The organism is Chitinophaga sp. 9-1-y, from assembly GCF_059511905.2.
Genome location: NZ_CM197955.1, coordinates 171,654 through 229,324, shown reverse-complemented (window position 1 = coordinate 229,324; position 57,671 = coordinate 171,654). Strand labels below are relative to the sequence as shown.

The window sequence follows — 57,671 nt, the reverse complement described above, 5'->3', positions numbered from 1 at the left end:
CACTTTCTGGTCATGCTCGGAAATATAGTTACCGAACTTCATGGCGTAAACGCCTGCCAGCAGGGCGCCCAAAGCACCACGACCCATTACTTTGATGTCTGTTCTTTCTACCGGACGGGTATATCCTTCATCTGCCATGGCAATAACGCTGCGTTTTGCATCTGCAATAAGGCGGCTGAGATTCATGGTTACTTCATCATGTCCTTTGCGCATAACCCCCATATCAAAACCTTCAAAACCAGAAGTCGCTACCTTGGCGGTAGCCACGGTCATGAAGTAATCTTTCAGTGGCTCTTCTTCAATACGCCCTTCTTTAAATTCCAGGCTGGCGCGAAGTGTCATTTCTTTAGTACCACCTCCACCAGGAATCAGGCCCACGCCCAGTTCTACAAGGCCGATATAGGTTTCGGCCGCTGCCTGCACTTTATCTGCATGCAAACACATTTCACAACCACCTCCCAGGGTAAGCGCATGCGGCGCTACTACTACCGGTATGGAGGAGTAACGTAAACGCATGGTGCTACGCTGGAACAGGCGCACCGCCATATCCAGCTCGTCGTATTCCTGTTCTGCCGCCAGCATGAAAATCATGCCCACATTGGCGCCGGCAGAAAAGTTAGTGCCTTCATTACCAACTACCAATCCGCGGAAGTCTTTCTCCGCGCGGTCTATCGCTTTATTCAATCCTTCCAGCACTTCGCCGCCGATGGTATTCATTTTTGTTTTCCAGTCGAAGCAAACAACGCCATCTCCAATATCAATGAGATTACAGGCGCTATTTTTCCAGACAATATTGTTGGAGAAATTTTCCAGAATAATGAACTGGCCTTCTCCCGGCAATGTTTTGTATGCCTGGGAGGCCGCGTCATAATAGAACTTCTTGCCATTATCTACTTTATAGAAAGACTTGATTCCCTTACCCAGCATATCTTTCACCCATTGGGCTACAGTAAGTCCTTTTTCTTCAATGAGTTTTACAGATGCTTCCACCCCCAGCAGATCCCATGTTTCGAAAGGCCCTATTTCCCAGCCGAAGCCGGCTTTCATGGCATCGTCTACTTTATAAAGGTCATCTGCAATTTCCGGGATACGATGAGAAACATAAGAGAACAGGTAGGCATGAAATTGTTTATAAAATTCTCCCGCCTTATCTGAAGCGGCGGAAAGCATTTTAATGCGTTGTTTCAGGTCTTCCACTGGTTTAGCCGCGTCTATGCTGCCAAACTTAGCCTTCACCTTAGGACCATATTCCATGGTTTGCAGGTTCAGCGTCAGAATTTCTTTGCTGCCCCCCTCTCCTTTGGTTTTCTTATAAAATCCCTGTCCGGTTTTATCTCCCAGCCAGTTGTTTTCTACTACTTTCTGCAGGAAGCCGGGAATTTTAAAGATGCCGATGGCCTCATCCTGCGGACAGTTGTCCATAACGCCTTTGGCAACTTTTACGAGGGTATCAATACCCACCACATCGGCAGTGCGGAAAGTGGCCGACTTAGGACGACCTATTACCGGTCCGGTGAGGGCATCTATTTCGTCTACGCCCAATCCCATTTCCTGCATGATGTGGAAAATGGCCATGATAGAAAATACGCCTACCCGGTTAGCGATAAACGCCGGGGTATCTTTACACAACACGGTTGTTTTACCCAGGTAAAGATCACCGTAGTGCATCAGGAAATCTATGATGGCGGGATCTGTATGTGGTGTAGGAATTATTTCAAGTAAACGGAGATAGCGGGGAGGGTTGAAGAAGTGGGTACCGCAGAAATGTTGCTGAAAATCTGCACTGCGGCCTTCTGTCATTAAGTGAATTGGAATACCGGAAGTATTGGAGGTGATCAGTGTTCCGGGTTTGCGGAATTGCTCTACCTGTTCAAACACTATTTTCTTTACCTCCAGGTTTTCCACTACTACTTCAATGATCCAGTCTACTTCCGCCACGCGCTTCATATCATCGGTGAAGTTGCCTGTTTTAATGCGTTTTACCACATCTTTGGTAAACACCGGTGATGGATTAGATTTTATGGCAGCCTGCAGCGCATCATTCACAATCCGGTTCTTCACAGCGGGATGGTCCAGGGACAGGTTCTTTTTCTTTTCCGCATCGTTCAGCTCTTTGGGGGCTATATCCAGCAGCAAAACCTGTACGCCAATACCTGCAAAGTGACAGGCAATCCTTGATCCCATTACTCCCGAGCCTAAAACGGCTACTTTGTTGATGTGTCTCGTCATAGCTTTTAGCTTTTAGCTGTTAGCAATTAGTCTTTAGCGGAGCTTACAGCGGTTGTCAGTTTACTAATCATTGAATTTAGCATTTTTTGGACTTCGATCAATAGCGGAAGGATGATTTCTGTAATACTTTTTTGAAGGGAAGGATAAATTTGGGAAGAGATTAACAATTGAGTTTCTATTTCGAAGGAAGAACCAATGGCTGTTAGCAGGAACTTTTTGAAGTGTAGATCAGTCAGTTGGGCCGCACCTTCAGCAATATTACTGGGAATGGAAACAGCTGCTCTCCTTAACTGACTAATCAACCCAAATTTTTCATCCGGAGGGAATGACTTTGTAAGGTCATAAATTTTTAAGCAAAGGTTAAAAGATCTCTGCCAAACAATCAGATTTCTGAAATTTCTCATTGGATGAAAGACTATTGGGTTAACATTTACATCTTACATGACAAATATAAAAAAGGAAGCCGATACATCAGGTACCGGCTTCCTTTAAAATTATTCAAAAAATGAATTCCGCTTTCATCTCCGCTTGCTAACTGCTAATAGCTAAATGCTAATAGCTTCATCAGTTCACTCCACTGCCTGGTTTTACCGCTTCGGCAGGGTTTACAAACACCAGTTTCCCATTATCTTCGGCCATGAGGATCATGCCCTGACTTTCAATACCGCGCATTTTGCGGGGAGCCAGGTTGGCAACGAGCGTCACTTGTTTACCGATAATATCTTCCGGTGCAAAGTGTGCTGCGATACCTGATACCACGGTGCGTTGTTCCGTACCGATATCTACCAGCAATTTGAGCAATTTATCCGCTTTTGCCACTTTTTCTGCTTGCAGGATGGTACCTACGCGCAGATCCAGTTTAGCGAAATCGTCGTATTGGATTTCTGGTTTAGCCGGTGCGATAGGTGTTTCCTGTGCAGGTGCAGCAGCTGCTGCTGCATCCATAGCCTGTTTCAGACCTGCATGCAATTTTTCCACCTGTGCTTTTACCTGGTCGTTTTCTATTTTCTGGAACAATAACTCAGGTGTTCTGCTAAGTGGATAATTCACATTCAATAATTTCTGGCTACCGGCATTATCCCATTCCAGCATACGATCTACCACAGACAACATATGGCAGATTTTTTTGGCGGTAAATGGCATAAACGGATGACAGAAGATAGCAAGATTCGCGGTCATCTGCAAGGCGATATGCAAAGCGATATCTATACGGGCACGTAAAAACTCTTCTGTTTGCCCTTTATATTTATCATGCTTCTCATTCCAGGTACCATTCTTCAGGTTCTCGATTACACTGGCCAATATCCATGGTTCATTCTGCTGGAGATAAGTATTTCCTTTTGAAGAAAATGCCATGAGTTCCGACAATGCTTCGCGGAAGCGATAGCTTTCAATACTGTTAGCAATTTTTTCCTTCGCCACCGCAAATTCTGCCAACATCTCACGATCGTTATCATTGACGTATGCATCGTGTAATGCCGGTACACGGCTGTTGCACAACTTGTGCATCAACACCAGCGCCCTGTTCACGAAGTTGCCGAAGTTATTTACCAGCTCATTGTTATTGCGGTCCTGGAAATCTTTCCAGGTAAAGTCATTATCTTTTGTTTCCGGCGCAGTAGAGCAAAGTACATAGCGCAGCACATCCTGCTGATCAGGGAAGTCCTGGATATAATCATTTACCCATACCGCCCAGTTGCGGGAAGTAGATACTTTTTCTCCTTCAATATTCAGGAACTCATTGGCTGGCACATTATCCGGCACTACGAAGCCTCCATGGGCTTTCAGCATAGCCGGGAAAATGATGCAGTGAAATACGATATTATCCTTACCGATGAAGTGTACCAGCTTGGTATCGTCTTTACACCAATAGTCTGCCCAGTTTTCCGTGAGCTCTTTGGTAGCAGAAATATAACCGATAGGCGCATCAAACCATACGTACAGCACTTTACCATCTGCGTCTGGCAACGGAACTTTGATGCCCCAGTTGCTGTCGCGTGTCATCGCACGGCTCTGCAGCCCGCTATCCAGCCAGCTTTTACATTGGCCGTATACATTGCTTTTCCACTCTTTATGGCCATCAATGATATATTCTTTCAGCCATGGCTCGTAGTTCTGCAGCGGCATGTACCAATGTTTGGTGGCTTTCTTCACCAGCGGTGCATTGCTCAGGGCAGAATGCGGGTTAATGAGTTCGTCCGGGCTGAGGGTTCTGCCGCAGCGTTCACACTGGTCACCATAGGCTTTGTCGTTGCCGCAGTTAGGGCAGGTGCCTACAATGTACCGGTCGGCCAGGAACATTTGTTTTTCCGGATCGAAATATTGTTCTGATTCTTTCTCTTCAAACAGGCCATCGTTATACATCTTCAGGAAAAAATCCTGGGAGGTTTTATGGTGGATAGGCGCGCTGGTACGGGCAAATATGTCGAAAGATATACCCATCGCAGCGAAGCTGTCGCCAATAATTTTATGGTATTTATCTACTACATCCTGCGGGGTGATGCCTTCTTTCATCGCTTTAATAGTGATGGGTACCCCATGTTCATCTGTTCCGCAAACAAATTTTACATCAGCTTTTTTGGAGCGTAAGTAACGCACATAAATATCTGCAGGCAGGTAGCAGCCGGCCAGGTGGCCGATGTGCACCGGACCATTCGCATACGGTAATGCCGCAGTTATTAAATATCTATTAAATTTTGCCATATTCTCTTAACGAATGCTTAAATAAACTTTAAATCAGGTGTTTCTTTTTGGAATCACCATAACAATTTATCACCTTAGTCAGCAAATAAAGATTGAATTTACGCTAACTAATCTGCAAAGGTAAACAAAAGGTACAATGGTAAAAATTCCGCCATATTTGAAAAAAGGTGATCTGATCGGAATTACCTGCTCCAGCAGCAAAATGGACCTGCAGGCAGCCGAGTACGCAAGGGGTGTACTTACTTCCTGGGGTTATCGTGTACATCTCGGTATCACCGTAGGTACCAGCTTTCATAATTTTTCCGCACCGGATGAACTGCGGCTGGAAGAGCTGCAGGACATGCTTGACGACCCCGAAATAAAGGCCATTGTTTTTGGCCGAGGTGGCTATGGCATGGTGTGCATCCTTGATAAACTCGATTTTACCCGTTTCCGCAAATCGCCCAAGTGGTTATGCGGCTACAGCGATATCACCACCCTGCATTCACATATACAGCGGCAGTTTGGCATTGCCACCCTGCATTCCATGATGTGTAGCGGCATTACGCCGGAAACCGTGGATAATGAATATGTACGCAGTTTAGCTACCGCCCTGAAAGGCAAACCATACCGCTATACTGCCCCGGCACACCCACTGAACAAAGAAGGAAAAGTAAGCGGCATATTGGTAGGGGGTAATTTATCGCTGCTGGCCAATCTTTCAGGCACGCCATCGCAAATCAATACAAAGGGAAAGATCCTGCTGATAGAAGATATCGGGGAATACCGTTATAATATTGACCGCCTGATGTACAACCTGAAACGCGCAGGATGGCTGGATAAACTGGCAGGACTGGTGGTGGGCGCCTTTACAGACGGCAAAGAAACCGATACTCCTTTTGGTCAGACGGAATATGAAATTATCAGTAACATCACCAAAGATTACGAATACCCTATCTGCTTTGGCTTTCCCAGCGGACATCAGGCTGCTAATTACGCATTGAAATTAGGGGTAAAGCACGAATTGAAAATCGGGGCTAAAACGATATTATCTGAGATCTGATGTTTGTTTTTTGTCTTTGGACTGGATTAAACTGATTATACTGATTTTTATTTTTTGATTAAAAAGAATCGGGAAGATGTAAGCGGATAAATTCGCCCAAATCTTCCCGATTCTTTTTAAAATCTTATATAGTAATAAGAATACTCAGTTTAATCCTGTCCAAAGACAATATCCGCGTTAATCTTCCACATCTGGTACTATCTCCAGCCCATATTCTTCTGCGGTGAGTACACCGGCCGCGCGGGTGCTGTCGATGAGCGCGGTATCAGCCTGCAGCTCATGCACCTGGGTTTGATTATGGAGGTAATCAATACCATATAATTTTCCGGCAATTCCAGCGGAAACACCCATGAGATATTTAATGACTTCACATACGATTTGCATGCCCAATGCACCATGGGTAGCACCGATGGCGCCTGCATCAAAATTGCGGTAATCTTCTGTGAGTGGTAATGCACAACGGTAAGAAGCGGAATACGTACCATCCGGCATCGGCATGTTGAAGCCGGCAAACCAGGCCATCCAGTTGTGGACTTCCCCGATAATAAATGGTTTGTTATGTACCAGGCAGGCATCGTTGATCACCAGGTGAGTGGGCAAGTGCTGGGTACAATCTATCACCAGGTCAAATCCTACCAGCATCATTCCGATTGATTCTGGTTTTACCTGCATGAGGATAGGGTAATGTTTGGTATATGGATTTACTGCCCATAGCCTGCTGGCAGCCATTTTAGCTTTATGCTTGCGGATATCCTGCATCTGGTACACCGGCTGCCGGTGCATATCTTCATCATTGATTACACCATAGTCCGCAATGCCGAGTACACCAACGCCACTGGCACTGAGGTATTGTATCACCGGACTACCTAATCCGCCTGCGCCTACTACCAGTACGCGGGCTTCCTTCAGTTTTTCCTGCATACTGATCCCCATGCCCGGTACGGCAATAGGGTGTTTGAAATGCTGTATCTCTTTTTCACTAAGTATCATGTGCTTTCTCGTTTATCTAGTCCTGTGGAAATTCAAGGGTAAACTTACTGCCTTTACCAACGGTACTTTCCACTTTAATTTTTCCTTTATGTGCATCAATAATAGCCTTCACGTAAGTGAGTCCCAGCCCGAATCCTTTTACATTATGCACATTCCCGGTGTGGGCGCGATAGAATTTTTCAAAGATACGTGAAATTGTATCGCGGCTCATGCCGATACCGTTGTCAGCAATCACGATGAACAGGCTTTTGCGGGTATTATACGTTTGTATTTTTATTTCCAGTGGATCGTTGGAATACTTGATGGCGTTGTCCATCAGGTTGAAAATCAGGTTGGAAAAATGTACATCATCTGCCATCATTACCGGGTTAATGGCATCCAGTTGCAAATCCACCACACCATTTTTAGCGGCCAACTGGAGCTGGAGGTTATCCGTGGTATTCTTGATGACGGCATGTACATCGGTGGCCTGTAATTTCAGGCCTATTTCGTCTTTCTCCAGCAGGGCAGATTGCAGTATGCTTTCCACCTGTTTGTTCATGCGCTTATTTTCTTCTTTTATAATACCAGAGAAGTATTGGATTTTTTCTGGTTTGGACATAACTTTTTCATTCCGTATGGCGTCTATTGCCAGGGAGATGGTGGCCAGTGGCGTTTTTAGCTCATGGGTCATGTTATTGATAAAGTCCGACTTTATTTCCGATAGTTTCTTCTGGTTTAACAACGTCCGGATGGTGAGGGCAAAGGCCGTGATGATGATGATAGTAAACAGGATCCCGCCGGAAATCATCAATCCCAGTTGTTTGGCAATGGAGTCGTCCGTAGGCATAACGATCATGAGGCGTTCCGCTTTGGCGCTGTAGTCGTTCTGCTCTGAGAGGGGAATCACCTGGATTTTATAGTTGTTGATGTTCTTCAGGCTGTCTTTCTGGCTTTTCTCATACATTTTCACAAATCCGGCCGATTGCATTTTGATATTTGCCATATCTGATCCGGGGACAAGTCCCAGGATGGCGAATTCAAAATTGGTAGAATCGAGGTGATTTTTCCTCATATTGGCCTTAATGCAACGGCTTACTTCCTGAACTGTGAAAAAATCGCTCACTGCCGGTGTGTTAAACGCCATACGGGCTACGTCGAGGTTGAAGCCCTTTGCCACGCCAGACGGGTCTTTCACAACAGAATTATCCAGTTTAAATAACACGGCAGCCTGACGGCGGGACATCATGTCATTGTACACGTCATTGGTCATACTGACGGCCCGTTGAAAGAGCTGTTCCTGTTTAATGAGAACGGCGCTCTTGATCCAACTTACCTGGATGTAAATAATTCCCAGGAGGGATAAGGTAATGAGCACAACGATAACGGGAAAAATTTTCTTCAGTGGTATCATGTAACTTTTTGTCAGGCTTTAAATTATATCAAAGATAAGTGTACAGAAATAGTAAAATATGTTAAAAAAGATGTTTGCTGTAGCAACTATGATACAAAATTCCGGGCTGGCTCTGGCCAGCAGGTTTATTAACAGCAATACAACATTACTTTAACGTAATTTTAACTGGCTACTGCTGATTTTATTAGTTCATCTTTCCTTACCTTTGCTTCAGAATCTGGTACTAAATTTGATTAGTATAAGATCATAACAAAGTAATTAAACTTTCTACATACATCGATGTGGATTCGTTCCATAAGCGATTTAGATTTTGGTTGATAAAATGGTAAGGAGGTTTTCTAGCCTCCTTTTTTTATTTCCCCTATCTCTCCACTTTCTTTTTTCTTTACTATTCAATCATTTAGTTAAATTTGAACAGGCTATAAAATCGTATTGTCTATGGTAACTTTGTCGCCCGGCATTTTGCTGATAGCTGATCCATTTCTGAAAGATCCAAATTTTGCCCGCACGGTAGTATTGCTTTGTGAGTACCAGGAGAAAGGTAGTTTTGGCTTTGTAATCAATAAGTTATTTGACCAAACACTGAGTGACCTGGTGCCGGAAGTACTGATTGGAAAGATACCTGTTTATTACGGGGGGCCGGTACAGATGGACACCATACATTTTATTCACCGGCAACCGGAACTAATTACCGGGGGGCTGGAAATACTGCCTGGTATCTACTGGGGAGGCAAGTTTGATGAGGTGGTGGCTGCGCTCAACCAGGGTTCACTGGATCCGGACAAGGTAAAATTCTTTATTGGGTATTCTGGTTGGACTGAGGGTCAGCTGGAGGAAGAAGTAAAGGATAAATCGTGGATTCTCTCCCAAACGGATGCCTCGCTGGTATTTGATTCTAATGAGCAGCAAATATGGCAGCAATCACTCAAAAATCTTGGCAGTAGCTTCGCCATGATGGCAAATTACCCCATTGATCCTTCCTTAAACTAATGGTAATAATCTGAAAAAGAGCAACATCGGCGGAGCCCGTTTTTTAAAGTAAAAAATGAACAGCGGGAATGCTAGTTATTTAAAACAAATTAGATATCTTGCTAAAGTAATTGCTAATTATTACCAGTTACATAACCCGTTTTCAGGTAAATAAATAACCGATAAGAATACACCTATGAAGGCAAAACCTATGAAAAACATTTTGCTTCTTCTATAGACCGAACCGATACCAGATTACTACCTGAATACTAATAATTTATTGTCAAGGCATATTCATTAGGTAATATACTCAGCCCTTGATAGGGGTTGACTATTGATGTACAGGATATCACTCCGGTTATCTCGTATAGCCGTGGAGGTGATGTATTGTATATAGATGAATAGAGAGGAAATCCCGGTGAACAGTCCTGTTTACAATCGGGTCATCTAAGATTGGAATAGTTAGGACAAAACAAAGGCCGGGTAATCTTACCCGGCCTGGTTATTATCTTTAGCTGGTATGCTTATTTTTCCACTGCTACAGCGCCTTCTACGAGTACGGTAGCCTTATTGCGCAACACTTCCACAAATCCACCGCTGATAGTAAAAAACTCAGCATGCGTTTTATCTGTCAACACTTTCATTTTACCATTTCCGAGAGCTGCAATTAATGGCGCATGTTTATCCAGTATTTCAAAAGAACCGTCAATGCCCGGTAGTTGTACTCCGTACACTTCTCCGGCATATAATTTTCTTTCTGGTGTTAATACTTCTAATAGCATGTTATGATCGTAAATGGTGAAGGGTAATGATCCCGGCGGAACCGGGATCATTGACTTAATTAGTTATTCGCTGCTTCCAGTAATTTCTTACCTTTTTCAATAGCTGCTTCGATGTTACCTACGAGGTTGAAAGCTGCTTCAGGATACTCATCTACTTCACCGTCCATGATCATGTTAAAGCCACGGATAGTTTCTTCGATTGGTACCAGCACACCTTTCAGACCGGTAAACTGTTCTGCCACGTGGAAAGGTTGTGACAGGAAACGTTGTACACGACGAGCACGGGATACTGTCAGTTTATCTTCATCACTCAACTCATCCAGACCGAGGATGGCGATGATATCCTGCAGTTCCTTGTAGCGTTGCAGGATCATTTTCACGCGCTGAGCACAGTTATAGTGAGCTTCACCCACGATAGCCGGAGTCAGGATACGGGAAGTTGATTCCAGCGGGCTCACCGCAGGATAGATACCAAGATCGGAGATCTTACGATCCAATACGGTGGTAGCATCCAGGTGGGAGAAGGTAGTTGCCGGAGCCGGATCCGTCAAGTCATCCGCAGGTACGTAAACCGCCTGTACGGAAGTGATGGAACCATTTTTAGTGGAGGTGATACGTTCCTGCATCAGACCCATTTCAGTGGCCAGTGTTGGCTGGTAACCCACCGCAGAAGGCATACGGCCTAACAGCGCGGATACTTCAGAACCTGCCTGGGTGAAACGGAAGATGTTATCTACGAAGAAGAGGATATCTCTACCACCACCTGCAGTGCCATCTCCATCACGGAAATATTCTGCCAGGGTCAAACCAGACAAGGCTACACGTGCACGTGCTCCCGGTGGTTCGTTCATCTGACCAAACACAAACGTAGCTTGTGATTGTTTCAGTAATTCTTTATCTACAGCGGTAACATCCCAGTCACCGTGTTCCATTGATTCTTTAAATTTATCACCGTATTTTACGATGTTCGCTTCGATCATCTCACGCATCAGATCGTTCCCTTCACGGGTACGCTCACCTACACCGGCGAATACGGATAAACCTTCGTAACCTTTTGCGATGTTGTTGATCAGCTCCTGGATCAATACAGTTTTACCCACACCGGCACCACCGAACAAACCAATTTTACCACCTTTTGCGTATGGCTCAATCAGGTCAATTACTTTAATACCAGTGAACAGTACTTCTGTTTCAGTTGCCAGATCTTCAAATTTAGGCGGCTCACGGTGGATAGGATAACCGTTTGAAGTATCGATGTCACCTAATCCGTCAATCGCCTCACCTACCACATTGAACAAACGTCCTTTAACCTGGTCGCCAACTGGCATCTTAATAGGCGCGCCCTTATCAACTACAGCCATGCCACGAACCATACCATCTGTGGAGTCCATCGCTACGGTACGCACACTGTCTTCACCCAGGTGCTGCTGTACTTCCAATACTACCTTCTGACCATTTTCGCGGGTAATTTCCAATGCGCTGTAGATTTCGGGCAATTTGTCATCAAAGTGCACGTCCACCACGGGACCGATAATTTGTTTGATCTTACCTGTGTTAGGCATATTTTTAAAGCGGTTTATAAAAATACTAAAATGTTACTGTTCCAAAAACCGTAGTAATACCTCACTACAGTCTCCAAAATTTGCCGCAAAGGTAAGAGTTAATAGGTGAATATCAAAACGCTAACGATGAAAAAAAACCTTTTCCCGGCCCATTTCTCCACGTTTTTCTCATTAATAAACTTTTACTTCCCTGCAATGCAAAGCGCAGCCTATCAAATTATAAATATTCATTATTTATAAATAGTAGGCGGCAGAACCTGCCATCTGTATAAAAATAGCTTCCTTTTCCTGATCCGTTTACTATTTTTAACCACCATCCTGATATATATAATAAATACATATGAAAAAAACTAACAGTGAACAATCCCGCAGGTCATTCCTCGGACACCTTTCCACGGCAGGATTAATCGGCATCAGCGGACTGGTACCCGCCGTTGCCAAAGCAGGCAGCCTCACCAGCCAGCCTACCACCGCCGCCCCGGAACATAGCTTCCTTTGTAAACCTTACCTCCAATATCCCGGCCCACACAACATTTCCGTAATGTGGCTCACCGCACGCCCCTGCTACAGCTGGGTAGAATATGGTACCGACGGACAACTCAACAAAAAAGCCCACAGCATCACCAACGGACTGGTAGACGCCAACAACCGCCTCCACCGCATTGAGCTGACCAACCTGGAACCCGGGAAAAAATATAGCTATAAAGTGTGCTCAAAAGATATCCTGTCTTTTGAACCCTATAAACTCACCTACGGCGAAATCATCAGCAGCGATACCTACACCTTTACCGCCCCCGATCCGCAGGCGAAAGAAGTATCCTGGCTCATCATCAACGATATCCACGACCGCCCCGCCTCCATTCCACACCTGGTAGGACTAAACGGCAATGACCCTTACGACTTCGTGTTTTTTAACGGAGATGTATTTGACTACCAGGCCGATGAACAACAAATCATTGACCATATGCTCACCCCCTGCGGCGATACCTTTTCCACACAAACACCTTTTATGTATGTACGGGGGAACCACGAAACTCGCGGCAAATATGCCCGGGAATGGCACCAGTACTTCGATAATCCCGGTCATGGCAACTATTTTACTTTTACCATCGGCCCTGTATCTGCCATTGTTTTAGATACGGGAGAAGATAAAGAAGATGAACATCCGGTATATGCGGGCATTGTTGACTTTGACGCCTACCGGGTACAACAGGCCCACTGGCTGGAACAACAACTGCAAAGCCCTGCCTTTAGAAAAGCGAAACATAAAGTGGTGATGATGCACATCCCACACTACCATTCCGGCGAATGGCATGGCGTAAAACATTGCCGCGAACTATTCGGCGACCTGTTCAACAAACATAAAATCGATATCCTGATTTGCGGACATACCCACCAATACGGCGTATATGCCCCCATAAAAGGACAACACGAATATCCGCTGATCATTGGTGGCGGCCCTAAAGATGGCGCAAGAACCCTGATTAAAATAAAAGCCAATCAACAGCAACTGGTACTCACCATGCTCAAAGATGATGGCACTAAAGTGGGGGAATACACCGTGTAAATAGCGGAAAGCAAAAAGCCATTGTAGCGAGTGATATGCGCTACAATGGCTTTTTGTTTTACGCTTTCTGCACTACTCTTTTTTATTCGCTGCTATCAGCGCCGTGGCCAATAGCGCCACTTTCAACAATATCCAGGCTGCCGCCGCTGCTGCGAAAATACTTACCACCAATACTGCATAATACTTGATCGTCCAATCCAGTGCCACTTTCAGCCGGGTTACTATCCCTATTGTTTTATCTGCACTGCCCTCATACATGGAGAACTGCACGGTACAAAATTCATTCTCTGAATCAAAGTTTCCCAACTCCACTCCCAATCCCTGCAATTCCGTTTCCACTTCCGCAATCCGGGTATCGAGATCAATAAATTCCCTGATTTCTCCCGGCTTCGTCTTCAGCTCTTTCAGCGACACCAGTGACTGCTCCAGGGATACTTTCTTTGCATTCAGCTTACGGTATTCGTTGGTTTTATCTGTTTTGGTAACTGCCATATGCTTTACTGTACCTATTCCCTGTACAGCATGATAAAATGAATCGAACTTTTCAGGCAGTACACCAATCAACATTTGAATTTCCCGGCTGCCCTTGTTTCCGGATTCCTGCTGATACTGCACAATCGCCTCAAACTGTTTAACTGTATTGTGGAGCAGCTTTTCATCGTCTGTAAAATGCGACGATTTTGCGCGCACGCTCGCTACTTTTTCATACTTCTGGTTATTGGTAATATTGGATGGTGCAGCTGACTGGGCTTTTACATCACTGTAGGTTTTCGTTTTTTCGGAAGCATAATTTTTCCGCTCCCGCTCAATCCCAGATAAAAATCCGCGGCTTCCGGACTCCTCATACTCCACCCCTTTGTAGGTATAGCCATAGAGCAATCTAAAAAGAAACATCACGATAAAAAGGGCTATAAACGCCACGGCTAAACGCCGGAATTTTTGCTTCACAGTTAACATAGGTTAAAGAAATATGGAGTTGTTTAAAAATTGATTTGAATAGATTGCTGTTTATATGCTTTTATCCATTTAATAAGCCCCAGCGTAGCTATCACGAGCAGAATAAAATATTCTATCCCTAAAAACTTCACCCCTTTCTGGAAGTAGATGATAGTGGCTACCACATCTACCATCACCCATAACAGCCAGTTTTCCCAGATGCGTTTAGCCAGCAGCAAGTTCGCCATCACGCTTAATACGGCTACCAGGGAATCTGTATAAGGATACGCAGCAGGTTGTTCAAATACAGCCGGCCACCAGGTGTGTAAACGACTAATAACGAAACCCACTACGCCGGAAAGCAGTACAGCAACGCCTCCCAGTAACCATCGTTGCTGGTTCGACAAAGCATATATAGGTTCATTTTCCGGTTGCTTTTGATACCAGAACATCCAGCCATAAACACCGGTAACAAAAAAATAGATCTGCAAAAACATGTCCGCATACAGCTGTAACTGCCAGAACAGAATAAAGAAACAACTCACGTTGATAAGACCTATAGGCCAGGTCAGTATATGATCACGGGCCGCCAGCCACACACAAAGCAAGCCGGTTAATGTACCAATAAACTCCACGTAACTAACCGCATATCCTAACGCGGTGAAGAAGGTATGATCAATACTGAAAAATGAGTTCATTGTATGATTTGATTCGACTGCTGCAATATTACAGGAATGTTTTATTATTCCCGCCACTGCTTCGTTAAACACTGTACTCCAAGCGATTACAGCCGAAAATTATTTTGGAATCATTTTTGTCATATAGCATATAGACGCCCGAACTGCAGCAAAAGCGTTATAAAATTTTTAACAATATCCTTTAACATTTCATCATGATACCGCCAGCAATATAATACTCAAAACCACCATAAAAAAAATGCTTGTTGAGATAAAATAACTTTACACACAACAACATTCATGACATCTCCAGGGTCTTACAACCTATCAGGACTATAAAAACAGAAGTTATGAACACATTAATGAAATATGCAGGTATATCCCTGTTACTTATATCTTTCTTTTTAGGCAGTTGCGCTTCTACATACGCACCTGGCTATTACAATGATCAAGGCTACAATAATCAGGGCTATAACGATCAAAACTACAATGATCAATATGGCTCATCTTACGGATCAGGCCCGCAGGTACAAATCAGCGGTTCTATTTCCTTTTATGATCAATTGAGTCCTTACGGCCGCTGGGTAAGCTATCCCGGATATGACCAAGTATGGATACCTAATGCAGGCCGCGATTTCAGGCCTTATTATACAAACGGACACTGGGTATATACCGATTATGGCTGGACCTGGATGTCTGATTATGCCTGGGGTTGGGCCGCTTTCCACTATGGCCGTTGGTTATATGATGATTTCCAGGGATGGATGTGGGTACCCGGTAATGACTGGGGGCCGGCTTGGGTAAGCTGGAGAACTGGTGGCGACTACTACGGATGGGCCCCAATGGGACCACAGTATTCCTATAATTCGCCTGCCGCTTACTGGGCATTCGTACCCAGACAATATATTGGTAGTCCGCGCATCAATAACTACTATGTTAATAACAGCCGCAACGTGACTATTATTAACAATACAACCGTTATCAACAACTATAACAACTACCGCGGTAACCGGGTATATGCCGGACCTGATGCCCGTGAAGTACAACGTTATTCCGGTCAGGAAGTAAGACCAGTGAGAGTGGAAAACATGAGCAGACCTGGTACAGGCAGAGTAGATAATAACCGTTTGCAGATCTTCCGTCCGGATGCTACTGCTATCCAGAAAGGCCGTGATGCCGATCGTAACAAACCGGTTCAGCCAATAGATAACAACCGGCCTAACCGGATTACACCAGGCAATGCTGGCAATAATACAGGTAACAATACGGGCAATTCCGGAATAGACAATAACCGGCCTAACCGTATTATACCTGGCAATCCCGGAAATAATAACAACACTCCCGGAAATATTAATAACGGCAACAATGGTGGCGGAAGGGTTTATCCAGGCCGCGATAACAACCAGCCGGTAAATAATAATGGAGGAAGAATCAATCCCGGAAATAATGGTAACACACAACCTGGAAATAATACTGATTACAACAGACCATCCAGGGTTACGCCAGACAGGTCTTTTGGCCAACAGCAGCAACAGCAGCAACAAGAATTACAACGGATACAACAGCAACAACAACAGCAGCAAAGAATCCAACAGCAACAGCAGCAGCAACAGCAGAGGATACAACAACAGCAGCAACAGCAACAGCAGAGAATACAACAACAGCAACAACAGCAACAACAAAGGATACAGCAGCAACAACAGCAACAGCAAAGGGATCAACAACGTGTGCAGCAGCAACAACAACAGCAACAACAGCAACAACAGCAACAACAGCGTATTCAACGGGAACAGGTACAACAACAACAGAGACAACAGCAACAACAGCAACAACAACAGCAGCGCATACAAAGAGAACAACAACAGCAACAACAAAGAGAACAGCCACAACAGGAACAGGGAAGGCCACGACGCGGAGAAAGATAATAGCTATCGCTGAAGCTGTTTAAAATAAAAAAGTACGAATGATAACCGGTCAGGATGCTCCGTGAGATGACATCCTACTTATCCGGTTCGTCATTCGTACTTTTTATTTTGTGTACACGTACTGGTAAAGCTGATCTTTTATGGTTGTAAACTCCGCAGTACCTGGAGGAAACCCTTTGTACATAACACGTAAAGTGAGCGGAGGAAATTCCGGGTAATAAGGTGGCTGCTCGTAGGAATCCGGAAAAGTTTGATACCCCAGTCGTTCGTAAAATGCAATTCTACGTATAGCCTGTTCCGTTACAGGCGGTTCTACTTCCAGCACAATGGTGCCTAACTGTTTTTCCAGCAATTCCATCACCTGGGTACCAGCGCCACCACCGCGGGCATTGGCATGTATAGCGAAATGTTCAACAAAGTTAAACAGCGGCAACTTCCAGTAAAACACAAAGCCGGCGAATTGCTCCCCCTTGCTGATACGCAATACCTGGATTTTCCTGGCAGCAATGAGCGATAGCTCCCATGGCCAGGGTCTTCTTTCTTCTTTCGGAAAAGCTTCTTCATAAAGGTCTTGTATTGCCGCATCAACAACACTAACCGGTTTCATCTCAATCATATCGCTAAGTTACTGATTATCCTTAGCGGAAGGTACACATTCAAAAGGATCCGGGTTACCGGCGGGGGCGGGTTTGCTAACAGACCAGCAGAAGTTCATGGACTGACTGGTAATACTCATTAATTTTACGTTCACTTTACTACCTTTCCGGCTGTTGGAAGCGGCGATACTACGGGTACCTTTTCCCGGGATATTGCTGATAGTATATTGTTCTGTTTTGAAAACCTCGTTATTATTACGCATGTAATCCACTTTCACTACCACATTATCCAACGTATATTCTGTTTGATTATTGACGATAATGTTCAGGTCTTTGATGCCCCCCAGCAGCCCGGTACGGTATTCACCGGCACTCACGGCAATGAACTGCTCCCAGTTACGGCGGTAATAAGCGCGGCGCTCAATAAACTGTCCGGCTACCCTTTGCTGAACTTCCTGGTGATTAACGATTTGCGTGTTTACCGCCCCGGATTGATCCAGGCTTTTCCGTAAATCGCGGTTCTCATTCCACAAGCGCTGATTTTCAGACAACACTTTGCGTACGTATCGTTGCTGCTGGCAATAGCCCAGTCCAAATACCACCACCAGCAATACTAATATTACGGGATAAACATATGTTCTTTTCATGTGGTGGATAAGAGAAAAAATAATGCCAATGCAGTTTTTATTACATTTGTACAAATGGATTCAATGCAACTCATTACTGTAAACGATGAATTAACAGCCAGGCAATTTCTCGATGTACATATAACATTGAATAAAAATGTACCGGGCTGGATCAGGCCCCTGGACAAGGATATCAACATGGTGTTTGATACGGAGCACAATAAAGCATTCCGCCATGGAGAACTGATACGATGGATTTTAAAAGATGATAGCGGCAAGCTTATCGGAAGAATTGCTGCCTTTGTAAATAAGAAATATAAAAACAAAGGAGATGAGTGCCCGGTAGGGGGTGTAGGCTTCTTTGATTGTATTGATAACCAGGATGCAGCCAACCTGCTTATGGATACTGCCAAACAATGGCTGCAGGAAAGAGGCATGCAGGCAATGGATGGCCCTATCAATTTTGGGGAGCGAAATAACTGGTGGGGATTACTGACAGAAGGATTTTATGAACCGATCTACTGCATGAATTTCAATCCGCCCTATTATGTCCGTTTATTTGAAGAGTATGGTTTCCAGGTGTTCTTTAACCAGGTATGCTATGGCATGAAAGTGCGCGATCAGTTGCAACCCAAATTTTTTGAACGCCACGATGCAATTGCCAAAGATCCGGCCTTCAAAGCAGTACATATCCGGAAAAACGAACTACCCAAATTTGCAGAAGCTTTCAGTACTGTATACAACAAGGCGTGGGCCCAACATGCAGGAGGTAAAGAGATGGGTAAAGCACAGGCGCTCGCCATTTTCAAACAGATGAAACCATTGCTGGATGAAAAGATTGCCTGGTTCGTATACCATCACGATGAACCGATTGCTATCTGGCTGAATCTCCCGGATCTGAACCAGTATATTAAACATATGAACGGGCAGTTTGGCCTGTGGCAGAAACTCAAGTTCCTGTGGCTGAAGCAAACCGGCTATTGTAAAAAGATGGTAGGGATCATATTTGGTATTATCCCCGAATTCCAGGGCAAAGGTATTGATGCCTATATGATTGTGGAGGGTGCTAAACTCATTCAGAGTAATAGCGCACATTACGTAGATTATGAAATGCAATGGATCGGCGATTTTAACCCAAGAATGCAAAATGTGGCGGAAAGTCTTGGCGCAGTACCATCCAGGCAATTAACCACTTACCGTTATTTATTTGACCGTACTATACCGTATAAAAGACATCCTATGGTAGGATAAGCAAACAAACCCGGATGCAGGCGCTTCCTGTATCCGGGTTTATTTATCTGTTGATGTTTCCCCATACCACCCTATTTCTTTTCTCCCTCTTAATCCATACTCCGGCAGCCAAATACATTATTACAAAAAATATATATCAAACCAATGCGCTCAAAGCCAAATCGGTAGTAGAACATCACAACCCATATGAATATCTGATTCTACGCTGATAGCGGAGAAGTTTATGAATATTACATACATTTAAATCCCTTTTGGCAGTTACGAACGTATCTAACCAGAGTTTGTGTTATGACCAACTTATACCCTGGGTGTCCGGAAAATGCGGATCTGGCACTCATTCAACCCACGTTATTATTCAGGCAACAGATAATAAAAGCCATCAGCTGCGTTGTCTTGTTCTTTGTTCTCTACGTGGTATTATTAGTTACCGCCGTTGCCCTGGCAGTGGCGTGTATCTCAGGAGGAATCATACTATTCCGCACGTATCCTACCTGGATTTCCGGCGTCACGGGACTTAGTCTTGTGTTACTGGGAGGGATGGTTTTGTTTTTTCTCATCAAATTTCTTTTCAGTAAACGTCCCACTGTTAACCCGTATCGCACACAGATTTTTGCTGACAATCATCCTGATTTATTTGATTTCATTACCCGGTTAGTGAAAGAAACGCGGATGCGTTTTCCGAATAAAGTATTTGTGGTGCCGGACATGAATACCACTATTTTTTATAATTCCAGCTTTTTAGGCTTATTCCTCCCTGCCCGTAAAAACCTGGAGATCGGATTAGGGCTTATTAACAGCGTGAACATCAGTGAATTTAAAATGCTGCTGGCACATGAATTCACTCATTTTTCCCGGCGAAGCATGAAATTGGGCAGTTATATCTACTCGTTAAATAAAGTACTGTATAACATGCTTTATGAAAATGACCGGTGGACCGAAATGGAAATCCGCTGGAGCAACGGAGGTAGCCTGTTAAGTTTCTTTGCGCACATCACTACCCGGATCCTGAATTTTATGCAGTGGGTATTGAGAAAAATATATATCCTGATTAATCAGCAGTACCTCTCCCTGAGCCGGGAAATGGAATTTTATACCGATACCGTAGCAGTAGGGCTTACCAGTACCACCACCGCTGTTAGCAGCTTACGCCGCGTAGAGATGGGCGGTTACTGCCTGGATCATTGCTTTCATAAACTACCGGAACTGGCAGAAAAAACGGTCCGGTTTTCCAATATTTTCAGCGTACAACGTGCGCTCATTCATTATTATGCCGCACAAAATCATTTGTCGCTGGACAACGCAGAGCTACCCGTTATTACGGATCATTACTTTCAAACTTTCCTAAAAAGCCGCGTACAGCTGCGGGAGCAGTGGACGGCTCATTTAACACGGGAAGACCGGGAAGCGCACTTCCTACAGGCCAATGTATCCTGCCGGATGCCAGATAACAGTGCCTGGGTACTGTTTAATGAACCGGAGCAATTGCAGCAGCGAATGACAGCGCTGGTGTATCACTGTACCGTTCCTGCTGTTACAGGCCCTTTCACAGAAATGAGTCCGGCGGCTTATATCGGGGAGTTATCCCAACGTCACCGGCTATATGAATATCCGCGTGTATTCAACGATTACTATGACAACCGGCCATTCAATGAAATGACGGCAGCATATACCCGGTTGCTATCTCCGGAAGAAATGAAAAATTATAGTCTCCGGGAGATATACCATCCGGACATCATTGGCAGGCTGCGGGCGTTTTACCGGGATCGCCAGGATGCAGAAACCCTGCAGGCCATCAGCAGCGGGCAGTTTCAGACCCGTTATTTTGAATTTGACGGACAAAAATACAGTGCTCCCCGGGCCCGGCAACTGGCCAGGATGCTGTCTGCCAGCGTGGAGGAAGAGCAGGAATGGTTACTGCGACATGATGAAACTGCTTTCAGGTACCACTACACCGTAGCCTTCCTGAAAGACCCGGCCATCGCTGCCCGGTTGAAACAGGAATACGAGCAGTTGCTGGAATACCAGCAAACCGGCCACCAGCTGAATGACCAGGTTATACGTATCATACATTGTGTGAGCTTACTATTTAACACCAGTGATGAGGGGTTAGAACACATGCCCACCCTTTTTGACGAATTATCTGCGGAATGCTGGAGTTTCCGTATGATGGCAGAAAACATCTGCAATTCACCGCTCTATAGCGTCTTTCCGGAAGACCTTCATCAAAAACTGCAACAATTCCGGCAACAGGACTGCAACTTTATGGACGACATGATCCCTAATTACGTGGCTATACAGGAGCTGCACGAAATCAGTTCTTTGATGATGGAGCATTACAATAATGGGATCATATTATTAAAAAAAGGCTACCTGGAATTTATTTTAACGGCACACACGGGAGCGTAAAACCCGGTGTCAGCGCCGATCCTGCTGCGCATTTTTCTCTTACTGAATTTGTGCGTATTTTCGACGCTCGCGAAAGCGTAGCAGTCATATGGAGAATTTTATCGTTTCAGCCCGTAAATACCGTCCACAGAACTTTTCAACTGTTGTAGGACAAGCACATATTACCACCACTCTTAAAAATGCCATCCGCAATAACCAGCTGGCACATGCCTTCCTCTTTTGCGGACCTCGCGGAGTAGGGAAAACTACCTGTGCGCGTATCCTGGCTAAAACCATTAACTGCGAAAATCTGCAGCCGGATGGAGAAGCCTGTAATGAATGTCACTCCTGTAAATCCTTCAATGAAGGCAGTTCGTTTAACATTCATGAACTGGATGCCGCCTCCAACAATTCGGTAGATGACATCCGGACCCTGGTTGAACAGGTTCGTTTTGCGCCGCAGGCAGGAAAATATAAGATCTATATTATAGACGAGGTACACATGCTCAGTTCCTCGGCCTTTAATGCATTTCTGAAAACCCTGGAAGAGCCACCTTCTTATGCGATCTTCATCCTGGCTACTACGGAAAAACATAAGATTTTACCTACTATCCTGAGTCGTTGCCAGATTTTCGATTTCAAACGTATTACCATACAGGATACGGTAGACCACTTACAGGAAATTTGTACCAAAGAACATATTCAGGCGGAAGCAGATGCCCTGCACCTGGTAGCGCAGAAAACCGATGGTTGTATGCGCGACTCCCTGAGCACCCTGGACAAGATCGTCAGCTTTACCAGCGGGCATCTTACCTATCAAAATACGCTGGAACACCTGAACATCCTGGATTACGATTATTTTTTCCGGGTAATGGGTTGTGTATTACAACAGGACATTGCCAATGCCCTGCTCCTGTTTGACGAAATTTTACAGAAAGGATTTGAAGGAGATAACTTCCTGAACGGATGGGCGGAGTTTCTGCGCAACCTCTTATTGTGTAAAGAAGAAAAGGCGTTACACCTGGTGGAAGTATCTGGTAACCTGAAAGACCGCTACAAGCAATTATCCGGTCAAATCAGTCCTGCTTACCTGATTACCGCGCTGCACCTGCTCAATGAAACCGAGATCAATTACCGCATGGCGCGCAATAAGCGCTTACATGTGGAAATGGCGCTGATTAAATTGTGCTACCTCCAGCAAGCCGTTACCCTGGTCAGTGATGACAGCACCGGAGAGGTGTCAAAAAAAAAATTAGTACCTGATGGTTCGGTACCACAGAAGCTGCGGGCTCCTGCCGCCCAGCCGGTAACCGCCAAAACAATTACAGATAAGCCAGCTACCACTGAAAGTATAGCTGCTGCGCCAACTGCCCGTTTAACGGTAGATAGTGGCGCAACAGTACCAGCCGGCAATGCGGCCACTATGGGAACACCTGTAGCAGCACCAGTGCCTCCGCGTCCTGTTCAGGCAGCGCCCGTACAAACGGCTCCGGTGGCGGCGCCACCTGCCAGCATCCCGGCAACACCAGCTGTTACACCGGCGCCTGCCACCACTGCACCGGCCGCCAACAGCACGGTAGCGTCCGCTATGCCAGCCAGTAAACTCACCGGGCTGGCAGCCATGAAAGAAGCCATGGCAGCGAAACAACAGGGTACCACGCAGGTCCAGGTGATTCCAATTACCCAGGGAGCTATTCATGTGTACTGGGAAGAATTTATCGATCTGTACCGGCAGGCCAATAAAATGACGGTGGTGAGTAACTTACAGCTGGCACAGCTAAAGCTGCTGGGCACTACTGAAGTAGGGATTGTAAGTCGCAATATTGTGCAGTTCCGGTTTATGGAAGAAGAGAAACTGATCATTGCCGAATTCCTGAAAAAGAAGTTTAACAACCCGGCCATCGTGCTAACGCTGCAGCTGGATGAAAGCCAGCAAACGCAGGATATTGGCCCGGCTCCGTTATCGAGCAGGGAACAATTCCAGCAAATGGCGGAGAAATACCCCCTGGTTAAAGAGCTGAAAGACAGACTTAATATGGAGCTGGACTTCTAGTTCCTGCTACCCTAATTAAATATTAACGATAGATAGACATTTTTAAACAGTTTACAATTCCTTCTTTGCGTTTTTGCGCAAAAACATGTAGGTTTGAGCAAAATTTTGAATAAAACACTATGGCAGAAGTTATCAGAATGCCCCTTTTGAGTGATACGATGACGGAAGGGGTGATTGCGGAATGGCATAAAAAGGTGGGCGATACAGTAAAGGCAGACGATGTTATAGCTGAAGTGGAAACGGATAAAGCAACCATGGAAGTGATGGGTTACGCAGAAGGAACCCTGCTGTACATTGGTGTAGAGAAAGGAAAAGCGGCTAAAGTAAACGGAATTATTGCCATTGTAGGTAAACCGGGAGAAGATTATACTTCTTTACTGGAAGATAAAGGGGCTGCAACTGCACCTGCTGCTGCTCCAGCTGCCGCTGCGCCTGCACCACAGGCTGCTCCTGCTGCAACTGCTGCACCGGTGGATGATGCTGCTTTGAAAGAAGCATTGAAAAATGCCACTGTTATCCGTATGCCGCTCCTGAGCGATACCATGACAGAAGGTAAAATAGTTGCCTGGAATAAAAAAGTAGGCGATGTAGTTAAAAATGATGATGTACTGGCGGAAGTGGAAACGGACAAAGCGACCATGGAAGTAATGGGTTATGCCGACGGTACTTTATTATATATAGGCGTGAAAGAAGGTGATGCTGCCAAAGTAAATGGTATTATTGCCATTGTTGGTAAAGCGGGTACCAGTGTAGACGCCATCCTGGCTGCTGAAAACGGTGCGCCTGCGCCAACTGCAGCTGCTCCTTCCCAAAATGGTACAACTCCTGCTGCTACTGCCGCTCCTGCTGCCGTAGCTACTGGTACTACTGATGGTCGTGTTAAAGCATCTCCGCTGGCTAAGAAAGTGGCAGAAGAAAAAGGCATTGACATTAGCCAGATTCCTGGTTCTGGTGATGGTGGCCGTGTTATCAAGAAAGATGTGGATAATTTCGTTCCTGCTGCTAAAACAGCGGCTCCTGCTCAACAAAGCGCCGGTAGCGCTGCTCCTGCAGCTCCTGCCTTTGTAGCAGCCGGACAGGAAGGATTTACCGATATTCCGCTGACGCAAATGCGCAAGGTAATTGCCAGACGTCTCAGCGAAAGCAAATTTACCGCTCCTCACTTCTACCTGAAGATAGATGTGAATATGGATAAAGCCATAGAAGCGCGTAAAGCGATTAACGAAATTTCTCCGGTGAAAATTTCCTTCAATGACATGGTGATCAAAGCTTCTGCAATGGCACTGCGTCAGCATCCTGCAGTAAATAGCAGCTGGATGGGTGATTTCATCCGTCAGAATCAACATGTACACATTGGTTCCGCAGTAGCTATTGAAGAAGGCTTGATTGTACCGGTGATCCGCTTTGCTGACCAGAAAACACTGAGCCAGATTGCTGCTGATGCAAAAGGCCTGTACGACAAAGCTAAAAACAAGAAACTGCAACCACAGGAATTCAGCGGTAATACCTTCAGCATCTCCAACCTGGGTATGCTCGGTATCGATGAATTTACGGCTATTATCAACCCGCCGGATTCAGCGATCCTGGCAGTAGGTAATATCACTGAAACCGCTATCGTGGAAAAAGGTCAGGTGAAAATAGCCAACATTATGAAACTCACCCTGAGCTGCGACCACAGAAGCGTGGATGGAGCTGTAGGTGCCCGTTTCCTGGCTACCCTGAAAGGATTCCTCGAAAATCCGGTAACCATGCTGGTATAAACTAATGAATAGCTATACAAAAGGCGGAGTGTAATACACTCCGCCTTTTTTGTGCCCGTTCCCGTCATTCCCCGGTAAAAATGTTTCATTATATTTTGAAAGTTCAAAAACCTGATATACATTTGACTTTGTAAATTGTCAACGCTATATAAATTACAACCTACATGAACTTAGTGGAAGCAAAAGCACAGTTTATTCAAACCTGGGGATCTTTGGGCGCTCAGTGGGGCATTAACCGTACGATGGCGCAAATTCACGCGTTGTTGCTGGTAATGCCGGATCCTTTGTCGGCAGATGATATCATGGAGGAACTGAATATTTCCCGGGGAAATACCAATATGAACGTGCGGGAATTGATTAACTGGGGCCTGGTGGAGCGTATCCTCATTCCGGGCGAAAGAAAGGAGTTTTTTGTGGCAGAAAAAGATATCTGGAAAGTAGCTACCTATATTGCTCGTGAAAGAAAGAAACGCGAGTTAGATCCGATTATGAAAGTGCTGTTACAACTGCAGCAGGCTGAAGGCGATCCGAAAGACAAAGAAATGAAAGCGTTTAAAGATTCTATCGCTAATATCACCAAGTTTGCCCAACAGACGGATAGAACGATTGGTGCGTTCATAAAATCAGAAGAAAGCTGGTTTTATAGCAGCTTGCTGAAACTCATCAAATAATTTTTTTTGTCCCAATATTTCATTTTTTTCTGAAAATTCTGAAATATGAAAAATAAAAGAAAAAATACTACTGATAGCAGATGTTAGTATCCAGTCTTTTTGGCTGCTGGTTATCTTTATTATTGATACGATGGCGCATGCCGCCCCATTTATTCTCCTTTTCACCTACCAGCTTTTTAGTTGCATTATTCACCTGCAATTCCCTATTTCCATTTTCCGGAAGATATATCACTGGATGTTGCTTCCAGTACTCATATGCAGCACTATTCTCGTCGTATTAAGCATTGTACAGGCGGGCTTTGCGCTACTTGGTGTGCTGCTTTTGTTTTACGGGATGTTTCCGTTGGTGGGCTTTTACGCGCTGCTTACCTTTTATGAAACCGTTGAAACCATTGATACCCATGAAGAATAAACGCATTGTGATAGCCGCCGGAACCGGATTTATAGGCAGAAGCCTGGCCGCTTATTTCGGCAACGACAACGATATCATTATCCTTACCCGTAGTCCCCGCGCTGCTACCGGCCGTATTAGCTATGTAGCCTGGGATGGTAAAAGCCATGGCGCCTGGAGCGATGCGCTGGAAAATGCCGACTTGCTCATCAATCTCACAGGAAAAAGCGTTAACTGCCGTTATACCGCCTCAAACAAACAAGCCATACTGGACAGCCGGCTGCAGGCCACTACCGCCCTAGGCGCCGCTATACGCACGTTACAGCACCCACCTGCGGTATGGATCAATGCCGGTAGCGCTACTATTTATCGCCATGCAACAGACCGTGCTATGGATGAATGTAATGGAGAAATGGAGAATGATTTCTCCGTACAGGTATGCAAACAATGGGAACAAACCTTTAATGATATTACCCTGCCGCATACACGAAAAATAATACTACGTATAGGCGTTACCATTGGCTGGGAGCCGGGCGGCGTAATGCAGCCTTATCTGAATCTCGTGAAATTTGGGCTGGGCGGGCGCCAGGGCAGCGGCAAACAAATGTTTACCTGGATACATATTACCGATGTGTGCAGGATGATAGCATGGCTATACGAAAATGAAGCCCTCAGCGGCACCTTCAACTGCACCGCACCGAACCCGGTTACCAATAAAGTTTTTATGCAATCACTACGGGAAGCGAGTGGGCAACCCTTCGGATTACCAGCGCCTGTTCCCCTGTTAAAATTAGGTGCCGCGCTAATTGGCACTGAAACGGAGCTGTTGTTAAAAAGCAGGTGGGTGATTCCAACCAGGGCATTGCAGGCAGGCTTCCGGTTTAACTTTCCCTTGTTAAAGCCTGCGTTTGGCGATATCCTGGCGCATCTGCCGCGGCATGCTTACCAACTGTTTTGAATTCCGTAAATTAGTGGTATGGAAACCAACAACGATAAAAAACTCACGGTAGTGCTGGGTGCTTCGCCCAATCCTGAAAGATATAGTAACATGGCGGTGAACAGGCTTACGGCCAAAGGACATCCGGTAGTGGCTATTGGCAGCCGGCCAGCTAATATTGGCGATATCCCGGTAATCACAGAACATCCACCGCTGGAGCAGGTAGATACCGTAACGATGTACCTCAACCCGGTAGCCCAGAAAGCTTACTACGACTATATTTTACAGCTGCATCCACGTCGCATTATTTTTAATCCGGGTGCAGAAAATGAGGAGCTGGAAACTATTGCAAAGCAAAATAATATTCAGCCGGTAGAAGCTTGTACACTGGTATTGCTGAGCACCGGCCAGTTTTAGCCATTTCTCTTTTCTAAATTTCTTCTCGTTTTTTTAATATTAGGCTGTTAGTGTTTGCTAACAGCTTTTTCGTATATTCGTACATATTGCTGTTATCCCCCAATGGAAGCATCCCATATTGTTACCCCCATCCAACGCATGGCATTACTTCAACAGGCAGGCATTATAGCATTACCCAATTTGCATGTTCACCCTTTAATATACATTTTATGCAATGGAGAAGATTTAATGGAGAGGTCATCCACCTTCCGGTTAAGGAAGAAGTACGGCAGGCCATTGTCCGGGAAACCGCCAGGGGCTTTCGTTTGAAAGTATGCATTGGCACTGACTCCCAGGTAAAAGGACTGGATACTGAATTCGCTACCGTGATTGTTTTCCTCCGGGAAGGTCATGGCGGATTTATGTTTATCCACAACGAAAAAACCAAAGACCGCTACTCTGTGAAAGAGCGTATGCTTGTAGAAGTAGCGAAGAGCATTGAGATTGCGTATGAGCTGTGCGACTTGTTTACTGAGTATGATGTAGACATGGAAGTACACGCAGACATCAACACCAATCCTCAATTCAAAAGTAACCTGGCATTGCGCGAAGCAATGGGTTATATTCTCGGTATGGGCTTTGCCTTCAAAGCCAAACCAGAAGCCTTTGCCAGCAGCAGCTGCGCCAATAAAGTAGTGAATTAAGGCGCCCTGTTTTTTGTACCTCTCTCAGATATTTTCCTGACGTGTGATCACGTCACGTGGCTTTTTCTCCCTCCTTATCTAGCGTTACAAACTTTACCCGGATTGTAACTTTCCTTCTGCTTCTGCGCTTAACATTACAAAGACGCTTATTATTATGAAATCACCAAAATCATTGGTAGCAGCAATGCTATTAGGCACTTTTATACTCTTTTCCTGCAAGCATAAGAACGAAGAAGTTGTTATTCCTCAGGGGGATGCACTCATTATTAGCTTTGGTGGTGGCTATACAGCGCCTAATCCGCCGACTAAAACACTACAGATTATGGAAGCTGGCAGTTATACTATTACGTATTCCGGAGGACACCGTAATATTGTTGCCTTACCGGCCGACATCCATGGCAAACTAAAACAATACCTCAGCAGCTTCCCCCAGGCAGCTATCAAAGCAGATCCCAAGAAAGGCAACTACAGTAACAACGGAATATCTGACGATGTTTACCAGACATTTAGTTATGTTTCATCAACTGAAACTGTCGATTTCCGTATAGATGCCTATTACACAGGAACCTCGACTTATATGGATGGTTTTATACAAAACATCAATAAAGTTATTACCGAATATAAGTTATTGCCTTAACGTATTGCGAATGAAAAATAGATACCTGTTGGCAGTATTACTACTGCTGACAGCCTGCGAAAAAGAGGGGAATACACCTGCCTCACAGTTGGAGGGTAAATGGACTTTAATTGCCACTACCGGCGGCCTCAGCGGACAAGGCACTCCTGTCACCAGTAAACAAACTGCTATCTTCCAGGGTGGCACTTATAAATTGCTGGCAGACGATTTACAGCTCAATGCTGATACCTATCGTGTAGAACTGGTAGGCGGCAATGATAACAAGGACTGGCAGTTAAAAATTGGTAACCGGGAAGTATACATCATCCACATAAAAGATGGCTTGCTTCATTTGAATAGTCCTGACCCCGATGCATTGGAGCTGATTTATAAAAAAACATTATAGGTTTCAGCATAAATAAGAAAGGCCTGCACACTACGGTATGCAGGCCTTTTATTTTTAGCAGCGATGGATCAGGCGATGGCTCTGAACTGTGCATTCAATTCGTCGATATAATTCAGGATGGCATCTCTGCCACTTTTCTTCACTGTAGAGGTCACGAAATTAGCCGGCAGGAACTGCCAGGTTTCCTTCATTTTATTCAGGAAAGCTTTTACATTTTTGCTCACTTCTGCCTGGGTGCTTTTATCGGCTTTGGTAAACACGAGGCTGAAGGGAATATTCCATTCGCCCAGCTGATTTACGAAGTCGATATCTATTTTCTGTGGCTGGTGGCGGCTGTCGATCAAAACAAACACACTCACCAGGTTTGTGCGTTTACGGAGGTAGTTTTCAATCATTTGCTCCCACTGGCGGCGTTGCGACAAGCTTCTTTTAGCAAAACCATACCCGGGTAAATCTACCAGGTACCAGGCTTTGTTCATGGCAAAATGATTAATCATTTGTGTTTTACCGGGTGTACCGGAAGTTTTGGCCAATTTTTCATTGTTTGCCAATATATTGATCAACGAAGACTTACCTACGTTAGAACGGCCTATAAATGCATATTCCGGCCATATAGGACTGGGGCACTTTTCCCAATCCGGACTACTGACAAGGTATTCTGCTGACTTAATTACCATAGTGATATTTGCTTTGTTCCATTAAAAAACCCGGATCTCCGTATTTACAACCTACATTTCTTTAACTTTGCGGACTATGTCAGAAAATGTAAATGTTCAGAAGATCGTTCCCTTTGAAGGGTCAAAATTAAGCAAGAAGGAGCAGATAGCGACCATGTTTGATGATATTGCTCATCGCTATGACTTTCTTAACCATTTTATGTCGCTTGGAATCGACATTATCTGGCGTAAAAAAGCGCTGGGGTATTTGAAGTCGATTCAGCCCAAACTCATGCTGGACGTAGCTACCGGCACGGGCGATTTTGCGATTATGGCGGAAAAGACCTTGCACCCGGATAAAATTGTGGGCATTGATATTTCTGAAGGAATGCTAAGTCATGGACGGGAAAAGATCGAAAAACTGGGTTTAGCGGACAAAATTACCCTCCAATCCGGCGATAGCGAGACAATAAGTTTTCCGGACCAGACGTTTGATGCCATAACAGTGGCTTTTGGAGTACGTAACTTTGAAAACCTGGAAAAGGGGTTATCTGACATGTATCGTGTGTTAAAGCCAGGCGGCAAACTGGTAATCCTTGAATTTTCCAACCCTACTGTTTTCCCCATTAAACAATTATATAATCTGTATTTTCGTTATATTACACCGCTGCTCGGGAAATGGATAGCGAAAAGCCAGGCGGCTTACAGTTATCTGCCAGAATCTGTGAAAGCGTTTCCGCAGGGTGAAGCAATGCGAACTATTTTAACTAACACCCGTTTCCAGGCCGTTACATGCAAAACGCTAACATTCGGCATATGTTCCATCTATTGCGCTACGCGCTGATATTCATTTTATTGATTGGTATGCTTCCTGCAAGGGCGCAAACCAATATGAATATGCTTGAACATGATGCAAAACCCTATTACTTTGGCATTACGCTGGCTGCCAACCAGTCCTATTTTAAACTCGAACATTCTCCCGCCTTCCTGGCCACTGATTCCATTATGGTAGCGGAGCCATTGAAAACCATGGGGTTCAACCTCGGCTTACTGGCAAATGCCAGGCTGACTGAGCACTTTGACCTGCGTTTTAATCCGCAGCTCATTTTTGCTTCCAAAAACCTGTATTACCGCGATACCTATCCTAAACCACAGGATACGGAGAAAAAGATAGAATCTATTTTACTGAGCTTTCCCGTACAGATCAAGTTCAAATCGGACCGTATCGGCAATATGCGGGTGTATACCATTGCTGGCCTTAAATACGACTACGATCTGGCCTCCAATGCCCGTTTACGCCGTGCTGACGACCTGGTAAAGATCCGGAAAAGTGACTATGGCTATGAACTAGGCGCCGGTTTTGAGTTTTACTTTGAGAGCTTTATTTTCTCCCCTGAATTCAAAATCAGTAATGGTTTTGGCAACGTACACGTAAAAGATCCTAACCTGCGGTACTCCAATGTAATTGACAAGCTACAATCCCGCATGATCGTATTTTCCATTCACCTGGAAGGATAAATAAGAATTACGAATTACAAATTACGAATTACGGATTTGTGAGAAGATATAAGCGAAGGTAATATTCGCGTTTACGATCTACTCCCAAATCCGTAATTCGTAATTTGTAATTCGTAATTCTTATTTTTGCGGCATGCAAAATTACCTCATCAGGAATATAGCCGTGGTTAATGAAGGCCACACCACGGTACAGGATGTATGGATCAAAAACGGCCGCATTGAAAAAATAGCGCCACATATCACTGTCAACGGCCAATACACGGAAATTAACGGAGAAGGGAAACACTTGCTCCCCGGCGTTATAGACGACCAGGTACATTTTCGCGAGCCTGGCCTTACACAGAAAGCTACGATTTATACAGAAGCACGCGCGGCAGTAGCCGGAGGCACCACCAGTTTCATGGAAATGCCCAATACCAAACCCGCCGCACTTACGCAGGAATTACTGGAAGATAAATACACCATTGCGCAACAGCATTCACTGGCTAACTACTCCTTTTTCATGGGAGCTGCCAATGACAATGTGGAGGAAATCCTGAAAACAAACGCAAAAAAAGAAAGCGTTTGCGGCGTAAAAATATTCATGGGATCCTCTACCGGTAACATGCTGGTAGATAACTATCTCACCCTGGAAGCCGTTTTTTCCAACAGCGAATTACTGATTGCCACCCATTGTGAGGATGAGAAGATTATCCGCGCCAATATGGAAGCATTTCAACGGGAGAAAGGCGACCATCTCACCGCCGCTGACCATCCGCTGATACGCAATGTGGATGCCTGTTTTGAATCGTCGCTGGTGGCCATACAGTTTGCACAAAAGCACAATGCCCGTTTGCATATTTTGCACATCTCCACTGCCCGCGAACTGCAATTGTTCAGCAATATGCTGCCACTGGCAGAAAAGCGTATCACTGCAGAAGTATGTGTACACCATCTCCACTTCACCGCAGATGATTATGCACAATACGGCAATCTCATCAAATGCAATCCGGCTATTAAAGCACCGGAAAACAAAACCGCGCTGTGGCAGGGCCTCCTGGACGACAGGCTGGATATCATTGCTACAGATCATGCCCCACATACCTGGGAAGAAAAACAATTACCTTACCTACAGGCCCCATCAGGCGTACCACTGGTACAACACAGCCTGTTGCTGATGCTGGAGCATGCCCGTAAAGGTGATATTACCCTCGAAAAAGTAGTGGAGAAAATGAGCCATGCTCCTGCTATCTGTTTCCAGATAAAGGAAAGAGGATTTTTGAGAGAAGGATACTTTGCCGACTGCGTTATCGTAGATCTGCAAGGCCAAACCAACGTAAACAAAGACAATATTCAATATAAATGTGGCTGGAGCCCGTTTGAAGGTCATACTTTCCCGGCGGCCATCACTCATACCTTTGTAAGCGGCCACCTGGCTTACGAAAACGGCGTTTTCAATGAAAATACACGGGGACAACGGTTAGCTTTTAGCCGTTAACACCTGATTTTGGTAAATGCAGCCCCAGTGGCTGCATTTACCAAAATAATCCGCGTTCCTTCCTATTCTTATGGAATTTATTTATCCTTGCATCTTCCACCATATATTCACCAAAAAGATGCTGCATGCAACTGGACAAAACATCCTACTACGACCTGTCTATCTTTAATCGCGACGAAGAGTATTCCCTATTTCACCGCCTTGACTTTACCACTACCTCCGGCGGCCGTGAATTTTTGCGGCAATTGTTCAGTAATCCACTGGAAGATATTCCAAAAATCCAACAGCGTCAACAGGCATTACAGTATATCCTGGAGCGGGAAGACAACTGGCCTTCCATTATCTCCAATGGTACGGTGGTAGTTGTGGAAAACTATATGGAAGCCCAGATAGAACCTATCTCCAATACCGAAGGCATAGCCTTATACATCCAGGCCGTTATCAACAAAACATTGTATGCACCGGATTTTGGGTATATTAAATTCTCTTTCACCCAGCTGGTCAACTTGTTGAAAGGCTTCCGTTCTTTTATCAATGCATTTAATTCAGATACAACTCCTAAAGTACTGAAATCCTTACTGGACCGGGCGCAACACCTGCTTACCAAGAAAGATTTTTATGATATCCTGAAAGCAGATGAAGAAGGGAAACTGAACTACATTGAAATTCTCCGCTATGATAATTACATCCGTAAAAGACATACAAAAGTCATCATTGAGCTCGTAACCCTTTACCAGCAACTGGATGCATATTATGCCATGGCGAAGGCGATTAAGCATTACAGCCTGGTGTTTCCCACTTTTTCTGATAGTACCAGACCTGTTATAAAAGCCCATCAACTTTATCATATCATCCTGCCGGAACCCGTTGCTTATGATGTAACGCTGGATGAAACCACCCATTTTATGTTCCTTACCGGCGCCAACATGGCGGGTAAAACTACCTTCATCAAAGCCGTTGGGGTAGCCACTTTTCTGGCACATATCGGCATGGGCGTACCTGCCAAAAGTATGGAGCTGAGTTTCTTCCATGGTATCTTCAGTAACATACAAGTGCAGGATAATATCTTCAAAGGTGAAAGCTATTTTTATAGTGAAGTATTACGTATCAAGAATACCATCCTGCAAATCAACAATGGTAAAAACTGGCTGGTACTGATTGATGAAATGTTTAAAGGCACCAATATTGAAGACGCCAGAAACTGTTCCCTGGCGGTTATCCGGGGATTATTGCAAAGCACCAACTGCCTCTTTATACTCTCTACTCACCTCTATGAGATAGCAGAAGAACTACGTGGAGAGCCGCGTATTCAATTCAAGTATTTTGAATCTACCGTGATAGATGATGATCTGCGTTTCACCTATTTGTTGAAAGATGGTATTGCCAAAGAAAAAATTGGTTACCTGATTCTGAAACGGGAAAAGGTGCTGGATTTGCTGAAAGAAATATCATGAGGAGCTGAAAGCATAAAGCAGAAAGCAAAAAGCTATTGCCGCGTATATCACTCGCTACAATAGCTTTTTGCTTTCTGCTTTATGCTTTCAGCTTTTTAAGATATCTTCGTATCGTTAACCCATATCCAAAACATGATTGTTAAAACCTACGGCAGCGCTATACAGGGCGTAAATGCCATCACCATTACCATAGAGGTGAATGTATCTTCCCAGGGAAACAGATTATTCATAGTAGGCTTACCGGATAATTCCGTGAAAGAGAGTGAACGACGTATTGAGTCTACGATTCAGTGTATGGGATTCCGTATGCCCAGAACCCGGACGGTGGTCAATATGGCGCCGGCAGATATCCGCAAAGCTGGCGCGGCTTACGATTTACCTATCGCTGCCGGTATTATGGCGGCATCCGGGCAAATACCGGCTACTCACCTGGAACACTGGCTGATGATGGGAGAGCTCTCGCTCGATGGAACCATACTGCCCATTAAAGGCGCTTTACCCATGGCTATGCAGGCGCAGCAAGACGGCTTCCGTGGCTGTATACTCCCCAAACAAAACGCCCGGGAAGCCGCTATGGTAGATGGATTAAAAGTGTATGGCATTTCACATATTTCGGAAGCGATTCAATTTTTAAATGATCCCGACACGTTATCCCCCACACCTCCGTCTCAAGATGTTTTTTACAAGACGCAGGATCAGTTTGAAGTAGATTTCTGCGATGTGAAAGGACAACACCAGATAAAACGGGCGTTGGAAATAGCCGCAGCAGGCGGACATAATGCCATTCTTATTGGGCCACCGGGTGCAGGAAAAACCATGTTAGCCAAGCGTTTGTCTACCATTCTGCCGCCGCTTACGTTGCAGGAAGCACTGGAAACCACTAAAATACATTCTGTGGCGGGCAAGCTGCCAGCGCATGCTTCGCTAATTGTACACCGTCCTTTTCGCTCTCCTCACCACACCATCAGTGATGCTGCGTTGGTAGGCGGCGGCAGTATTCCACAACCCGGAGAAATTTCACTGGCACATAATGGGGTATTATTCCTGGATGAGCTACCCGAGTTTAAGCGCAAAGTACTGGAGGTAATGCGACAGCCGGTAGAAGAACGGAAGGTCACTATTTCCCGCGCCAGAACGGCGATTGATTTCCCGGCCAGCTTTATGCTGATGGCTTCTATGAATCCATGTCCCTGTGGCTATTTCAACCATCCGGAGAAGGAATGTACCTGCGCACCGGGACAGGTACAACATTACCTGAATAAAGTATCCGGGCCATTGCTGGATCGTATAGACTTGCACGTAGAAGTGACGCCGGTTAAATTCCAGGATTTGTCTTCAGGGGCTGCTACCGAAAAAAGTACGTATATCCGTGACCGTGTTATTGCCGCGCGTGCTATACAAGCGGCCAGATTTACAGACTATCCTCACATTTATTGCAATGCACAGATGAATAGTAAATTACTCGCCTCGGTATGTGTAGTCAGTGATCGTTGCCTGGAATTGCTGGGACAGGCGATGCAGAAATTAAAACTATCAGCGCGGGCTTATGACCGGATACTGAAGGTGAGCCGCACTATTGCGGACCTGGAAGGCAGTGAACAGGTAACGCCGGCGCATATGGCCGAAGCGATACAGTTCAGAAGCCTGGACAGGGAAGGCTGGGGTAACTAAATATTCAGGTCTTCCTTGTAGCTTTCGCTTAATTTCTTCTGCATTTCTGCCGGTATGGGGGCCATCCTATCGGGAGCAATGGCTTCGAGGTCATGTAAACCAGTGAATCCATACACGAATAAATACGTTGTTTCTCTTTTGTTACTAATCAACGTTTTATTATTCAGATCCTAGCAGAATCCTTATCATCTGCTCCCTGTCATTCAGAAATTGTCGCGATATTCTATAATTTTCAGTATCCGAATATTCCGTCTGTTGTATGCCGTCAGCCCTCAGTTCATATATTACCGCATCCGGGTATGCCATGATAATTGGAGAATGTGTGGCGATGACAAACTGCGAATCCTGACCGATCAGCTCATGCATCCTGGTCAGCATCGCCATCTGCCGGGTGGGGGACAGTGCGGCCTCCGGCTCATCCAGGATATACAAACCATGACCAAAGAAACGTTTGGTCATTAATGACCAGAAGGATTCTCCATGCGATTGTTCGTGCAGCGATTTTCCGCCATAAAAGTCAATAATCTTACGACCACCATCCGGTTCCTTATCCATATCTTCAATGTTGGTAGACACATTGAAAAAACTCTCGCTACGTAGAAAATAACCATCCCTGGGCTTAACATAGCCCCTGGCTACCTTTAGGTATTTGTATAATAAAGAATGAGATTCTCTGGTGGAAAATCTAAAGTTCTTCGAGCCTCCTTCCGGGTTAAACCCACACGCTATCGCAATTGCTTCAATCAATGTAGATTTACCCATTCCATTCTCTCCAACCAGATAAGTCACCTTCGGATGAAACTTAAGTGAAGAGAATTTTTTTAATGCAGGTATGTTAAAAGGGTATTGGTAGAGATCTGGAATGTTTTCCGTGTTGTATGTTAACGATATAAGCCCTTTCTGGATTTGCACGATGCAGCGGATTTGAAGTGAAGAAAAAAGATAAGCAAATTTTCCGGACATTTCAATGCGACTATACGTGCTCAAGCTTCATTGGAAACAGAATTATATTCCTATTAAAGCACCCAAAAGGCACTGGATTGAAGGCATTCCTGGAGAACCCGGGAAGGCTGGGTAACTAAATATTCAGGTCTTCCTTATAGCTTTCGCTTAATTTCTTCTGCATTTCTGCGGGCACAGGGGCATATTCCGCAAACCGGGATTTCAGTTTGGCTTTGCCTTGTGTAACGTTGCGGAGTGCGGCGAAAAGCTTATCAATTTCTGCCTGCGGTGTACGTGCTTTGATAACCTGGTATCCGTTTAGTGTATCCATGCCCGTTATAATGCTGCGATGTGTTTGCAGTTCGCTCATAATATCTCCCATCATTACGTCGGGGGCAGTGGCTTCCAGATCGTATACCGGTTCCAGCAGTTGCGGGGCCGCCTGGTGGAACGCTTCGCGGAAAGCCATCATACCGGCGATTTTGAAAGAAATATCGTTGCTATCGACCGGGTGCATTTTGCCGTCGTATACGCTAACGCGTATGTCGCGTACATACGATCCTGTTAGGGGGCCTTCCTGCATTTTTTCCATCACCCCTTTGAGGATGGAGGGCAGGAAACGATTGTCGATAGCGCCGCCTACAATGCAGTTGTTGAATATGAGTTTGCCGCCCCAGTTGAGAACTATTTCTTCGGAATCGCGTACGGTATGTTCTTTGTAAGGGGGCATGCCTTCATACCAGGGTTCTATCTTCATATATACTTCTCCGAACTGGCCGGCGCCGCCGGATTGTTTTTTATGGCGATAGGAAGCCTGGGCGGGCTTTTGTATGGTTTCGCGGTAAGGAATTTTAGCGGTATGGTAGGCGATCTGCATTTTATAAATGTTTTCGAGCCGCCATTTGGTAACGAGCAGGTGTAATTCTCCTTGTCCGTGGAGGATCACCTGTTTGAGTTCCCGGTTGAATTCAATTTGCAGGGTAGGATCTTCCATGTGGATTTCGGCGAGTACTTCGCTGAGTTTCTCATCATCTGCTTTATTTTTTGCTTCGATGGCTACCCTTACTTTGGGAGATGGGAAATCGATGGGGGAAATTTCTCCGGGGAAATTTTTATCCGCGAGTGTTTGATTGGTAAAGGTATTCTTCATTTTGAGGGTGCAGCCAATGTCTCCTGCCTGCAGTCGGTCTACGCTGTTGCGGTTTTTACCGTCGGCAATAAACAACTGGCTGATACGCTCCGTTGTATTTTCCTGTGTATTGATGAGTTCCATACCGCCTTTCACTTCTCCCGACATTACTTTAAAATAGGTCAACCGCCCGATATGTGGCTCCTGTAATGTTTTGAATACAAACAGTGCAGTAGGGCCGGCCACATTACAGGGAACGGCTGTTCCGTTGGTAGCGGTTTCCGGGGGCATTTCCACCGCAGAAGGGGCTACATTATCGATAAAGCCCATCAAGCGGCCGCTTCCCATATTCTTTTTGGCTGACAGGCAGAATACGGGAAATACCTGGTGATTGAGCATGCCTATTTTGATACCTTCTCTCAATTCATCTTCATCCAGGCTGCCTTTTTCGAAATACAGCTCCATGAGTTTATCATCATTTTCGGCGGCTTTTTCCACGAGTTCGTTGTGGAGCTGGTCGGCGCGTTCCTTTTCGCTATCAGGAATGGGCAATTTTTCCGGTTTTCCGCCATTTTCGGGAAAACGGTACATGGTCATTTTGAGGAGATCGATAATAGCATTGAATCCGGGGCCCTGGTTCACGGGATATTGCATCACGGTAACCGGGTGGCCGAGTACGCGGACGGCATCTTCCACGGTTTTATTAAAATTGGCCAGCTCGGCGTCCAGCTGATTGATGGCTAATATGGTTGGTTTTCGATATTTATCTACATAATCCCATACCAGTTCGGTACCTACTTCCACCCCATATTGGGCATTCAGCAGCAGCACGGCGGTATCGGATACCCGGATGGCAGCGATCACTTCCCCGATGAAGTCTTCCAGGCCGGGGGTATCTATAATGTTGATTTTATAGTCTTTCCATTCCGTGTGCATCAGGGTCGCATATACGGAGTTCCCTCGTTCATGCTCAATTTCATGATAGTCGGAGATGGTGTTTTTCTCTTCAATAGTACCGCGTTTACTGATGATGCCGGCTTCGAATAACATGGTTTCAGAGAGGGTAGTTTTGCCGCTTTTGGGTGCACCTAACAGTACGATGTTTTTGATATGTTTTTCATCATACGTTTTCATATGTGGAGATTTTTTAGATAATCCTTTATCACCTGTGCTTTTGAAAGAACCTACTATTAAGTTAACGTTTTTTGACTAAAATAGCGACTACTTTTCCCTGCAATATGTGGCAACATGCAGTACCTTTGCACCTCAGGAAATTGGATATATGAAACTACTACTGCATTATTTAAAGAGATATAAATGGCTGGTTGTATTAGCAATGGCTTTGGCCAGTATTAACCAGCTTTTCTCGCTGATGGACCCGATGATTTTCGGATGGATCATTGACAGGTTTGCATCTCACCCTAAGGTAACTACGAAAGGGGGGACTATTTTAAGACCGGAAAACCAATATTTATGGGGTGTACTGCTATTAGTAGGCGCCGCCATAGGTGTGGCCATGGTATCGAGGATTGCCAAGGCATTCCAGGATTATTTTGTAAATGTTATTGTTCAGAAATTTGGCGCCCAGGTGTACCAGGATGGACTGAAGCATTCGCTGCGGCTGCCGTATCAGCAGTTTGAAGATCAACGTAGCGGTGAAACACTGGCTATTTTGCAAAAAGTACGGGTAGACTGCGAGAAGTTTATCACTTCTTTTGTGAATGTGTTGTTTGTATCGCTGATAGGGGTGGTATTTGTGATGGTATACGCCACCACGGTACACTGGACCCTGCCTTTTGTGTACCTGGCAGGATGCGTTTTACTGATTATGCTGATGAGCGTATTAAGCCGGAAGATTAAAGTGATACAGAAGACGATTGTAAAAGAAACGACAGCACTGGCCGGATCTACTACCGAATCACTCCGTAACATTGAGCTGGTAAAGAGTTTGGGATTAACCAACCAGGAAATACGCCGGTTAAATTCCACTACGCTGAAAATTTTAATGCTGGAGTTGAAGAAAGTGCGGAGCATCCGCAGTATCAGCTTTGTACAGGGTACTTTTGTGAACCTGATGCGCTCCTGCATCTTGTTCCTGTTGCTATTTTACATTTACCGGGATTCCGTAAGTATTGGTCAGCTGATGACCTTGCAGCTGTATTCCTTCTTCATTTTCGGTCCCCTGCAAGAGTTAGGCAATATTATCCTGAACTACCGGGAGGCGCAGGTATCGTTACTAAATTTTGAGAGTATTCTGAATACACCAGTAGAACAAATGCCGGCTAACCCTGTGAAGGTAAACCACATCAATGAGCTGCAATTTAAGCAGGTAGGATTCAAGCACCTGACTGCTGCTACCAAGGCATTGGACCAGGTGAACTTCTCCGTAAAAGTAGGTGAAACCATTGCCTTTGTAGGTCCTTCAGGATCCGGCAAAACCACGCTGGTAAAGATGCTGGTAGGCTTATACAAAGCTAATGAAGGACATATTTACTACAATGGCGTGGATGCCAATGACGTGGATATGGAAGATCTTCGTCACCAGGTGGGCTTTGTAACACAGGATACGCAGCTGTTTGCGGGTACGATCAAAGAAAACTTATTGTTCGTAAATCCCGGCGCCACGGATGCAGAAGTGATGGAGGCGTTGGACAAAGCGTCTTGTTATTCCTTACTGGCGCGGGCCGATAAAGGGCTTGAAACCGTGATTGGTGAAGGTGGTATTAAGATTTCCGGTGGTGAAAAGCAACGTTTATCCATTGCCAGGGCGCTGTTGCGTAAACCGCGTTTACTGGTATTTGACGAGGCTACCTCTGCGCTGGATTCCATTACCGAAGAAGAAATTACCACTACTGTGCGGGAGGTAACTGCCAGCAAGCAGCATATAACGGTGATGATTGCACATCGTTTGAGTACTATCATGCATGCTGATCGCATTTATGTACTGGAAAAAGGCCGTATAGTGGAAGTGGGCAAGCATGAGGACCTGGTAGACGAAAAAGGGCTGTATTACGCCATGTGGCGGCAACAAATCGGGGAGCGGAAAGCAGAAACTGTATAAAGTAGACGAGAGCGCCTTTGGCGCTTGTCTTGATCCAGGATTAAACTGATTTTGATGATTACCTTTCGGGGATTTACATAAAAATCAATATCAGTTTAATCCTGGATCAAGACAAGCGCCAAAGGCGCTCTCGCATTAATTGATTAATTTTGCAGCATGAGTACACAACGCCCTAACTATTTTGTCAGCATGCTGACAATGAAATGTCCGAGATGCAGGAAAGGAGATATGTTCAAAGATCAGAACCCATTTCACCTTAAGTTCTCGAAAATCTTTGCCATGTATGATAACTGTCCGGTGTGTGGGCAGAAGTATGAACTGGAAACCGGCTTCTGGTTTGGAACAGGTTATGTGAGTTATGCCTTGTCAGTAGCTTTCAGCGTGTTTAATCTTATCTGGTACTGGCTGTTTTTCGGTATCAGCTGGAGAGATAACAGCATATTTATATGGCTTGCTATAAACGGCGTGTTGCTTGTACTTATTCAGCCGTGGCTGATGCGTTTATCGAGGGCTATTTATCTTTACTTCTTTGTGTATTACGACGAGGATACGGCGAACTTGGAAAAACCGCATCATCATCATTGAGATATCATTTAAAAAGTATGGGGCTGTAAAAACAGCCCCTTTCTTTTTCAACCAAAATCTGAACCAATGGTGGTCAGAAAAATCTTAATAATGCAAAAACCGATTTTTGAAAAGCTGAGGGAATCTGTTTTACCGGGCAGGACATTCAGTCTCACACATAATCTATAACGAGACTCAAAACTACAAAATCTCCCTTTATTTCAGCCAAATATTTACATCAATGGTAAATAGTCGTGGCAATTGTGCTACTAAAACGATTTTATTTATCAAGCCCGTCTGACTTGGGTTCTGGTTTATTCCGGCTTATTTTTATGCATATTAACTTTGTGTAATGTAATATATTTATATAATATATAACTAAGCCTTATATAAGAAATACTCACTTAAAGAGATCCGTAAAAATTCAATAGCTTTATCTTTTCAAACATCAACTTATCGTGTACAGAATTTTACTATTGCTACCTATTTTAATATTTAGCTGCCAGGAACCTGCCCAACAGGGAGCCAGCAACAGCACCACCCCTACCAAACCGTTGAAAGTAAGTGCACCAGAACCCTTTAAGCGGATTGGCGGCAGCAACAACGGCGACAGTGCCGTATTTGAAGCGAAAGGTATTACGGCTACCATTGTACATTCATCGGAAGGGATGCAAACGATTCACATTACACAAAATGGTAAACGCCTTATTAATTATATGCGGGCCATTGATTCAAATGTAACAACGATTCCGGTACCTGAATTGTTGATAGTGGGCACAGATACTTCTGTAGGGTTTAACATTTCCGCACCATCTGCCCGAAAATTCTTCTTCAAAATAAAAAATAACAAGGCCACCTATACGAAAGCGGCAGACAATCCAGCGGCCACTGACACCATAAAAAAAGCTCCCGCTGACGCAGGAGCCTTTTAAAAGAAATTGGGCAGTTTATTATTTAAAATCAATCGGAATCGCCAGTTTAAGGCTGAAATTACGGCCTACATTGTATACACCGGAACGCCCAGTCACTTCATTGACAGCAGCGTATTTCAGCCGGCTTAAATGGCTTTGATAAGCTACATCTGTAAAGTTATTCACTGCAAAATGCAGGGAGAACAAGGTCTTATTTTTCTTATTGACAAAATCAGACCCGATTCCGGCGTTGAAAATGGTATAACCGGTTGTGGTTGTTTCTGTCTGATAAGCGGAGAAGATATCGTTTTGTGCAAAATTCAGGTCCATCTGCACACCTACGTAAGCATTCTGTAACGGGCTTTTACCCACTTTTTTAAACTTCCCTTTTAACTCAGATAACCAACGGGCAGGCGGAATATTGGGCAAATATTTCGTAGAGTCGGTGCTGTTAGTGGTAGTAGCCCTTACATAAGAAAAGGTGTTTTCAAAATGCAGCCAGTCGATCGGATGCGGATGTATGTCCAGCATCAATTCGCCGCCATACAGATTGGCATTGGTTTGCTGGTACTTAAAGGCAGAAAAGCCTTCTTCATTATCTGCTGCCGGGATAGAATCTGTTCCAGCCTGGTTGAAGAGTTTGCGCGAGAAGATGAAGTTATTAATGTGATTATAGAAGACATTAGCTGTTAAGGAAACGTGCTGGGTATTGAAATCTATTCCCGCGTCTACCTGTGTGCTTACTTCCGGCTTCAGGTCCTGGTTGCCATATTCATACTTGATAGTACCTTCATGTACCCCATTGGCGGATAATTCTGCAATATTGGGTGCGCGGAAACCTCTGGCAGCATTGAGTTTCAGGGTTACGCGATCGCTGGCTTCATAGCTCAGGCCTACACTACCGGAAACATTGGAGAAGTTACGTTTAAAGGCATCAAACTTCGCTTCGCCGGTGTTGGCAGGCTTACCATTGGCGTCGAGGAACAGTGCTTTTGCATTCATAGACCGGTTATCAAAACGCAGTCCACCGCTGAGTGTCAGCTTATTGAATGTTTTGCTGGTCACGGCAAAAGCGCCTACGTCGAACAGGTCATATCCTGGGATGAGGAATTCTTCTCCTTTGTTTTCATTGGTTTGCTGCATACCATTCACACCTACGGTTGTTTGCCAGCCTTTCATTTCAGGCAGGTAATATTTCAGGGCGTAGTTGAATGTTTGCAGATGCAGGTATAATCCGGGCGTATTGGGATGCAATACATCGCCGAATTCCCTACGCTGATTCAACTGGTATCCCAGTGTGAGTCCTAACCGGCCACCGTTATGTAGATACAGGTTATTATCCCATACTATTTTCTGGTGATTGATTTGCTGCTTAGGCACCGTCATACTATAGGATTTGTTATCGCTGCTGGTTACCGGAGCTTCTCCTGCTACGCCATTTTCATTGACTGGCTTAACAAAGCCACCGGTGCTGTCGCGGTCACCTTCCACGAGGCCGAGGTGTTGATTAAACGAAGAAAAGCTGAGGTGAGAATATCCCCATTGTTTGTTGATCCCGATCGTAGCTCCGTAGTTGGTATTATTAAAGCGGGAGTTGAAAACGTAGTTATCGTATTGATTTTTATAGTCGTGGGCTTGTTTCTGTGTAACATAAGCGCCCCAGCTAAAGCCGTTATTATTACCGGCAATATCAGCGTGATAGGCCATCAGTCCATTGTTGGTTTGATAGTTTGCCTCTACGTTTCCTTTTATTTTTCCCAGCGGCAGTGGTGCAGGCGGCACAATATTCACCACACCGGCCAGTGCATCTGAGCCATAGATGAGTGATGCGGGCCCCTTCAGTACTTCAATTCGGCTCACGTTATAATCATCTATTTCGATACCATGTTCATCGCCCCATTGCTGGCCTTCCTGGCGGATTCCGTCGCCCACTACTACTACACGATTGTAGCCGAGGCCGCGGATAAAGGGTTTGGAGATAGCCGGCCCTGTGGACAACTGGGTAACACCGGGCACTTTGGCAATGGCATCTATGATATTGGTAGAGATATTGTCATCGAGATAATCGCGGCGGATAACGCTGATGGGCGTAGGTGTTTTCTTAACAGAAGTAGCCAGGTTAGCGCCGGTGATCACTATTTCATTTTTTTCTATCAGTGTTTCGGCGAGTACAAACTCTTTTGTGGTAGCGCCGGAAATAGTGATGGATTCCGTATAAGCGGCATAGCCTATATAGTGTACTTCTACCAGGAATTTTCCTTTTGGGAGATTTTTGATGATGTAATTACCTTCTGCATCGGCCGCTGCACCTACACGCAGATCCGGCAGATATACGGTGGCGCCGGGTAAAGGCGTATGAGTGAGTTTATCCACCACCTTACCGGACAATGAGTTAGCATATTCCCCTTCTTCGGGGTTGGTACCCGCATAAGCAGCAGGCAACGCCATTAACAGGATACCCGAGCATACGAGTATCCATACACGCAAATAATGCATATCTGAAATTATATAGAATCAGTAAAGCATGGACAATGTCCATCATGAACAACCAACGTGTACTGCATGTTCACGTCAGCATAAAAAGAATCAGGCTAATATAGTGGGAGGTGCCCTTGGTGTGAGGTTGTAATAAGTAGCATGTGTGGTTTCCGGGATGGATAGCGGGTAAAATACCCAGGTTACTTTTTGAACCGGTGCTATATAAACAGTTGCAAACGGTTCATAGGGTTCTATACCGATTTGTAGAAAATCACAGTGTCGGTGTTCTTCAGAAATGGTGACACCATCATGGTGATGTACCGCATCTTCGGTATCATGGTGGCCTGAAAATTCGTGTATAAATTCCCGTGGGAGTGTATTTATGGTAAATACTCCCAGGAGAATAATGGCTATTATTTTATGCAGATAGCTTTTGTACACGGTGGCAAAGGTAGCAAAATCTGCTTATTTGCAACAACGTTGCACGATTATTTAATGGAAATCTAAGATTATTTCACTTTGAGCATCGGCCAAACCTGTTGTACAGGTCCATTTTGCAGGCGGGCATAATAAATACCAGCGGGCAATTGGCGGCCATCGAAGGTGATTTTATAGGTACCGGGTGTATGTATCTTATTAACAGGCACATTAATAAGACGACCCGTTGTATCAAAAATCTGGATCATAGTATTACCGCTGCCGGTAATATAAGTGATGTAGGTATAGTCTGTAAAGGGATTGGGTGCGTTAAAGATGAGTTTTTTGCCATCGGTATTCAGATCCGGCAAACCGGTGATGGTACCACAGGCCACGCCACTAACGAGTGGCAGGCGCTGGTAATCTTTCCCCATAATTTTCTGCAGGGTGGTGGTATCTACGCAGAACCATTGTTCCAGGATAGATGCATAGATAGAACGGAAATCGTACTGCATGGGGATATTATCAATCACGGAGGTGTTGTCTGGTAAGGTGGGAGAGTTACCCAATACGCCCTGGTTGACATAGTCGCCGAAAATGATCATGGGAGCCGCAGCGCCATGGTCTGTACCCATGCTATAATTGGACTTAATACGACGGCCAAATTCGGAGAACGTCATCCCTACTACCCTGCGGGAGGCATGCAGTCCTTTCAGGTCGTCCATGAAGGCTTTAATTGCGTCTGACAGCCCACCAAGGAGTTGTGCGTGACCACCTTTGCTGGTATCGCCACTTTCTGTTTGATTGGCGTGTGTATCAAATCCTCCGGTGCTCACCATATAGAGCCTGGTTTTGAGTCCGCCGGCAATGAGGCGTGCTACAATTTTCAGTTGTGCGGCCAGGTTATTGTTAGCCGGATAAGCTCCCTGAGAGGTTACCTTTTTAGCTGCTTTTGTAATGGCCTGTTCGTAGCTGTTGGTTTGTTTGGCGATGAGACGGATATACTCCAGTTCTTTCCCCCATTTGGTATTGGGAACAGGATCTGTGACACCATCTATCAGGTTATAAAAATCATCTGCGCTGGTAATGGCAATGCCCATACTGGCGTTAGGTCCCTGAAATGCCGGTGATACAATTGATCCTATCTGGATAGCCAGCGGATCGGGCGCATCTGCGCTTGGATAACCATCGGGGAAGTTGGCATATTGTGTATCGAGATACCGGCCGCCCCAGCCGGTAGTGAGTATTTCGTTGGAATCGGAACCGGTGAGCCATATATCGGTGGCGCGGAAATGCGAGTAGTTGGGAGAAGGGTATCCTACGCTTTGCACGATACTGACTTTACCGTCGCTATATAGTTGTTGGATACCTGTCATTGCCGGATGCAGCCCCGCTTTGGCGTAGTTATCCAATCGCAGTACTTTACCTTCCTGGATAGCGATATTAGTACGTGCCGCCTGGTATTTACCGTATACATCCAAAGGTACCACCATGTTAAGACCATCATTTCCACCGGTCATCTGGATCATCACGAGTACGTGGTCATTATCGTTGGCGGCGCTGCTTAATGCGTTGAGCATAGGAGAAGCAGCGAAGGCTTTAATTGGAAAGCCGTTGATTAAAGTAGGCAGGATAGCAGCTGGCGCTGTATATTTAAGAAAGTCTCTTCTTTTCATAAAAAGGTTTTTCAGCTATCAGGATAATTGATATTCCGACAGGTCCATGATATATTTATACAGCGCTTTGAGGCGGCTTTCCACGTTATCTTTTGCAGCAGCGTCGCCTGGAGATGCTTTATAGGCATTCCATGCATCTGTCCAATAGAAGTTACTATTAGGATTTTGGCCGAAGAGGATAATATTATTTTTCATGAATGCTTTAGTGGTATCGGAAACGCCTACACGATATAATATATCGAGGGAGTCGCTCACCAATGCGACAGGATCTTCGGGGTGCGGCAGTTGGCTGGCGAAGGCGATAGTATCTATATGCAGGCCTGCGAAACCGCCGGTGCTGATGAGGGTGTCGCTTAGTTTATTTCGTTTAGGCAGCGTATCTGTATTGATCCACAGTTCGTGGAAGGCAGGTTCCTGGTAGTAAGCCTCCCATCCGGCCACCAATGGAGGGTCACCGAAGTTTTGCAGCATAGAAGCGGCTCTGTCGTGTATAGCCATCCAGGCGGTATAGCGGCTGGGATAATCGCTTGGGAAGGTGATATTGTATTCGCGGCAGATACCGATGCAGAAGTCGGCCGGGCTTTTAATGAGGCAAGCCATGTTTAGCGGATCAAAGAAATGTTGACTGATAAACAGGGCGTTGAGTGTTGTTTTGATATCGTAGTTACTGCTGCGGAATATTTCTGCGAGTGGTCCGATTACATTTGTTTCGGTAGCCTGATCTATATCGTAGTATACGAAGAAGCGGTATAATTTCCGGCAGATAAATTTTGCTACTTCGGGTTGAGCGAAGATGATATCCAGGAGGGCGTCTACTTCAGAAGCGCCTTCTGTGCCGGTTTGACCGGATATTACTTTATTGAGATAGAATCCTGAAAACTGTTTGTTGGTGATATCATGCTTAGTGGTATCGAAGAAGCTGGTGATGTTGGTTCTATCGACGCGGAACCCGGTGAGTACGCGTGCAGTAGCTCTTACATCATCTTCCGTATAATGGGAATCGGGTCCTTTTCCCACCGTAAAAAGTTCATGCAATTCCCTGGCATAGTTTTCATCGGCGGCCTCTTTGGAGTTGAGGTATCCGTTGAGGTATACCAGCATGGCCGGATCCAGGGTAATGGCTTTTGTGAGCGCTTTAAAATTGCCGAGGGCATGTTTACGCAGGGTGAGGTTATACTGGTAGATAAACCGGCTGTCGTTTACCATTCCTGTTTCGGTTACAAAATGATTATGCCAGAACAGCACCATTTTTTCGTGTATGCTTGTAGGTTGGTTAATCATTTGCCCGGTCCACCAGGCTTTATAGGAGGCGATTCTTTTTCTTTCCAGCATTTCATCACCGAGTGGGGCTTTCACCCAGACTGCGCCCGGGGTAACGCCGGTGCTGTCTACGCCGTAGTTATTTACGGGTGGAGCGGGATCAGGCTGTGGGGTAAGCAGGGTATCTACGGCCTGTTGCATGGTCATGCTTTTGAAGGCGTTGACATTAGCGGGAGAAACGCCGAACAGGGTACGTTTCAGCAGGTGTATGAGTTGTGTTGATTCCCAGTTGCCGGTATAAGGCGCCATGCCTGAGTCGGTGCGTGCCGAAGCGGCAGCCTGTTGTGTATGGCTGCGGTTAGGCGATAAGGTTAGGAATTGTCTGCGATCCATAAATATGATATGGTTGATGGCTTAGGGGGCCGATTACCCGACCAAATTAACAAAAAGTTTAATCTAATTAAAAAGAAAGGGATATTATATTATTAATAAGTAGAGAGATGATTTTTTGCGGATCAAAATAGCTTCTCAAATATCATTATGATCACATGATTATCAATGTTTTACAAATAGAAACATTTGCTCACGGATCAAAAAATAACTATCTTTGAAAAATGTCTGTTTATATGCAGACATACCAAAAGGGAGCTGCCGGTTCCAGCAAGAAAGACAGCCCCTTTGGTTTTTACCCATAACAGATAAAAAAACTTGAAAATGCTTACACTAAAAACGGCGAATTGCCGCTTTGTTCAGTCAGGAAATTTTATTGGTCCCCTCCCTCATAAGCCCCCCGATTTCTTCAACAGCCGATAGCACTTAAAAACACAGTGATTGACTTGTTTGCCCTTCTTTTTTACCGATCATTATCGGTAACGGGGATCCTTTGCTCAATATGAAAATCGTAGTATCAAAAATATGGTCGTGCAGATCAATTTAATTCTATTATTATCAACGATTTACATATTACAATACAAATATAGTCAATTATTGTTACAGCATTACAATTTTGTAAACTTTTTAACGCTTAACCATGATGTTTCCATATAACAGGCGTTTCATCAAATTGATTCGTACTACACTAAAACTAACACAAGTAGAAATGAGTAATCTACTGGGTATATCAAAAGGAAGTTTCGTTCATTATGAGTCTGGCCGATCCAGAGGCAACGATTTTTTTCATAAAAGAATGATTGAGTTATTCGGCATTGATTTGCGTCAGCATCCGGACTTACACAAAATTATGTTTACAGATCCTACTCTCATATCGGCCAGTGCTTACGCCTATCTGAGTCAGCTGGAAGTGTATGATCCACCTGAAGAAGAAGCATAAAAAAAAGGAGCCCGTGGGCTCCTTTTTCCGTTATAAGATGAGTTGACCGTATTAACTGATGTTTTCTATGATACCCGCAATTCCTTGTCCACCGCCCACACAGGCTGTAACGATACCATATTTTTTATTAAGCCGTTTTAAATCACCTAGTAGTTGAACGGTTAACTTGGCACCTGTACATCCCAGCGGATGTCCCAATGCAATGGCTCCTCCATTGATATTCACGATATCAGGATTTATACCCAGCTCACGGATCACCGCAATAGACTGAGAAGCAAATGCTTCATTCAGTTCTACCAGGTCTATATCCTGCAAAGTTTTGCCGGTACGCTGCAGTACTTTCGGAATAGCCGCTACTGGTCCTACGCCCATAATACGCGGATGCACCCCTGCCGACACGCAGCCCACCAAACGACCAATAGGCTTCAGTCCCAGCTCGTTCACCATTCTTTCGCTCATCACTACCACAAAGGCAGCGCCATCGGAAGTTTGTGAGGAGTTGCCCGCAGTTACTGAACCTCCGGCTGCAAAAACAGGTTTCAGTTTACCTAATGCTTCCAGGGATGTATCTGCGCGTGGTCCTTCGTCTGTATCAACAGTATAGGTGCGTTTTTGCTTTTTACCGTTTCCATCTACATATACTTCTTCTACATTCACTGGTAAAATACCTGGCTTAAAATACCCTTGCTGTATGGCATTCAATGCCTTCTGATGTGATTTATATGAGAACTCATCCTGGTCCTGGCGGCTTACTTTAAACTCGTTGGCCACTGCTTCAGCGGTGAGTCCCATGCCAATATAATAATCGGGATTAGTGCTGGCTACGGTATAGTTAGGTACTGTTTTCCATCCTGCTACCGGCACCAGACTCATACTTTCGGTACCACCAGCAATGATACAATCGGCCATTCCTGTCTGGATTTTAGCTGTGGCAATGGCAATTGTTTCAAGTCCGGATGCGCAATAACGATTCACTGTCATGCCCGGCACATCAATGCCCAATGCCCTAACTGAAATCATACGTCCAATCTGCAAACCCTGTTCTGCTTCCGGTACCGCGTTTCCTACAATCAGATCGTCAACCCGCTTAGGATCCAGTTGTGGCAAGGATTGCAACAAACCGGTGATGACATCAACAGCCAGATCGTCCGGTCTGTAAAAGCGAAATCCCCCTCTTTTAGATTTACCCACCGCGGTGCGGTATCCGGCAACTATGTACGCTTCTTGCATGAAAAAAAATTTTATAATGAGCTAACGGTTAGATTATCAACATAATGAGTATTTATCCACATTCCGTCCTTGTTTCCAAATTTAATTAAATAAAGTACACGAATATTCAGAAGAACCGTTAAATTTGCCCTCACGTTCCTTTTAACAGGAACGTTGGAATGACTCCCTAGCTCAGTTGGTTAGAGCTACTGACTCTTAATCAGTAGGTCCTGGGTTCGAGCCCCAGGGGGGTCACTTGAAACACCCAATCCTGGTTTTACCAGGGTTGGGTGTTTTCTTTTACCGGAGGTTTGTATCCACGGAAACGGGATTAAAGAAAGATGAAATTTACCTGTCTCCCCACATGTGCTCCAAAAGTTAAGGTATAATATAAGTTAGAAATAAATTTGCGGGGTAAAAGAGAGGTGTCTCAAAAAAGACAACTCTCTTTTGCCCCACATAAATCAGGTTTATCACATGTTTCCCCCGTTCTGTCACAGATGCCTGATACCTATTCTGCTAATGATTACTATTAGCTTATGAAACAAACCCTTATCACCAGCCTCCTGTTAATCATTTCACCTTTCTTCATAGCTGCCCAAACCAAACGACCACTGGTCCTAGGCTTCCGGGACAGCATATCATCTAAAATATTAGGTGAAAAAAGAGCCCTTCTTATCCACCTTCCAGATACGCCGCCGGATAAATTTGCGCCGGACCAGAAATATCCCGTTATCTATGTGCTGGACGGAGACACGTTTTTCCAAACCGTCGTCGCTATTTCGGAAAGCAAAAGCGGAGGTAGTGGGAACTATTCAAGTCCCAAAGCCATCATTGTAGGTATCACTAATACTGACCGCACCCGGGACCTTTCGCCCACTCACTGGGTAGATTCGTCGCTGATGCCTGCCTCTATGCTGGCCAGCTCTGGTGGTGGTGAAAAATTTCTGGCTTTCATGGAAAAAGAACTCATTCCTTACATCGCGTCCATTTGTCCTGCAGCGCCACACCGTACTATTATTGGTCATTCGCTCGGAGGGCTAACGGCCATTAATGCCCTCTTACGCCACAAGGGGTTATTCCAGGCATATGTAGCGCTTGATCCAACCACCTGGTGGGAAAAAGAAAACTGGATCCATACAGCAGAGAAAAAATTACTGGAAGATGATTATTCCAACGAAAGTCTTTACCTCGCCATCGCACATTCAGCAGATCAAAAACTATCGCTTTCATCGGTAAAAGCGGATACAGATATCCACACTTTACCCATGCGTTCGGAATTAAATTTTGATGCTTATGTCAAATCTATTATCGGCGCTCACCCTTTGATTTACACGTCGAAGTACTATCCTGACTATAGCCATGGTGGCGTTGCTTTACCGGGCATTGTTGATGCGATGAGCTTCATCTATGATTTCTACAATACTAATTTTCCATGGCCAGGCTTCTTTGCTCCGGGTAGCCAGGACGATGATAAACTATCCGCGCATTACGAAATGGTGACTAAACGTTTAGGATACAAAGTATGTCCTCCCGGCGAACTGATAAACGCGATTGCCCACGAACTGATGGGCAATCAACAATTTGACCGCGCAAAGAAATACCTGGAGTTGAACCTACAAAGCTATCCTAATAGTTACCTTCCTTTCGAGGCCATGGGCGATTATTATAAAAGTCAGGGCCAAACCATTCTTTCAGAAAATTATTATAAAAAAGCTACCGCCATGAAGGCGAACGAAGGACGTTAATCCAATCCCACATCGCTACAAGTTTATTTATTTTCCCGTATGAGTTATCAAACCAGTGCGGCTTTTATTTTTTCAGATGATCGAAACAGGTAGTCGTTTCTCCCACAATTGTCGGGCTTCTTCAACACTTCTATAAAAATGTACCTAAGAGGTCCCCTGAAACACCCCATCTTGGTTTTACCAGGGTTGGGCGTTTTCTTTTACTATATGGGGACCATCCCCCCATACAACATGGTGATGTTTTGCTACTAACGAATACACCGAAGCTCACCACTATGGCTGTTACAGGCCCCAAGACTCACAGAAAAACCGGAAATATTGCTGTTGGCATTTGGGAAATAAATAAGAGGAAATATGTATCTTGTACCTACCAAAATGCCTTCATTGGAAAATTTACCACGTTGTGAACATGAACTATTAGTATTACTGGCAGGTGGAAACAAGCTTGCATTCCAAGAACTGTTCAATCAATACTGGACACTCATCTATAGCCTGGGTTTGCGTATAACCAAATCTCCCGAATCGGCAAGAGACCTGGCGCAGGAGGTGTTCCTCAAGATATGGGCCAACCGGGAGAAGTTGCCGGAGGTCAAAAATTTCAGGGCATACATCAGCACAATAGCAAGAAATTTAGCCCTTAATCACCTCGAGTCTACCACAATAAGAGCGTCTAATAAGAACTTTCTCGTCGCCTATTTCGCTTCCTCTCCGCTGTCTCCGCACGAAACGTTGGAAAAAAAGCACCTGCGGGACGACCTGCAGCATGCCATTAGATCTTTACCGCCCCAGCTTCACCAGGTATTTACGCTTCATAGAATAGAAGGTTTAAGTCATGATGAAATAGCTACCCGGTTAGATATTACCCCACTTTCCTCCAAAACCTACATGGTGCGCGCCTTGCAGCTCCTACGTAAAGAGCTGTTAAAAAATATACATACGCTGCTGATCATTATCTATTTAATTCTTTCTCTTTTCCCCTGATTTTTTTTTAAGAAGGATGTTCTCTTTTTCTACTTCTGCCTGTCTTTATGGATAGCAAGCGCTATTTATGTCAAAAGAAATAAAAATACTCTTTCGCCAGTACCTGAATGACGACATCAGTGAAGAAGACTTTTTGCTGCTTTACGATATGCTGATAGCAAGGCAGTATGATCGGCGAGAATTGGAAGAAGTGATGGAAGAAATGATGAATGACGAGGCTTTCGTCATGGAAGGAGGAGATAAGGATAAGAACGAGGTACTTGCCTCGCTCCTGGCAGGCATTGACCAGGTAAAAACACTGAAGCCAGCCAGGCTATCACAACCCGGTCTGCGCCGCTGGATAGCAGTTGCCGCTGCCGCAACAGGTATTTTATTGGGTACCTACCTGTTGCTGCATACCACTCCCCATCAGAAAGAACTATCCCGCATCGAAAAAAAGGATGTGCAGCCAGGAAGAAATGGTGCTATCCTTACCCTGGCTAATGGGAAACAAATAGAATTGGATAGTATGGGTAATGGAATGCTTGACCCGGAAGGCGATGCCAACATCCTTAAACAAGGTGGGGAGCTGAGCTATGCTACCAGTTCAGTTTCCGGCCGGCATCCATCATTTAACACCCTGTCAACACCAAGGGGACGGCAATTTCAGGTCAAACTGGCCGATGGTACCAAAGTGTGGCTAAATGCAGAAAGCACCATTCGTTATCCAACTTTTTTCGAAGGCCATGAACGGAACGTAGCCGTTACAGGGGAAGCTTATTTTGAAGTAGCCACCAATGCCAAAATGCCTTTTAAAGTCAAATTGGGGCAAATGGTGGTGGAGGTACTGGGCACACATTTCAACATTAATGGTTACGAAAATGAAAATGGCGTAAAAACTACGCTGTTTGAAGGACGAGTTAAAGTAAGTCATCCAGGGGAGGCTGTTGTGTTAAAACCAGGCCAGCAGGCAAAAACGGAAAGTTTAGCGCCTATCAGTATCGCAGAAGATGTTGATCTTGAGCAGGTAGCAGCCTGGAGGGAAGGTAATTTTCATTTCGATAATAGCGACCTGCATTCCATCATGCGACAACTAGCACGGTGGTATGATATAGATGTACGCTATGAGGCCAATGTGCCCACACATTTTGGCGGTAATATTTCACGTAATGTTACCTTATCAAAGGTCCTGGAAATGTTGCAGGAAACGGGAACTGTCCACTTTGAAATAAAAGACAAGACCGTGATTGTCCGGCGTTGATTTTGGGTATTCCCGGATCATATCCTGTTGATTAAACTTACTGGTTAAACAATGAAAAACGAGGGATAACGCATCCTGCTTATCTATGATGATTCAATTGCTGAATTCCACTTTTGTATTCACCTAAAAATTTCACGTCATATGGATTAACGAAATACTAACCATGCCTTAAAAAAAACCGGAAGTGCTGGAAACACTGCCGGTCATAATCTGGGCAATCGACAATTACAATCGGCTTAAAGACTGTTTACTTATCTCACCCAAACAACCAAAGTTATGGAATTAGATCCGCTTTGCCTTTACTCCAGGCGAAAATTCGCACGCGCTGGTGTATGTAGAACCAAGGAGACAAATAAAAGATTTTGTCTCGCAACCAAAACGCTGTTGATCATGAAACTAACGGCATTTCTTTTAATGGTCGCTTGCCTCCATGTAAATGCGGCTGCCTTTTCGCAGGAAGTAAGCCTTTCTGTTCACAACGCGCCGCTGAAGAAGGTGTTCAATGAAATCCGCAAGCAAACGAAGTATAATTTTTTGTATCCCAATGAACTATTGGAACGTGTAGACGGCATTACTGTAGATCTCAAGTCTGCTCCGTTGGAAAAGGCATTACAGGCATGCTTGAAAAATACACCATTGGAATATTCCATCCTGGAAAAAACAGTAATTATCAGGCAGAAGGAGGAAAAAAAGGCACCGGTTTCTTCCCAGCCACTGTTGGATATAACTGATAACAGGATAAACGGAAAAGTAACCACTGAAAACGGAAGCCCGCTGGAAGGTGTTTCTGTGATGTTAAAGGGGACCAACAAAGGAACCAGCACCAATGCCAACGGAGAGTTTTCAATCGTTGTACCAGATAACGGCGCCAAGGTCCTTGTATTTTCCTTTATTGGAATGGAGCAAAAGGAAATCAATGTCAGTGGTAAAGCAGTCATCGATGTAGTGCTTAAACAGGTGATCCAGCAACAACAGGAGCTCGTAGTGGTAGGATACGGAACACAGAAGAAAGTCAACTTAACCGGCTCGGTGGCCAGCGTTAAAGGTGCAGAACTGGCAAAGCGGCAAGTCGTTAATCCAGTGGCGGCACTGGAGGGATTGCTTCCTGGCGTACAAATTACGCAGAACTCCGGGCAACCCGGTGCAGAAGACCTCCATGTAATGATCAGGGGCCAGGGTACCTACAGCTCCGCAGGCTCGGCACCACTGGTGCTTATCAATGGCGTACCGGGAAATTTGTCGGACTACAGTCCAACCATGATTGAATCCATTTCTGTATTGAAAGATGCGGCCTCCGCTTCTATATATGGCGCACGTGCCGCAAATGGAGTGATATTGGTGACATTGAAAAATGGAAGCAACAGAACGGGTAAAGTAACTGTGTCTTATGATTTCGCGGGACAAATGGCGAAAGCAACCCGACTCCCCAGGCTGGTTACCAATTCGGCACAATACATGGAACTTTTCAACCAGGCTAATATCAATGGGGGTGTCAACAATCCGGATCTCCTTTACCCACAATCAGTGATTGATCAGTATAAAAATGCTACTGATCCCACAAAATATCCTAATGCAGATTGGCAGGCATTGATGTTTCGCACCGCACCTACTTATCTCCATAATATTTCCATCAGTGGTGGCAGCAAAACCACTTATGATGCATCGATCAGTTTCAATGATCAGCAGGGAATCATGCGTGGGTTTTCCTACAAAAAGTATAATGCGTTACTCAATATGACGTCCGAAGTCAGCCAGCGGTTGCGTGCGGGACTCACCATCGGGCTGAAATCCGGCGACCAGGTACAACCGCCCAATGGCGCCAATGATGCCTATTGGCAAACGGTGGCACATCCACCTACTGCCTTACCCTGGTTACAGGATGGTACCGGAAGATATACCTATCGCGCTTACCCATGGGAATATGTAAGACCCAATCAGTTTGCCGCAAATGAACAGGTAGCAAGAAATGTAGACTATGCCGCCAATGCTCAGCTATGGCTGGATCTCAAACTATTCAAAGGCCTGAACTGGTACACGAAAGGAGCAGTGAATGGCTATTTTAACAGGAACAAAGTATTTGGCGCTACCATTCCAACGTATAATTTTTTATACCCGGATAGCATGGCATTATCCAATAATATTCCAGCCATTGGGTTGAATGAATCTATGGATCAGACGATTTATAAAAGTATTTATAGCTACCTGAATTACGATAACTCCTTCGGTGCTCATCATTTGGGCGTTCAGGCAGGATATAGCCAGGAAGAGCAGAATTATTACCTGATTTCCGGATCAAGACCGAGTTTCTCTACCGGGTCAACATTGCAGGAGTTGAATGCAGGAGATGCCACGCCTCAGTTCAATAAAGGAACCAGTAATACC

At 45.0% G+C, this 57,671-nt stretch carries 48 protein-coding genes and 1 tRNA gene (2 of these 49 cut by a window edge); 29 read left to right on the top strand and 20 right to left on the bottom strand.

Annotated elements, in window-relative coordinates; all coding sequences use genetic code 11:
- The 3 genes from AC5ZC7_RS01090 to metG form a co-directional block, all read right to left on the bottom strand.
- A protein-coding gene (locus AC5ZC7_RS01090; protein WP_496159999.1) for a 3-hydroxyacyl-CoA dehydrogenase NAD-binding domain-containing protein crosses the window boundary here: on the bottom strand, positions 1-2,229 show its 5' portion. It extends 174 nt beyond the left edge of the window; only the first 2,229 of its 2,403 coding nucleotides appear in the window; it begins with the start codon at positions 2,227-2,229; the stop codon falls past the left edge of the window.
- 26 nt (positions 2,230-2,255) lie between these two features.
- On the bottom strand, positions 2,256-2,633 hold the full coding sequence (locus AC5ZC7_RS01085; protein WP_496160000.1) for a four helix bundle protein: 378 nt from the start codon (positions 2,631-2,633) through the stop codon (positions 2,256-2,258).
- A gap of 160 nt (positions 2,634-2,793) precedes the next feature.
- Positions 2,794-4,932, bottom strand: coding sequence for a methionine--tRNA ligase (metG, locus tag AC5ZC7_RS01080; protein ID WP_496160001.1), 2,139 nt, complete (start codon positions 4,930-4,932; stop codon positions 2,794-2,796).
- Between the two features lie 157 nt (positions 4,933-5,089).
- Here metG and AC5ZC7_RS01075 point away from each other — a divergent pair, with 157 nt between their 5' ends.
- Positions 5,090-5,974, top strand: coding sequence for an LD-carboxypeptidase (locus tag AC5ZC7_RS01075; protein ID WP_496160002.1), 885 nt, complete (start codon positions 5,090-5,092; stop codon positions 5,972-5,974).
- A 177-nt stretch (positions 5,975-6,151) separates the two neighbouring features.
- Here the strand turns inward: AC5ZC7_RS01075 and AC5ZC7_RS01070 are convergent, their stop codons facing one another.
- Together AC5ZC7_RS01070 and AC5ZC7_RS01065 are read right to left on the bottom strand one after the other, a co-directional pair.
- On the bottom strand, positions 6,152-6,964 hold the full coding sequence (locus tag AC5ZC7_RS01070; RefSeq protein WP_496160003.1) for a ThiF family adenylyltransferase: 813 nt from the start codon (positions 6,962-6,964) through the stop codon (positions 6,152-6,154).
- 16 nt (positions 6,965-6,980) lie between these two features.
- Positions 6,981-8,357 carry an ATP-binding protein gene (locus AC5ZC7_RS01065; protein ID WP_496160004.1) on the bottom strand — a complete coding sequence of 459 codons (1,377 nt, stop codon included), beginning with the start codon at positions 8,355-8,357 and terminating at the stop codon, positions 6,981-6,983.
- A 438-nt stretch (positions 8,358-8,795) separates the two neighbouring features.
- Here AC5ZC7_RS01065 and AC5ZC7_RS01060 point away from each other — a divergent pair, with 438 nt between their 5' ends.
- A complete protein-coding gene (locus AC5ZC7_RS01060) occupies positions 8,796-9,347 on the top strand; it encodes a YqgE/AlgH family protein (RefSeq protein ID WP_496160005.1) in 552 nt (183 codons plus the stop codon).
- Positions 9,348-9,850: 503 nt separating this feature from the next.
- Here AC5ZC7_RS01060 and atpC read toward each other — a convergent pair.
- Together atpC and atpD are read right to left on the bottom strand one after the other, a co-directional pair.
- Positions 9,851-10,159, bottom strand: a complete 309-nt coding sequence (atpC, locus tag AC5ZC7_RS01055; protein ID WP_496160006.1) for an ATP synthase F1 subunit epsilon — start codon at positions 10,157-10,159, stop codon at positions 9,851-9,853.
- Positions 10,160-10,167: 8 nt separating this feature from the next.
- The gene (gene atpD / locus AC5ZC7_RS01050; RefSeq protein ID WP_496160007.1) at positions 10,168-11,670 is read right to left on the bottom strand and encodes a F0F1 ATP synthase subunit beta; all 1,503 of its coding nucleotides are present in this window, start codon (positions 11,668-11,670) and stop codon (positions 10,168-10,170) included.
- A gap of 340 nt (positions 11,671-12,010) precedes the next feature.
- On the opposite strand from atpD, the gene AC5ZC7_RS01045 reads away from it, so the two are divergent.
- Positions 12,011-13,237: a metallophosphoesterase gene (locus AC5ZC7_RS01045; RefSeq protein WP_496160008.1), complete on the top strand. Its 1,227-nt coding sequence runs from the start codon at positions 12,011-12,013 to the stop codon at positions 13,235-13,237.
- Positions 13,238-13,309: 72 nt separating this feature from the next.
- Here the strand turns inward: AC5ZC7_RS01045 and AC5ZC7_RS01040 are convergent, their stop codons facing one another.
- On the bottom strand, positions 13,310-14,185 hold the full coding sequence (locus tag AC5ZC7_RS01040) for a DUF4349 domain-containing protein (RefSeq protein ID WP_496160009.1): 876 nt from the start codon (positions 14,183-14,185) through the stop codon (positions 13,310-13,312).
- A 32-nt stretch (positions 14,186-14,217) separates the two neighbouring features.
- Positions 14,218-14,871: a nicotinamide riboside transporter PnuC gene (pnuC, locus tag AC5ZC7_RS01035; RefSeq protein WP_496160010.1), complete on the bottom strand. Its 654-nt coding sequence runs from the start codon at positions 14,869-14,871 to the stop codon at positions 14,218-14,220.
- A 329-nt stretch (positions 14,872-15,200) separates the two neighbouring features.
- Here pnuC and AC5ZC7_RS01030 point away from each other — a divergent pair, with 329 nt between their 5' ends.
- The gene (locus tag AC5ZC7_RS01030; protein WP_496160011.1) at positions 15,201-16,775 is read left to right on the top strand and encodes a DUF6600 domain-containing protein; all 1,575 of its coding nucleotides are present in this window, start codon (positions 15,201-15,203) and stop codon (positions 16,773-16,775) included.
- 103 nt (positions 16,776-16,878) lie between these two features.
- Here AC5ZC7_RS01030 and AC5ZC7_RS01025 read toward each other — a convergent pair whose 3' ends face one another.
- A complete protein-coding gene (locus AC5ZC7_RS01025; RefSeq protein WP_496160012.1) occupies positions 16,879-17,391 on the bottom strand; it encodes a GNAT family N-acetyltransferase in 513 nt (170 codons plus the stop codon).
- Positions 17,392-17,400: 9 nt separating this feature from the next.
- Positions 17,401-18,018, bottom strand: coding sequence for a hypothetical protein (locus AC5ZC7_RS01020; protein WP_496160013.1), 618 nt, complete (start codon positions 18,016-18,018; stop codon positions 17,401-17,403).
- Positions 18,019-18,081: 63 nt separating this feature from the next.
- Between AC5ZC7_RS01020 and AC5ZC7_RS01015 the strand changes: the two genes are divergently transcribed.
- The 11 genes from AC5ZC7_RS01015 (at position 18,082) to AC5ZC7_RS00965 (ending at position 29,567) form a co-directional block, all read left to right on the top strand.
- The gene (locus AC5ZC7_RS01015; RefSeq protein ID WP_496160014.1) at positions 18,082-19,248 is read left to right on the top strand and encodes a hypothetical protein; all 1,167 of its coding nucleotides are present in this window, start codon (positions 18,082-18,084) and stop codon (positions 19,246-19,248) included.
- Positions 19,249-19,536: 288 nt separating this feature from the next.
- Positions 19,537-21,654, top strand: coding sequence for a M48 family metalloprotease (locus tag AC5ZC7_RS01010; protein WP_496160015.1), 2,118 nt, complete (start codon positions 19,537-19,539; stop codon positions 21,652-21,654).
- Positions 21,655-21,742: 88 nt separating this feature from the next.
- Positions 21,743-23,686 (top strand): DNA polymerase III subunit gamma/tau, encoded by a 1,944-nt coding sequence (locus AC5ZC7_RS01005; protein ID WP_496160016.1) that lies wholly within the window; start codon positions 21,743-21,745, stop codon positions 23,684-23,686.
- Between the two features lie 119 nt (positions 23,687-23,805).
- Positions 23,806-25,446, top strand: a complete 1,641-nt coding sequence (locus AC5ZC7_RS01000) for a pyruvate dehydrogenase complex dihydrolipoamide acetyltransferase (RefSeq protein WP_496160017.1) — start codon at positions 23,806-23,808, stop codon at positions 25,444-25,446.
- 164 nt (positions 25,447-25,610) lie between these two features.
- Complete coding sequence (locus AC5ZC7_RS00995; RefSeq protein WP_291922605.1) at positions 25,611-26,117, top strand: GbsR/MarR family transcriptional regulator; 507 nt, start codon at positions 25,611-25,613, stop codon at positions 26,115-26,117.
- A 130-nt stretch (positions 26,118-26,247) separates the two neighbouring features.
- A complete protein-coding gene (locus AC5ZC7_RS00990) occupies positions 26,248-26,529 on the top strand; it encodes a hypothetical protein (RefSeq protein WP_496160018.1) in 282 nt (93 codons plus the stop codon).
- Complete coding sequence (locus AC5ZC7_RS00985; RefSeq protein ID WP_496160019.1) at positions 26,519-27,466, top strand: TIGR01777 family oxidoreductase; 948 nt, start codon at positions 26,519-26,521, stop codon at positions 27,464-27,466. The genes AC5ZC7_RS00990 and AC5ZC7_RS00985 overlap by 11 nt, the downstream gene beginning before the upstream one ends.
- 18 nt (positions 27,467-27,484) lie before the next feature.
- Positions 27,485-27,862: a CoA-binding protein gene (locus tag AC5ZC7_RS00980; RefSeq protein WP_496160020.1), complete on the top strand. Its 378-nt coding sequence runs from the start codon at positions 27,485-27,487 to the stop codon at positions 27,860-27,862.
- A gap of 209 nt (positions 27,863-28,071) precedes the next feature.
- On the top strand, positions 28,072-28,545 hold the full coding sequence (locus tag AC5ZC7_RS00975; protein WP_291922597.1) for a ribonuclease H-like YkuK family protein: 474 nt from the start codon (positions 28,072-28,074) through the stop codon (positions 28,543-28,545).
- Positions 28,546-28,699: 154 nt separating this feature from the next.
- The gene (locus AC5ZC7_RS00970) at positions 28,700-29,182 is read left to right on the top strand and encodes a hypothetical protein (protein ID WP_496160021.1); all 483 of its coding nucleotides are present in this window, start codon (positions 28,700-28,702) and stop codon (positions 29,180-29,182) included.
- Between the two features lie 10 nt (positions 29,183-29,192).
- Positions 29,193-29,567 carry a hypothetical protein gene (locus tag AC5ZC7_RS00965; protein WP_496160022.1) on the top strand — a complete coding sequence of 125 codons (375 nt, stop codon included), beginning with the start codon at positions 29,193-29,195 and terminating at the stop codon, positions 29,565-29,567.
- A 68-nt stretch (positions 29,568-29,635) separates the two neighbouring features.
- Here AC5ZC7_RS00965 and yihA read toward each other — a convergent pair whose 3' ends face one another.
- A complete protein-coding gene (gene yihA / locus AC5ZC7_RS00960) occupies positions 29,636-30,244 on the bottom strand; it encodes a ribosome biogenesis GTP-binding protein YihA/YsxC (protein ID WP_496160023.1) in 609 nt (202 codons plus the stop codon).
- 76 nt (positions 30,245-30,320) lie between these two features.
- On the opposite strand from yihA, the gene ubiE reads away from it, so the two are divergent.
- The 5 genes from ubiE (at position 30,321) to AC5ZC7_RS00935 (ending at position 36,343) form a co-directional block, all read left to right on the top strand.
- On the top strand, positions 30,321-31,067 hold the full coding sequence (gene ubiE, locus AC5ZC7_RS00955; RefSeq protein WP_496160024.1) for a bifunctional demethylmenaquinone methyltransferase/2-methoxy-6-polyprenyl-1,4-benzoquinol methylase UbiE: 747 nt from the start codon (positions 30,321-30,323) through the stop codon (positions 31,065-31,067).
- A complete protein-coding gene (gene porT / locus AC5ZC7_RS00950) occupies positions 31,040-31,741 on the top strand; it encodes a type IX secretion/gliding motility protein PorT/SprT (protein WP_496160025.1) in 702 nt (233 codons plus the stop codon). Before ubiE ends, porT begins: the two co-directional genes overlap by 28 nt.
- Before the next feature lie 133 nt (positions 31,742-31,874).
- Complete coding sequence (locus AC5ZC7_RS00945; protein ID WP_496160026.1) at positions 31,875-33,218, top strand: dihydroorotase; 1,344 nt, start codon at positions 31,875-31,877, stop codon at positions 33,216-33,218.
- 125 nt (positions 33,219-33,343) lie between these two features.
- Positions 33,344-34,672, top strand: coding sequence for a MutS-related protein (locus AC5ZC7_RS00940; RefSeq protein ID WP_496160027.1), 1,329 nt, complete (start codon positions 33,344-33,346; stop codon positions 34,670-34,672).
- A gap of 132 nt (positions 34,673-34,804) precedes the next feature.
- Positions 34,805-36,343 (top strand): YifB family Mg chelatase-like AAA ATPase, encoded by a 1,539-nt coding sequence (locus tag AC5ZC7_RS00935; RefSeq protein ID WP_496160028.1) that lies wholly within the window; start codon positions 34,805-34,807, stop codon positions 36,341-36,343.
- Here the strand turns inward: AC5ZC7_RS00935 and AC5ZC7_RS00930 are convergent.
- From AC5ZC7_RS00930 to fusA2, 3 genes are all read right to left on the bottom strand, one after another.
- Positions 36,340-36,495, bottom strand: coding sequence for a hypothetical protein (locus AC5ZC7_RS00930; protein ID WP_496160029.1), 156 nt, complete (start codon positions 36,493-36,495; stop codon positions 36,340-36,342). The genes AC5ZC7_RS00935 and AC5ZC7_RS00930 overlap by 4 nt on opposite strands.
- A gap of 7 nt (positions 36,496-36,502) precedes the next feature.
- Entirely contained in the window at positions 36,503-37,306 is an 804-nt protein-coding gene (locus tag AC5ZC7_RS00925) for an AAA family ATPase (protein ID WP_496160030.1), read from the bottom strand.
- A gap of 115 nt (positions 37,307-37,421) precedes the next feature.
- On the bottom strand, positions 37,422-39,548 hold the full coding sequence (gene fusA2 / locus AC5ZC7_RS00920) for an elongation factor G2 (protein WP_496160031.1): 2,127 nt from the start codon (positions 39,546-39,548) through the stop codon (positions 37,422-37,424).
- A 148-nt stretch (positions 39,549-39,696) separates the two neighbouring features.
- Here fusA2 and AC5ZC7_RS00915 point away from each other — a divergent pair, with 148 nt between their 5' ends.
- The 3 genes from AC5ZC7_RS00915 to AC5ZC7_RS00905 all read left to right on the top strand — a co-directional run bounded on the left by AC5ZC7_RS00915 (position 39,697) and on the right by AC5ZC7_RS00905 (position 42,971).
- Positions 39,697-41,475, top strand: a complete 1,779-nt coding sequence (locus tag AC5ZC7_RS00915) for an ATP-binding cassette domain-containing protein (protein WP_496160032.1) — start codon at positions 39,697-39,699, stop codon at positions 41,473-41,475.
- 156 nt (positions 41,476-41,631) lie between these two features.
- Positions 41,632-42,060 carry a DUF983 domain-containing protein gene (locus AC5ZC7_RS00910; RefSeq protein WP_496160033.1) on the top strand — a complete coding sequence of 143 codons (429 nt, stop codon included), beginning with the start codon at positions 41,632-41,634 and terminating at the stop codon, positions 42,058-42,060.
- Between the two features lie 437 nt (positions 42,061-42,497).
- A complete protein-coding gene (locus tag AC5ZC7_RS00905; protein WP_496160034.1) occupies positions 42,498-42,971 on the top strand; it encodes a hypothetical protein in 474 nt (157 codons plus the stop codon).
- Between the two features lie 18 nt (positions 42,972-42,989).
- Here AC5ZC7_RS00905 and AC5ZC7_RS00900 read toward each other — a convergent pair whose 3' ends face one another.
- The 4 genes from AC5ZC7_RS00900 to AC5ZC7_RS00885 all read right to left on the bottom strand — a co-directional run bounded on the left by AC5ZC7_RS00900 (position 42,990) and on the right by AC5ZC7_RS00885 (position 49,174).
- Positions 42,990-45,446 carry a TonB-dependent receptor domain-containing protein gene (locus AC5ZC7_RS00900; protein ID WP_496160035.1) on the bottom strand — a complete coding sequence of 819 codons (2,457 nt, stop codon included), beginning with the start codon at positions 45,444-45,446 and terminating at the stop codon, positions 42,990-42,992.
- A 90-nt stretch (positions 45,447-45,536) separates the two neighbouring features.
- Positions 45,537-45,869 carry a hypothetical protein gene (locus AC5ZC7_RS00895; RefSeq protein WP_496160036.1) on the bottom strand — a complete coding sequence of 111 codons (333 nt, stop codon included), beginning with the start codon at positions 45,867-45,869 and terminating at the stop codon, positions 45,537-45,539.
- Positions 45,870-45,937: 68 nt separating this feature from the next.
- Positions 45,938-47,521 carry a DUF1501 domain-containing protein gene (locus tag AC5ZC7_RS00890; RefSeq protein WP_496160037.1) on the bottom strand — a complete coding sequence of 528 codons (1,584 nt, stop codon included), beginning with the start codon at positions 47,519-47,521 and terminating at the stop codon, positions 45,938-45,940.
- An 18-nt stretch (positions 47,522-47,539) separates the two neighbouring features.
- Complete coding sequence (locus AC5ZC7_RS00885; RefSeq protein ID WP_496160038.1) at positions 47,540-49,174, bottom strand: DUF1800 family protein; 1,635 nt, start codon at positions 49,172-49,174, stop codon at positions 47,540-47,542.
- A gap of 706 nt (positions 49,175-49,880) precedes the next feature.
- Here AC5ZC7_RS00885 and AC5ZC7_RS00880 point away from each other — a divergent pair.
- Positions 49,881-50,111 (top strand): hypothetical protein, encoded by a 231-nt coding sequence (locus AC5ZC7_RS00880; protein ID WP_511911320.1) that lies wholly within the window; start codon positions 49,881-49,883, stop codon positions 50,109-50,111.
- A 51-nt stretch (positions 50,112-50,162) separates the two neighbouring features.
- Here AC5ZC7_RS00880 and AC5ZC7_RS00875 read toward each other — a convergent pair whose 3' ends face one another.
- Positions 50,163-51,341: an acetyl-CoA C-acyltransferase gene (locus AC5ZC7_RS00875; RefSeq protein WP_496160040.1), complete on the bottom strand. Its 1,179-nt coding sequence runs from the start codon at positions 51,339-51,341 to the stop codon at positions 50,163-50,165.
- Positions 51,342-51,501: 160 nt separating this feature from the next.
- On the opposite strand from AC5ZC7_RS00875, the gene AC5ZC7_RS00870 reads away from it, so the two are divergent.
- The 5 genes from AC5ZC7_RS00870 to AC5ZC7_RS00850 form a co-directional block, all read left to right on the top strand.
- Positions 51,502-51,575 (top strand) — tRNA-Lys (locus tag AC5ZC7_RS00870).
- Positions 51,576-51,859: 284 nt separating this feature from the next.
- Positions 51,860-53,068 (top strand): alpha/beta hydrolase-fold protein, encoded by a 1,209-nt coding sequence (locus AC5ZC7_RS00865; protein ID WP_496160041.1) that lies wholly within the window; start codon positions 51,860-51,862, stop codon positions 53,066-53,068.
- A gap of 354 nt (positions 53,069-53,422) precedes the next feature.
- The gene (locus AC5ZC7_RS00860; protein WP_496160042.1) at positions 53,423-54,049 is read left to right on the top strand and encodes a sigma-70 family RNA polymerase sigma factor; all 627 of its coding nucleotides are present in this window, start codon (positions 53,423-53,425) and stop codon (positions 54,047-54,049) included.
- 67 nt (positions 54,050-54,116) lie between these two features.
- The gene (locus AC5ZC7_RS00855; RefSeq protein ID WP_496160043.1) at positions 54,117-55,289 is read left to right on the top strand and encodes a FecR domain-containing protein; all 1,173 of its coding nucleotides are present in this window, start codon (positions 54,117-54,119) and stop codon (positions 55,287-55,289) included.
- A 390-nt stretch (positions 55,290-55,679) separates the two neighbouring features.
- Positions 55,680-57,671: the 5' portion of a SusC/RagA family TonB-linked outer membrane protein gene (locus AC5ZC7_RS00850; RefSeq protein WP_496160044.1), read on the top strand. It continues 1,374 nt past the right edge of the window; only the first 1,992 of its 3,366 coding nucleotides appear in the window; it begins with the start codon at positions 55,680-55,682; its stop codon lies off the right edge, out of view.

Excerpts from the sequence above, each read along its gene's own strand:
- yihA (WP_496160023.1), bottom strand. The coding sequence starts at position 30,244 with ATGGTAATTAAGTCAGCAGAATACCTTGTCAGTAGTCCGGATTGGGAA.
- AC5ZC7_RS00855 (WP_496160043.1), top strand. The coding sequence starts at position 54,117 with ATGTCAAAAGAAATAAAAATACTCTTTCGCCAGTACCTGAATGACGAC.
- AC5ZC7_RS01000 (WP_496160017.1), top strand. The coding sequence starts at position 23,806 with ATGGCAGAAGTTATCAGAATGCCCCTTTTGAGTGATACGATGACGGAA.
- AC5ZC7_RS00910 (WP_496160033.1), top strand. The coding sequence starts at position 41,632 with ATGAGTACACAACGCCCTAACTATTTTGTCAGCATGCTGACAATGAAA.
- AC5ZC7_RS00860 (WP_496160042.1), top strand. The coding sequence starts at position 53,423 with ATGTATCTTGTACCTACCAAAATGCCTTCATTGGAAAATTTACCACGT.
- AC5ZC7_RS00915 (WP_496160032.1), top strand. The coding sequence starts at position 39,697 with ATGAAACTACTACTGCATTATTTAAAGAGATATAAATGGCTGGTTGTA.
- AC5ZC7_RS00945 (WP_496160026.1), top strand. The coding sequence starts at position 31,875 with ATGCAAAATTACCTCATCAGGAATATAGCCGTGGTTAATGAAGGCCAC.
- ubiE (WP_496160024.1), top strand. The coding sequence starts at position 30,321 with ATGTCAGAAAATGTAAATGTTCAGAAGATCGTTCCCTTTGAAGGGTCA.
- AC5ZC7_RS01085 (WP_496160000.1), bottom strand. The coding sequence starts at position 2,633 with ATGAGAAATTTCAGAAATCTGATTGTTTGGCAGAGATCTTTTAACCTT.
- metG (WP_496160001.1), bottom strand. The coding sequence starts at position 4,932 with ATGGCAAAATTTAATAGATATTTAATAACTGCGGCATTACCGTATGCG.
- atpC (WP_496160006.1), bottom strand. The coding sequence starts at position 10,159 with ATGATCCCGGTTCCGCCGGGATCATTACCCTTCACCATTTACGATCAT.
- AC5ZC7_RS01025 (WP_496160012.1), bottom strand. The coding sequence starts at position 17,391 with ATGATTGAGATGAAACCGGTTAGTGTTGTTGATGCGGCAATACAAGAC.
- AC5ZC7_RS00935 (WP_496160028.1), top strand. The coding sequence starts at position 34,805 with ATGATTGTTAAAACCTACGGCAGCGCTATACAGGGCGTAAATGCCATC.
- AC5ZC7_RS01045 (WP_496160008.1), top strand. The coding sequence starts at position 12,011 with ATGAAAAAAACTAACAGTGAACAATCCCGCAGGTCATTCCTCGGACAC.
- AC5ZC7_RS00980 (WP_496160020.1), top strand. The coding sequence starts at position 27,485 with ATGGAAACCAACAACGATAAAAAACTCACGGTAGTGCTGGGTGCTTCG.
- AC5ZC7_RS01070 (WP_496160003.1), bottom strand. The coding sequence starts at position 6,964 with ATGATACTTAGTGAAAAAGAGATACAGCATTTCAAACACCCTATTGCC.
- AC5ZC7_RS01010 (WP_496160015.1), top strand. The coding sequence starts at position 19,537 with ATGACCAACTTATACCCTGGGTGTCCGGAAAATGCGGATCTGGCACTC.
- AC5ZC7_RS00890 (WP_496160037.1), bottom strand. The coding sequence starts at position 47,521 with ATGAAAAGAAGAGACTTTCTTAAATATACAGCGCCAGCTGCTATCCTG.
- fusA2 (WP_496160031.1), bottom strand. The coding sequence starts at position 39,548 with ATGAAAACGTATGATGAAAAACATATCAAAAACATCGTACTGTTAGGT.
- AC5ZC7_RS00885 (WP_496160038.1), bottom strand. The coding sequence starts at position 49,174 with ATGGATCGCAGACAATTCCTAACCTTATCGCCTAACCGCAGCCATACA.
- AC5ZC7_RS01005 (WP_496160016.1), top strand. The coding sequence starts at position 21,743 with ATGGAGAATTTTATCGTTTCAGCCCGTAAATACCGTCCACAGAACTTT.
- AC5ZC7_RS00985 (WP_496160019.1), top strand. The coding sequence starts at position 26,519 with ATGAAGAATAAACGCATTGTGATAGCCGCCGGAACCGGATTTATAGGC.
- AC5ZC7_RS01060 (WP_496160005.1), top strand. The coding sequence starts at position 8,796 with ATGGTAACTTTGTCGCCCGGCATTTTGCTGATAGCTGATCCATTTCTG.
- AC5ZC7_RS01015 (WP_496160014.1), top strand. The coding sequence starts at position 18,082 with ATGCAACTCATTACTGTAAACGATGAATTAACAGCCAGGCAATTTCTC.
- AC5ZC7_RS00865 (WP_496160041.1), top strand. The coding sequence starts at position 51,860 with ATGAAACAAACCCTTATCACCAGCCTCCTGTTAATCATTTCACCTTTC.
- AC5ZC7_RS00965 (WP_496160022.1), top strand. The coding sequence starts at position 29,193 with ATGAAAAATAGATACCTGTTGGCAGTATTACTACTGCTGACAGCCTGC.
- atpD (WP_496160007.1), bottom strand. The coding sequence starts at position 11,670 with ATGCCTAACACAGGTAAGATCAAACAAATTATCGGTCCCGTGGTGGAC.
- AC5ZC7_RS00975 (WP_291922597.1), top strand. The coding sequence starts at position 28,072 with ATGCAATGGAGAAGATTTAATGGAGAGGTCATCCACCTTCCGGTTAAG.
- AC5ZC7_RS00900 (WP_496160035.1), bottom strand. The coding sequence starts at position 45,446 with ATGCATTATTTGCGTGTATGGATACTCGTATGCTCGGGTATCCTGTTA.
- AC5ZC7_RS00925 (WP_496160030.1), bottom strand. The coding sequence starts at position 37,306 with ATGTCCGGAAAATTTGCTTATCTTTTTTCTTCACTTCAAATCCGCTGC.
- AC5ZC7_RS01065 (WP_496160004.1), bottom strand. The coding sequence starts at position 8,357 with ATGATACCACTGAAGAAAATTTTTCCCGTTATCGTTGTGCTCATTACC.
- AC5ZC7_RS00995 (WP_291922605.1), top strand. The coding sequence starts at position 25,611 with ATGAACTTAGTGGAAGCAAAAGCACAGTTTATTCAAACCTGGGGATCT.
- AC5ZC7_RS00990 (WP_496160018.1), top strand. The coding sequence starts at position 26,248 with ATGGCGCATGCCGCCCCATTTATTCTCCTTTTCACCTACCAGCTTTTT.
- AC5ZC7_RS01020 (WP_496160013.1), bottom strand. The coding sequence starts at position 18,018 with ATGAAAAGAACATATGTTTATCCCGTAATATTAGTATTGCTGGTGGTG.
- pnuC (WP_496160010.1), bottom strand. The coding sequence starts at position 14,871 with ATGAACTCATTTTTCAGTATTGATCATACCTTCTTCACCGCGTTAGGA.
- AC5ZC7_RS00875 (WP_496160040.1), bottom strand. The coding sequence starts at position 51,341 with ATGCAAGAAGCGTACATAGTTGCCGGATACCGCACCGCGGTGGGTAAA.
- AC5ZC7_RS00880 (WP_511911320.1), top strand. The coding sequence starts at position 49,881 with ATGAGTAATCTACTGGGTATATCAAAAGGAAGTTTCGTTCATTATGAG.
- porT (WP_496160025.1), top strand. The coding sequence starts at position 31,040 with ATGTTCCATCTATTGCGCTACGCGCTGATATTCATTTTATTGATTGGT.
- AC5ZC7_RS00970 (WP_496160021.1), top strand. The coding sequence starts at position 28,700 with ATGAAATCACCAAAATCATTGGTAGCAGCAATGCTATTAGGCACTTTT.
- AC5ZC7_RS01030 (WP_496160011.1), top strand. The coding sequence starts at position 15,201 with ATGAACACATTAATGAAATATGCAGGTATATCCCTGTTACTTATATCT.
- AC5ZC7_RS00940 (WP_496160027.1), top strand. The coding sequence starts at position 33,344 with ATGCAACTGGACAAAACATCCTACTACGACCTGTCTATCTTTAATCGC.